Genomic DNA, 43,577 nt, shown 5'->3' with positions numbered 1-43,577 from the left:
TCGGCAAAGGTTCCACAAATAAACCCGCCATCACTGTTTCATTGAGCTGAGTCAAAAGACCGTATCAGACGGATTCGTACCATAGGACATCAAACATTTTTAACGTCCTTTGGGAGCTTCCATGAACAAGTCCTTGCTCAGCGCTTCGCTGTTTGCCCTCGCGCTCGCAGCCCCGCTCGCCCACGCCCACGAAGCCGGCGACATCATCGTTCGTGCCGGTGCGATCACCGTCAACCCGAAGGCCGACAGCTCCAGCGTCAAGGTCGATCAGGGTCCGCTGAGCGGCACCAACCTGGGCGGCAAGGCGACCATGAGCAGCGACACCCAACTGGGTCTGAACTTCGCCTACATGCTGACCAACAACATCGGTATCGAGCTGTTGGCCGCATCGCCGTTCGAGCATGATGTGAAGCTCAAGGGCACTGCCCTGCCGGCCGCCAACGGCAAGCTCGGCACCCTGAAACACCTGCCGCCGACCCTGAGCGTCGTCTACTACCCGCTGGATTCGAAGTCGGCGTTCCAGCCGTACATCGGCGGCGGCATCAACTACACCTGGATCTACGACGAGCACGTCGGCAGCGAAGCCCAGTCCAACGGCTTCAGCAACTTCAAGGCGAAAAACTCCTGGGGCCTGGCCTGGCAGGTCGGCGCCGACTACATGCTGACCGACAACATCATGCTCAACGCCCAGGTGCGCTACATCGATATCGATACCCGCGCCACCGTCGAGAACAATGCCGTGGCTCCGGGCACTCGCGCAAAAGTGAATGTCGACGTCGATCCATTTGTGTACATGGTCGGTCTGGGCTACAAGTTCTAAGCGAGCAATCAAAGAACGTTCACGTGGTGGTGAATGAGGCTTGGTGGCGGGCAGACTCAGAACTGACGGCGATGTTACGCAATCGACCGGGGAGCAAGCTCCCTCGCTACAGGAAACAGGTTTGAAACCCGAATTCCGGCCGTGAAAAAGGCGCCTGTCAAAAGGCGCCTTTTTCATGTCCGCGAGAAGCTCAGCGGCCGAGCAGACGCGCCAGGCCGACGCTCATCGGCGTTGGCGTCGGGCACTTGAATCGCTCAAGCAATCGGCCGTTGTTCGCCCGCGAATGACGGATGTCGCCGGAGCGTGCCGGGCCGTAGCTGACGGGCGGCAGCTCACCGACCACTGCTTCCAGGGCGGCCAGCATCTGCTTGAGGTTGGTCGCCTGATTCCAGCCGACGTTCACCGCACCGACCTGCACTTCAGGTTTTTCCAGGGCCTGCACCAGCACATCGACCAGATCTTCGACGTACATGAAATCCCGGGTCTGCTCGCCATCGCCGAACACGGTGATCGGCAGGCCTTTCTGCGCGCGTTCGCTGAAGATGCTGATCACGCCGGAGTACGGCGAGGACGGATCCTGGCGCGGGCCGAAAATGTTGAAGAAACGGAAGATCGCCGGTTCCAGACCGTGCTGGCGACGGTAGAAATCGAAGTAGTGTTCGCCCGCCAGTTTGTCCGAGGCGTACGGTGTCAGCGGCGCTTTCGGCGTGTCTTCGCTGATCGACTCGCCCTCGCCATTGTTGCCGTAGACCGCTGCGCTGGAAGCGAACAGCACGCGCTTCACGCCGGCCTCGCGCATGGCTTCGCAGACGTTGAGCGTACCGATGAAATTGCTCTGGTGAGTCTTCACCGGATCATCCACCGACGCTTGCACCGAAGCCACGGCGGCCAGGTGCGCAACGGCGCTGCAACCTTGCATCGCCCGGGCGACCAGCGCGGCATCGGCAACGTCGCCGACGATCAGCTCGACCTTGGGATTGTCCAGCGGCAGGTTGCTGCGTTTGCCGGTCGACAGGTCATCGAGGATCCGTACCGAATGGCCGTTGGCGAGCAACGCGTCAGTCAGGTGCGAACCGATGAAACCGGCGCCGCCAGTGATTAAAACAGGGCCTTCAGCCATGACGATAAAACCTATCCAGTAAGCCCGGGAGCGCGGCACGCCAGGCGCGCGGCTTGATCCCGAAAGTGTGCAGAATTTTCTTGCAGGCCAGTACGGCGTGTTGCGGCTCTTCAGCGGCATCCTCACGCGCGGCGTGGGCCTGGGCGGTCGGTTCTTCGATCGCCAGCGGATGCAGGCTGCGGGCCTCGGTGAGAATCGCCTGCCCCAGCGCCAGCGGTGTGGTCGCCTCGTGGCCGGCGTAGTGGTAAGTGCCCCACAGCGGCGCGGCGCAATCGAGTTGCTTGAGCACCGAGATGATCACCCGGGCCGCATCGTCGACCGGCGTCGGATTGCCGCGACGGTCGTCCGCCAGCAGCAATTCGTCCGGTTTTTCAGCGCGAGCGAGGAATCGTCCGAGGGTGCCTTCCGGGCTGTCGTCGAGCAGCCAGCCGAAACGCAGCAACACATGCTGCGGGCAGGTGGCGCGTACGCTTTGCTCGATCCGCCACAGCGCCTGACCGCGCAGGCCCAACGGCACCGGCTCGTCCTTTTCGCTGTAGGCGGTGGCGCGGGAGCCGTCGAATACCCGGTAGCTGGACGGCTGCACCAGCACAATGTTGTGGTGCTGGCACAGTTCGGCCAGACGCTCGATGGCGCGTTCCTGCCCCGACAGACGGCTTTCGCTGACGGTCTCGGCCTGGAACCAGTCGAAATAGTAGGCAAGGTTGATCAATGCATCGGGACGGGTGTCGTCGAGCAGTTGTGTCAGGCTCGCGGCATCCCAGCCGTCTTCGGGCGGGCGGGGGGCGAGGAAACCGATGTCTTCCTCCGCACCGAGGCGAATCAGCGCCTGCCCAAGGGCATTTCCGCCGCCCAGTAACATAAGGCGCATTCGCATAGAGTCAGCAGGCCCAGTCTGATTGGAACGATGGCTTTAGCGACGATGCTCGGGGCACCGTCGTCGATAATTGCCGGAATCGTTGCATTTTGCGGGTTTAGTGCGCAACCGTCACCCGTAAAGTGTAGATCCCCGGCGGTACTTGCAACTTCGCCCGCCCGCCCGCATAACTGCAGACATGAATCTGCCCATCCCCAAGGACGCGGCCCTGGCAGGCTTTCACCCCGCCGTCAGCGCCTGGTTCAGCCGCACATTCGCGACGGTCACCGCCGCCCAGGCCCGCGCATGGCCGCTGATCCGCCAGCGTCGCTCGACGCTGATCGCCGCGCCCACCGGCTCCGGCAAGACCCTCACTGCATTCCTCGCAGTGCTCGACGATCTGGTCCACCGTGGCCTGGAAACCCCGGACGGCCTGCCGGACGAAACGCTGGTGGTCTACGTCTCACCGCTCAAGGCGCTGTCCAACGACATTCGCATCAACCTGCAAAATCCGCTGGCGGGAATCACCGAGCAGTTGCGCCAAATGGATCTGCCGGCGCTGGAAATCACCACCGCCGTGCGCACGGGTGACACTCCGCAAAAAGACCGCGCGGCCATGCGCAAGAGCGCGCCGCACATTCTGGTGACCACCCCGGAATCGCTCTACGTGCTGCTCGGTTCGGAATCCGGGCGCAAAATGCTCGGCACCACGCGCACAGTGATCGTCGATGAAATCCACGCCATCGCTGCCGGCAAACGCGGCAGCCACCTGGCCTTGAGCCTCGAACGCCTGCAGGCGTTGTGCGCCGAGCCGCTGACCCGCATCGGTCTGTCGGCCACGCAAAAACCGATCGATGCCGTCGCACGCTTTCTGGTGGGCCATGAGCGCCCCTGCGAAATCATCGACATCGGCCACGCCCGCCCACGGGATCTGGGCATCGAAGTGCCGCCGGTGCCCTTGTCGGCGGTCATGGCCAATGACGTCTGGGAACTGGTTTACGACCGTCTCGCCACGCTGGCCCGTGAACACCGCACCACGCTGATTTTCGTCAACACCCGGCGCCTGGCCGAACGCCTGAGCCGGCACCTGAGCGAACGCCTCGGCAAACACGCCGTAGCCGCACACCACGGCAGCCTCGCCAAGGAGTTTCGCCTCGACGCCGAGCAGCGACTCAAGCGCGGCGAACTGCAAGTGCTGATCGCTACCGCGTCGCTGGAACTGGGGATCGACATCGGCGAAGTCGACCTCGTGTGCCAGATCGCTTCGCCGCGCTCGATTGCCGGGTTTCTGCAACGGGTCGGCCGTTCCGGACACCAGGTCGGCGGTACACCCAAGGGGCGCCTGTTCGCGACGACGCGCGACGATCTGATCGAATGCGCCGCCCTGCTCGACTGCGTGCGCCGGGGGGAACTCGATACGTTGCACATCCCCGAAGCGCCGCTGGATGTGCTGGCGCAACAGATCATCGCCGAGGTCAGTTGCCAGGAGTGGGCCGAAGACGATTTGCTCGCACTGTTCCACCGGGCCGAGCCCTACGCCCGCCTCGACGAAAAACATTATCAGGCGCTGCTGACGATGCTCGCCGAGGGCTACAACGGTCGTCAGGGCATCCGCAGCGCCTACCTGCATCGCGATGCCGTGAGCCGAACCCTGCGCGGACGACGCGGTGCGCGACTGACAGCCGTGACCAGCGGCGGCACCATCCCCGACAACGCCGATTACAGCGTGCTGCTGGAACCCCAGGGCCTGAACATCGGCAGCGTCAACGAAGACTTCGCCGTGGAAAGCATTGCCGGCGATGTGTTCCAGCTCGGCAACACCTCCTACCGAATCCTGCGGGTGGAAACCGGCAAGGTGCGGGTCGAGGACGCTCAGGGCCAGCCGCCGACCATTCCGTTCTGGCTCGGCGAAGCGCCCGGTCGCAGCGCCGAATTGTCGATGGCCGTGGCCCGCCTGCAGGCACAGCTCGATCAACTGTTGAGCGCCAGCCCCGGCAATCTGCAACCGGCCCTCGACTGGCTGACCGCAACCCTGGGACTGGATCTGGCCAGTGCCGAACAGCTTGTGGATTATCTGGCCCGCGCCCGCCTGGCTCTCGGTGCCCTGCCGTCCCAGGACACGCTGCTGATGGAGCGGTTTTTCGACGAGTCCGGCGGCACCCAACTGATCATCCATTCGCCGTTTGGCAGCCGCATCAACCGCGCCTGGGGCCTGGCCCTGCGCAAGCGTTTCTGTCGCACCTTCAACTTCGAATTGCAGGCCGCCGCCAGCGAAGATGCAATCGTACTGTCGCTGTCCACCAGCCACAGTTTCGAGCTCGCCGAAGTCTGGCGTTACCTGCACAGCAACAGTGCCGAGCACATACTGACTCAGGCGGTGCTGGATGCGCCGTTGTTCGGTGTGCGCTGGCGCTGGAATGCCGGGGTGGCGCTGGCCCTGCCGCGCTATACGGGCGGGCGCAAAGTCGCGCCGCAGTTGCAGCGGATGAAAAGCGAAGATCTGATCGCCAGCGTGTTTCCGGATCAGATTGCCTGCCTGGAAAACCTCGCCGGTGAACGGGAAATTCCCGAGCATCCGCTGGTGGAACAGACCCTGGACGATTGCCTGCACGAGGCGATGGACAGCGAAGGCTGGCTGCAACTGCTGCGGCGCATGGAGCGCGGCGAAGTGCGGCTGATCGCCCGCGACCTTCCGGCGCCCTCGCCGCTCGCGGCGGAAATTCTCAGCGCCCGGCCTTACACCTTTCTCGACGACGCGCCGCTGGAAGAGCGCCGCACCCAGGCCGTGCTCAACCGCCGCTGGAGCGATCCGCAATCCACCGATGACCTCGGTGCGCTGGACGCCGACGCGATCAACGCCGTGCGCGAAGAGGCCTGGCCGACACCGAACAGCGCCGATGAAATGCACGAAGCGCTGATGAGTCTGGCCTGCATCAACGACCGCGAAGTCGAGGCCAACCCGCATTGGCGCGATTGGTTGAATGCGTTGGCCGACACTGGTCGAGCCTGCCAACTGCAAATCGATCCCGAACATTCGCTGTGGCTGGCGCGGGAACGCGTGACGTGTCTGCAAGCGCTTTATCCACAGGCGCATTCGGCACTGCCAGCGCTACCCGGTTTCGATGAGGTCTGGACTGCCGACGATGCCTTGGTGGAAGTCATCCGCGCACGACTGAGCGCCTTCGGCCCGCTGCCGCTGGAGGCCATCGCCCAACCTTTGTCATTGCCACCCACACACGTCCATCAAGCCCTCGCCCAACTCGAACGCGAAGGCTACGTGCTGCGCGGTCGGTTCACCCCGGGGCTGACGATTGAAGAATGGTGCGAGCGGCATCTGCTGGCGCGAATTCACCGCTACACGGTCAAGCGTCTGCGCCGGGAAATTGAACCGGTGGCGTTGCAGGATTTCATGCGTTTTCTGTTCGACTGGCAGCATCTTTCCCCGTCCACCCGGGGTCAGGGCAGCGCCGTGTTGCCGGCGATTGTCGGTCAGTTCGAGGGCTATCCGGCAGCGGCATCGGCGTGGGACAGCGACATCTTCCCGGCGCGGCTCAAGGACTACTCACCGAGCTGGCTGGATGATCTGTGCCGCAGCGGAAAACTGGTGTGGACACGCCTCAGCGCCCGGCAGAAAACCAGCGGCACGGCGCTGCGCAGTACCCCCGTCGTGTTGTTGCCGCGCAGTCAGGTCGGGTTGTGGAGTTCGCTGGCCGAACAGACGCCGATCAGCGAACTGTCGCCCAAGACGCAGAAAGTCTTCGAGGCCCTCAGCCAGCACGGCGCGCTGTTTTTCGATGAGTTGATTCATGAAGCGCACCTGCTGCGCACCGAACTGGAAATCGCCTTGCAGGAACTGGTCGGCGCCGGTCTGGTGAATGCCGACAGTTTTGCCGGCCTGCGTGCGCTGATCACCCCGGCGAGCAAGCGCCAGCAACGCAGCAGTCGGCGCGGGCGCGGGGCGTTTGTCGGAGGTATGGACGATGCCGGGCGCTGGGCGCTTCTGCGTCGCGGGCCGGTTGTGGAAACCAGCCAGACAGCGTCGCCCGAAACTCTCGAACACATCGCCATGACCTTGTTGCGCCGCTACGGCGTGGTGTTCTGGCGCCTGTTGGAACGGGAGGCAGACTGGCTGCCGAGCTGGCGCGAACTCCTGCGCACCTTTCACCGGCTGGAGGCCCGCGGCGAGATTCGTGGCGGGCGGTTTGTCAGCGGTCTGGCGGGCGAGCAATTCGCCCTGCCCGAGGCGATTCCGCTGTTGCGCGAAGTCCGCCGTCGGCCTCATGACGGCAGCCTGATCGCGGTGTGCGGGGTCGATCCGCTGAACCTCGCCGGCACCCTGCTTCCGGGCGCGAAAGTACCGGCGCTGGCGAGCAATCGGCTGGTGTATCGCGACGGATTACCGGTCGCTGCGGAGGTCGCCGGCAAGCAGCAATTCTGGGTGGAACTGGACCCCACCGCCATGAGCGACATTCGCAACAAGCTGACCCGTCACTGAGTCCGCGCCTGCTCCGGCAACACCACCGACGAATGCGCCGACGCCACCTCCTCTTCCTGACGCTTGGGCAACAAAACCTGCTGTGGATAAGTCTGCGCGAAGTGCACCCACGGGCTGTTATCCACAAGCTTTTTCAAACGCTGATTGAACGCGCGGCTCACCGCGTATTGCCCGCCCGACACCGTGCGGAATTGCGCGGTCAGCACCACGCCGTTCAAGTCCATCTTGTCCACGCCGAACACATCCAGCGGCCCTTGCAGGTTGTACTTGAGGAACGGGTCTTCGCGGATTGAATCCCCGGTTTCGCGGATCAGCTCGATGGCTTTTTCGACATCGGTGTCGTAGGTGAACTGCACCGAGAAAAACGCGAACGCAAACTGCCGCGATTGATTGGTCACAGCCTTGATCTGGCCGAACGGCACCGAGTGCACGAAGCCCTTGCCGTCGCGCAGGCGCAGGGTGCGAATGGTCAGGCCTTCGACCGTACCGGCATGCCCGGAATCGAGCACCACCCAGTCACCGATCGACAGCGTGTCTTCGATGATGATGAACAGCCCGGTGATCACGTCCTGCACCAGTTGCTGCGAACCGAAACCGATGGCCAGGCCGACCACCCCGGCACCCGCCAGCAGCGGCGCGACGTTGATCCCCAGATTGGCCATGGTGGTGATTGCGCAAATCACCACGAGGATGATTTTGATCGCATTGCGCAGCAGCGGCAGGATGGTTTTCACCCGGGTGCTCGGCTGGCGCGCCGAGCGCTTGCTGACCGGCGGTTTCAGCGCTTCCTGAATCGCCGTATCGAGCACCACCCACAGCAGCCACGTCACCAGGAAGATCAGGCCGATGCTGCTCAAGGCATTGCTGATCGCCCGGCCGACCGTGCTGCTTTGCGCAAAATCGATCAGCGATACGCCCCAGATCCGCCCGAGAATATCGATGAACGCAATCGCGATGACGATCCGCAGCAACGCATGCAACAGGCTGAGAAAACGCTCCTTGTAGGCGCTGCTGCGCTGGATCGCCTCGGCCCGGCGTGATTTGAACAGGTGCTGCAGCACCGTGCTGAGAAACACCGTGCCGATCAGCAGCACCGTGGTGAACAGCGCGCAGCGCAGAGCTTTCTGATTGTCCTCGCCGATGCCGATCAGATTCACCGCCGACACCAGCACCATCAGCACGATCGGCCAATACCAGAGCCCGGAAAAGATCCGCAGCGATTCCTGCAGCGACGGTTGCTTCAGACGCTGGGCCAGCGAGCGATTGCGGATCAGGTGCGCCACCGGCCGGCGCAAGCGAATCACCAGCAAACCGAAAATGATCGACGCCAGCAGACCGGTAAACACCGCGATGCTGCTGGTGATATTGCCGCCCAGTTGCCGGGCGATCTGCGGGCTGGTCAGCGCGTCACTCAACGCGGCGAGAAAGCCGATCAGGAACAGCGGTTTCGGGCAGTAGTCGCGAATGATCTGCACCGCGCGTCGCTTGTGGCCGGTGTTGAACATCACCACCACACACAAAAGCATCGATGTGGAAAAGATGCCGCTGCTGGTGGCGTAGGCAAAACACAGCGCCAGCGCCCGGCCGACCGAGGCCGGCAGGAAGTGGCTGACGTACAGGGTCAACGGCAGACAGATCAACGCAGGCAATGTGTAGGGCAGCAAATAACCGATCAGGTCCTGACTGCGCTGGCGGGTACGCAGCCAGCGGCCCTCGCGCATCCGCTTGGCCAGCACGCTGCCAAGCACGGTCAACACGGCGAAGGTGCCGAGCCACACGCCGGACAGCATCATGAAGTCGCCGGCCACGCTCCAGCCCGAGCGATCCGAGGGCTGATTGACCAGCCTGTCGACCTCATCCGCCGCCCGGTCGGCCCGCAGGCGCCAGGCGTCGACCAGGTGCTCGTTGAGGTCGAGTTTGTCCTGCACGTCGTCGATGCTGGAACTGATGGCGCCGAGCAATCCGCCCTGCACCAGCGGTTCGGGTTCGGCGGCTTTTGCGGTGGCTGCCGGGACGCCCGGCAATGTGGCGGCCTGCAGCATTTGGCCGCTGGAAAACAGCAGCGCCCCCAATAGAATTGCGATCCTGAACCTGGTCAAAACGCAGAGCTCCCTTGGTTGAACCTGTAAGGAACTGAGCGTTTTTTGCTCGGCAAAGTTCAAGAGCGCGTTGACGGTGGCTTTTGATCTTTGCTCTCAGGTCAAATATCAAATGCCCATCCCTGTATTTTTCGTCCCCCACCAAACCCCGACACTGCGCTCCATTCAATCCCCTTACCGGAGTGCCGTCATGCCCATTGCCTTGCTCGCGCTGACCCTCAGCGCATTTGCCATCGGGACGACCGAGTTCGTCATCGTTGGCCTGCTTCCCACCATCGGCGCCGATCTCGGCGTCAGCCTGCCGTCCGCCGGGCTGCTGGTCAGTCTCTACGCCCTCGGCGTGGCCATCGGTGCGCCAGTGCTGACCGCCCTCACCGGCAAAGTCCCGCGCAAACTGTTGCTGCTGTCGCTGATGGTGCTGTTCACCCTCGGCAACCTGCTGGCCTGGCTGGCGCCGAGTTATGAATCGCTGGTGCTGGCGCGGATCGTCACCGGTCTGGCCCACGGCGTGTTCTTCTCCATCGGCTCGACCATCGCCACCAGCCTGGTGCCCAAGGAAAAAGCCGCCAGTGCGATTGCGATCATGTTCACCGGCCTGACCGTGGCGCTGGTCACCGGCGTACCGCTGGGCACCTTCATCGGTCAGCATTTCGGCTGGCGTGAAACCTTCCTCGCGGTGTCGGCGCTGGGTGTCATCGCGTTCATCGGCAGCTTGCTCTACGTGCCGAAAAACATTGCCCACAGCAAACCGGCCTCGCTGCTGCAACAGCTGCAAGTACTCAAGCAACCGCGCCTGCTGCTGGTCTACGCCATGACCGCCATCGGTTACGGCGGCTCGTTCATCGCCTTCACCTATTTGGCGCCGATTCTTCAGGACATCTCGGGCTTCAGTGCCGGCACGGTCAGCCTGGTGCTGCTGGTGTACGGCGTGTCAGTGGCCGTCGGCAACATCTGGGGCGGCAGACTGGCGGACAAGCGCGGACCGATCAGCGCCCTGAAAATCATCTTCGCCCTGCTCGCCGCCGTACTGTTCGTGCTCACCTTCACCGCCGCTAATCCGTGGCTGGCGCTGGCCACCGTGCTGGTCTGGGGTGCCGTCGCCTTCGGCAACGTGCCGGGCCTGCAGGTGTATGTGGTGCGTCAGGCTGAACATCACACGCCGCAAGCGGTGGATGTGGCGTCGGGGCTGAACATTGCAGCGTTCAACCTGGGGATTGCCGGCGGCGCCTGGGGTGGCGGGTTGATTGTCGAGCACATCGGCCTGATCCATACCGCATGGATTGGCGGGCTGGTAGTGCTGGTGGCGCTGGCACTGACAGCCTTGAGCGGTCGCCTCGACCGACTGGGCCCGGTGTATGCCGAACCTGCTGAAGGCTCCCGCATCGTCGCCGGCCACTGATCCGGCGAACATCGACCGTCCGTAGTCCCGCCGAAACTTTCTCGAACCGCCCGCAGTCACCAGCAGACAGAGGCGGTACGAGGACTTTCGACGGGAGAACGGCATGACAGCGATTCACATCGATGGCCCACCTGGGCGCAGCAAGCGCCATACCTCGGCAGGCATGCCGTCATGAGCATTCCGGAGCCGGTCGGCGTCACCGATGAACAGGCCACCGTCATCACGACGGTGCGCCGCTTCACGGTGCTGACGGTCAACACCCACAAGGGGTTCACCGCGCTGAACCGCCGCTTCATCCTCCCCGAACTGCGCGAAGCGGTGCGCAGTGTGTCCGCCGACGTGGTGTTTCTGCAGGAAGTGCACGGCACCCACGAACACCATCCCAAGCGCTACAACAACTGGCCGACCATGCCGCAGTACGAGTTCCTCGCCGACAGCCTGTGGCCGCAGTTCGCCTACGGGCGCAATGCGGTGTACCCGGAGGGCGATCACGGCAACGCGCTGCTGTCGAAATTCCAGATCGTGCGCCACGACAACCTCGATGTTTCCATCAGTGGCCACGAAAACCGTGGGCTGCTGCATTGTGTCCTGCGCCTGCCGGGAGACGATCGCGAACTGCACGCGATCTGCGTGCATCTGGGCCTGCGTGAAAGCCATCGCAACGCACAGCTGAAACTGCTGCGAAAACGCCTTGCAGAGCTGCCCGACGATGTGCCGGTGATCGTTGCCGGCGACTTCAACGACTGGCGCCAGCGTGCCGATGCGCTACTGGAACCCTGCGGTCTGCGCGAAGTGTTTGCCGAACATGCGGGCAAACCGGCGCGCAGTTTTCCGGCGCGCTGGCCGGCGTTGCGGCTGGACCGGATCTACGTGCGCAACCTCAAGGCCAGCCAGCCGAGGGTGCTCGCCAACCGGCCCTGGTCACACCTTTCCGATCACGTGCCGCTGTCCGTGGAGATCGAACTATGAGCAGCGCGCCGCTGGAAAAATCCGCTGTGGAACCGATCACCATTACCCCGCCAGTTCGCGAGCCCGGCCACGTCGATGTCGACTATGGCTGGCAGGGCAGCAACCGCGTCGAACTGCTGGAAAACGGCGAGGAGTATTTCCCGCGCGTCTTCGAGGCCATGCGTGCGGCGAAGAGTGAAATCCTGCTGGAGACCTTCATTGTTTTCGAAGACAAGGTCGGCAACGAGTTGCAGCAGATCCTGATCGATGCCGCCCGGCGTGGCGTACGCACTACCGTCAGCCTCGACGGCTTCGGCTGCGGTGAACTGAGCACCGGATATCTCACCGCGTTGAGCGAGGCCGGTGTGCACCTGCAAATTTTCGACCCGGCACCGAAACGCCTGGGGTTTCGCACCAACTGGTTCCGCCGCCTGCACCGCAAGATCGTGGTGGTCGACGGGCTGACTGCGTTCATCGGTGGGATCAATTTTTCCGGCGATCACCTGGCGGATTTCGGCCCGGAGGCGAAGCAGGATTACGCCGTGGAAGTTCAGGGCCCGGCGGTAGCCGACATCCATCATTTCGCCCTGCTGCAAAGCGGTCGCCCGGGGCGCGCGCGCTTCTGGTGGCAACGCCGGCGCCAGCGTCGGGCGGAGATGGCGTTCACCGAGCACGACGGTCAGGTGCGATTGGTATTCCGCGATAACGACCGGCACCACACCGATATCGAAGACGTTTACTTGCAGGTGCTGCGTCGCGCGAAACGCCGGGTGGTGATCGCCAACGCCTATTTCTTCCCCGGTTATCGCTTGTTGCGCGAGATGCGCAACGCGGCCCGGCGCGGCGTCGATGTGCGGCTGATCCTGCAGGGCCAGCCGGACATGCTGGTGGCCAAGCTCGCGGCGCGCATGACCTATGACTACCTGCTCAAGGCCGGGGTGCAGATCCACGAATATTGCCAGCGGCCGCTGCACGGCAAGGTCGCGCTGGTGGATGAGGAATGGAGCACCGTCGGGTCGAGCAATCTCGATCCTCTGAGCCTGTCGCTGAATCTGGAGGCCAACGTGCTGATCCGCGACCGGGCCTTCAATGCTCATCTGTTTGAACGTCTCGAAGATCTGAGCAACAACCACTGCAAAGCGATGGACGCCAGCAAGTCGCCGCGCGGGCGCCTCTGGCACATGACCGTGGGCTTTCTGGTGTTTCACTTTTTGCGCCACTTTCCAGCGATGGCCGGTTGGCTGCCCGCGCATAAACCCCGTTTGAAACCCTTCATCGGCAAGAGCGGGAGCGATCCGTCATGAGTCGTTCCGATGCTCAGTCCGCAACGCATTCGCCGCCAGTTGTGACGTCTCGCTGGAGCCGCTGGAAGCGCCCGCTGACGTTGCTGTTCTTCCTGGCGCTGATCGTCCTACTGACAATGTTCGCCCGCCGCATCGAATGGACCGAGGTGCTGCAAACCCTCGCCGACTTCAAGGTGCGCACGCTGATCATCGCCTCCAGCCTGACGCTGTTGAGCTTTCTGGTGTACGCCAGTTTCGACCTGATCGGCCGCACTTACATCCGTCAGGACCTGACGTGGAAACAGATCCTGCCGGTGGGCATCATCAGCTACGCGTTCAACCTCAATCTGAGCGCGTGGGTCGGCGGGATCGCCATGCGCTATCGGCTGTATTCGCGGCTCGGAGTGAGCAAAAGCAACATCGCCAAGATCCTCGGCCTGAGCCTGGCCACCAACTGGTTCGGCTACATGACCATCGCCGGCGTCGTGTTCAGCAGTGGGCTGGTCAGCATGCCGCCGGGCTGGAAAGTCAGCAGCGATGCGTTGCAGGGGATTGGCGTGTTGCTGCTGTTGATCAGCCTCGGTTATCTGGTCGCCTGCCAGTTTTCCCGGCGGCGCGAGTGGTCGATTCGCGGGGTGGAAATCAACCTGCCGTCGCTGCGCATGGCGGTCCTGCAACTGCTGCTCGGCGCGCTCAACTGGTCATTGATGGCGGCGGTGATTTTCACCTTGCTGCCGAGCAAGCTCGACTATCCGCTGGTGCTCGGCGTGCTGCTGATCAGCGCGATTGCCGGGGTCATCACCCACATTCCCGCCGGACTCGGCGTGCTTGAAGCGGTGTTCGTGGCGCTACTGCAACACGAGGCTTCCCGGGGCAGTCTGGTGGCGGGGCTGCTGGCCTATCGGGCGATCTATTTCCTGTTGCCGCTGCTGATCACCGTGGTGATGTACCTGGTGGTGGAAGCCAAGTCCAAGGCGCTGCGGATCGAGAAAAAGCCCAAGCCCTGATCAGCGCGACTGAATGATGCTCAAGCGTTCGCCCACCACCATCTCGGTGATCCAGTCGACCAGGATCGAAGTGTAGGCCTGCTGCGAGGTTGGATCGCTCAGGGCATGGTCGGCACCGTCGATGATCCGGTGGGTCAGCGAGTGAGTCTGTTGGCACGCGGCGCGGTAACTCATGATCGTCGCGTGGGGCACGTAGTCGTCGGTTTCCGATTGCACCAGCAGCACGTCGCCGGTGAATTGCGAGCAGGCGTGCAAGGCGCGGTTGCTGTCGGCGCGCACCAGTGTGCCGCGATAATCGCGCAGGTCGGCCTTGTCCAGATCGCGCTTGGGCGTGTGCCATTGTTCGTCGCGATACAGCGCCGGCACCCGCAGCGCCAGCCAGCGCACCGGGCGCAATGAGGTGAGGATCGAAGCCAGATAACCGCCGTAGCTGGTGCCGACCACCGCGATGGCCGAAGTGTCCAGCGCCGGGTGGGCGAGCAGCCGGTCATAGGCCGCCAGCAGGTCGCGCAGGTTGTCTTCACGGGTCACCCGGCTCAGCGGAATACCCGTGCCGCCGGTGTGCCCGCGCAGGTCAAACGTCAGGCATACACAGCCAAGACCGGCGATGCCTTTGGCCCGTTCCAGATCCCGCTCCTGGCTGCCGCCCCAGCCGTGCACAAACAACACGCCGGGGACTTTCGATTTGGGACTGAGGAAAGTCCCGCTCATCTGTTCGTCATCAATGTCGATCTGAATGCTTTCGCTTCTAGCCGTCATAGGATTGGACCGTTACGTATTTGAGGAGAAAGTCGCTGTTCTCGGCCGGGCCGCGATAGACCTCGATGGCATCCGCCGGCAGGGCCTGGTCGATGTAGGTTTCCACCGAAGACACGCGGATCGCGCACATCGACGGGTCGTTGACGAAACTCTGCAACGCCGCCACTTCCGCGCTGCTGGCGCCGCCCATGCGCCAGGATTGTTCGAGCACTCCGCTGCGCTGCTGGCCTTCGCTGTCCAGGCCCTGGGCGATGTCATAGTTGCGGCGCGAAGCGTAGAACCGTGGATAGGCTTCATCCGCCGCCCGGTCGAACACCTGCGCCTGTTCGATAGCCAATCGCACATCGTCCGGCAAATTCAGTTTCAGCAAGTCTGCATAACCGCCCTGCACCACCAGCAGATTCGAGCCGCCATAGACCTCTTCGCCGTGGGCATCCTCGGTCAAGTATTGATCACCGCAGTAACTGAGCACCCGGTCGCCGATGAACGACTGGCCGACGCTGTGGGTAACCACTTGGCTCAAGTCCTGCTCCAGCACCACGCCTTCGTTGAACTGTCTGGAAATATCGGAACGCGCGAGAATTTCGTCGAAAGCGTCGAGGCTCTTGATCACTTCCTGACCGCGACCGGCGCACGCATGAATCGGTTTGAGACGAATCGGCCCGCTGTACAACAGGTGCTCGGCGGCAGGTCGCGCATCTTCCAAAGCAAACACACTGAACCCGTCGAGCACGACATTGCGCGTGCGTTCGGAGAACAGCGGCGACCAGCCTTGCGGCGCGTGAGCCTGATGGCTGCGCAAACCATGGCTGATGGCTTTGGTGCAGATGAAATCGTGCTCGACGAAACCGCCCCACAGATCCTCTGGCCCCTTGATGCCCAGCTCATGGGCCTTTGCAGCGCCGACGATGGTTTGGGTCGGCAGCAGATACAGGTCGCGACCGCGATGCTTTTGCGCGTCGTAGCTGCCGCCGAATTTCAGTCCGAGAATCTGCGCCAGCCAGCGGGCCAGCGCCTTGTTGGTCTGCACTTCGTGTTGCGGCGCGTCGGGGCGTACGGAATGGGCGACCACCATTCTGTTGCGGGGTGTCGGGGTCATGCGTCCCCCTTCCAGCGGCTCGGTGAATGTAGGTCAGAGAGTGCAGAGATCAGGCCAAACGACGGCAACACGAAAACCTTTGCGGATCAGTCAATTAGCCTTTTCGTACTGGCGTTGCGCCCGTTTCAATCTGCACGATGGCCGCCACGGCCGGGGCATTTTGCACGACAGCGAGGGCTTATCTCGCCAGCGCGGTCGGTGGGGTCACGCCGAACCGATTGCGATAGTCACTCGGCGCCAGCCCGGTGATTTTCTTGAAGATGGCGCGAAAGGCTCCCGGATCCTGATACCCCACCGTCCACGCAATGTGATCGATGGTGCCGTTGGTGAACTCGAGCATTTCCCGAGCCTTGCCGACCCGCAGGTGCTGACAGTATTCGGTGGGTTTCAGACCGGTAGCCGCCCGGAATCGACGCAGGAACGTGCGCTCTTCCAGACCCGAACGCTCAGCCATCGCAGCCAGCGAAACGTCAGTCGCTCCGGTGCTTTGCAGCCAGTGCTGGACCTTGAGAATCGACGCATCGCCATGGCCGAGAATCGGCGCGAAATTGCTGCCGCAGGCACTGGCGCTGTCGCTGTGTTCCATGACCAAGAACCGTGCGGTGGCGCTGGCGATGCTCGGCCCGAGCAGGCGATCGACCAGCCGCAACCCCAGTTCCGACCAGGCCATCAGACCGGCCGTGGTGATCAGGTCGCCGTCATCGACAATCGGTGTGTCAGCCTTGAGCCTGATCTGCGGATAACGCTCGGCAAACGCCTTGGCCGAGGTCCAGTGAGTGGTGGCGCTGCGACCGTTGAGCAGGCCGCTTTCGGCCAGCAACCACGAGCCCACGCAGACGCCGCCCAGCGTTGCGCCACGGCCATGCTGGTCGCGCAGCCATTGCAGTAATCCCGGCGATGCCTGTTCTGCGCTGAACCCGGCGATCGACGGCGGAATCAGCACCGCCAGCAAGCCCGTTTCGGCAGCCGGATGACTGTCGTAAACCCTGACCGGTGCCTGCTCGTTCTCGACCTGCCAGTGACTCACCCGCAGTCGCGGCAATTGCGCGGCCTGATGCTCGACGGCGATCCGGTCGGCCACGCCGAACAGGTCGGTCAAACCATGCACCGCCGCCAGTTGCGCGCCGGGATAAATCAGCACGCCCAGCTCGGCAACGGCCCTTTCAACGCCCATTGTCAGTTTTCCCCTGTCTATTGTCGGTGCGGCCAATCCTCGTAGACGTAGCGGGCGCCGATACTGATTCCACTCCCAACAAACACTTCGAGGAAACACCCATGGCCAGGCAAGCGCTCATCGTAGTCGATATCCAGAACGACTACTTCCCCCAAGGCAAGTGGCCGCTGGCTGGCGTCGACGCCGCCGCCGACAACGCCGCCCGACTGATCGCCGCGTTCCGTGAAGCGGGTGATCCGGTGATCCATATCCGTCACGAATTCACCTCGGCGGATGCGCCGTTTTTCACCCCGGGCTCCGAGGGCGCAAAGCTGCACCCCAAGGTACTCAACCGCGCCGATGAACCGGTGGTGCTCAAGCATTTCGTCAACGCGTTCCGCGAAACCGAACTGCAATCGATCCTCGATGAACAAGACATCAACGCACTGGTGGTGGTCGGCAGCATGAGCCACATGTGCATCGACGGCGTTGTCCGGGCTGCGGCGGATCTGGGCTATACCGTCACGGTGATCCACGATGCCTGCGCCACCCGCGACCTGGAATTCAATGGCCTGACCGTGCCGGCCGCCCAGGTACATGCGGCGTTCATGTCTTCGCTGGGTTTTGCCTACGCCAGTGTGGTCTCGGCAGACGAGTTCCTCGCGGCCACCCGCTGATCCTCCTACACGAACGTCCGCAAGAAAGACCGGCCCGTCCTGTTGCGGGCCTTTTTTCGTGTGTTGAAAAAAATCTCACGCGTGAGCCATTGATGGCACTTTGAATTGGTTGTAGTGTGGCTCACGCGTGAGATGTTCATAACGGAGTCATCGCCATGAAAAGCAACTCCCCTGCAACAAAATCGGAGAGCCCGAAGGGAGTGCGCTCGACACCGTCCGCGAAAAAACCGTCGAGCTTCTATATGAAGCAGATGCGCGCGGGCCTGGCAGCCGCCGGTTATGTGAAACACGAAACTTGGGTGCTTCCCGAAAACCGAAGCTTGCTCAAGCAAATGGAGCAACAGCTACGCCAACCGATTCTGGCTGGCTCATTCATGTCGGAGAATTACATGAGCGCAGGCAACAACTGGAACATCGATAGCCTCTACAACGCCTTCAAGGCACTGGACGAGGTGGCTTCGCACGAAATCACGCTGTCCCTGATCCAGAGCGCCGAGCCCAGCCTCAAGCTGGAAATGAACGAATTCGGCGGCCTGCCGATTCACATCGCCATCGCGGGTCAGCAGATCATCGTCGATACCGTGCTGGTGGACATCGATTCGATTACCGACGTGCGCACCTTCAACGACGCGGTGCTGCGCAGCCGGGAAATGTTCCCGCTGTCGTCGATCGGCATCGAGACCATGCCGAACGGCCAGACCGTTTACAACATGTTCGGCGCGCTGAGTGCGGATTCGAGCCTGACCAACGTGGTCACCGAGGTTAAAACCCTGGTCGACAACGTGCAGCGCGCCAGCGAAGCCTTCGAACACTTCTTCAAGTAATCAACAGGGAAAATCCAATGACTCAGTCCATCTGGAGCAAGTTGTTCACCGCACTGCGCGGCGGCGCCAATGAAGTCGGCGAAGCGATCGTCGACCAACAGGCCCTGCGCATCCTCGATCAGGAAATCCGTGACGCCGACAGCGCCCTGTCCAATGCCCGTCGCGAACTGGTCACCATCATGGCCAAGCACAAGCTGTCCGCCGACCGCGTGAGCGAGTACGACGCCAAGATCAAGGACCTGGAAGCCAAGGCTGTCTCCGCCCTGAACGCCGGCCGTGAAGATCTGGCGATGGAAGTGGCCGAAGCGATTTCGACCCTGACCAACGACCTGACCACCGAGAAGGCCCAGAGCGACGAGTTCGGCACCTACGCCGAAAACATGCGCAAGGACATCAACAAGGCCGAAGCGCGGATCAAGAGCCTGCGTCAGCAAGTGGACATGGCCAAGGCCCGTGAAAGCGTGCAGAAAGCCCAGGTCAGCGCATCCATCGCCAGCGGCGGCGCCAACGGCAAGCTGGAAACCGCAGTCGGCACCCTGAACCGTCTGCAAGAGAAGCAAAAGCAGCGCGCCGCCGAGCTGAACGCTCAGGACGAACTGGCCGATGCCACCACCGGCAACGATCTGGAGCGCAAGCTGCGCGAGGCCGGCATCACGCCGAACGAGGGCAGCGCCAACGCAATCCTCGAGCGCCTGAAGCAGAAGTCGGCCCAGTAAGGGCAGCCAGAGAAAGGAAGGGCACCGGGTGCCCTTCTTTTTTGCCTGCTCGTTTGTCACGAGGCCGGTACACTAGCGGCGTTTTGCCAACGAACACCTCCACCCGCTTCAAGGAATGTACCCATGGGATGGTTAAAGAACCTGCTCGGCACCGGCTCGACACCTGCACGCGAGGCGGCCAGCGGCCCGTTGGGCCTGGCGCAGGGCAAGGCGATCCGTTTCGATACGACCCTCGCCCTGTTGCTCGACGGCAGCACCTCGGTGCGGGTCCCCGATGCCCAGGCCATCTGGAGTGCCGGCTGGATCGACCTCGGCCAGTCGAACAAGCTGTATCGCTACTACCTGGACAACGAAGATTTCTGGCTGCAGGTCCACGTCACCGGCGACGATCAGATCGAATCGGTGACGCTGTTCAATTACGTCAGCTATGTCACGGTCAACAGTGACGCTGAACTGCAGCGCCTGGCGGGCCCGAACAGCCTGATCGGCCTGCCGGCCTACACCCATGACGGCGTGTCCTTCACCCGGGAATGGGGTACCGAACGCGGCCAGACCGAACTGGTCCCGCTCACCGAGCAAGTGGTCAATCCCGACGAGTCCTACACCATCGAACACCATTCGATGCTGTACGCCCGGGAAACCGGCCTGACCGACCGTCGCGAACTGCTGCTGTTCTCCGTCGAACAGGACGAAGAAGGCACCGTCAGCCTGAGCACATCGCTGGGCATCTCGCTGTACACCACCGATCTGAGCACCATTTAAAAGGAAGTTCCCCATGCTGGAAGTGCTGTCCGTTTCCCTGAACAAGACCGCGCTGGTCGGTTTCGCCGCCTATCTGATCGGCGCCGTGCTGCTGTTCATGCTGTTTCAGTTCGTCTACACGCGTATTACGCCGCACAAGGAATTCGAGCTGATTCGCTCGGGCAACAACGCTGCCGCCATTGCCTTGTCGGGCGCGATCATCGGTTTCGCGATCCCGGCGAGCAACATCATCGCCCACTCGATCAACGTCCTCGATTTCGTCCTCTGGGCCGTGATCGCCGCTGCGGTGCAACTGCTGGCATTCCTGGCCACCGGACTGGTGCTCAAAGGCACGTCCCAGCGCATCGCCAACGGTGAAGTTGCCGCCGGCATCTACGTGGCAGCGGTGGCGATCAGCGTCGGCATGCTCAACGCCGCGTGCATGACCCCGTCCTACTGATCGGCAGGAAGCCCGAGATGAAACGAAGCAAGTACGTTCAACTGTCCCTCGCCGCTTCGGTGGCCCTGGCGATTTCCGGTGAAGCGAGCGCGCAGGAACAACAGCGCACCTTCCAGAGCGTGGAACAGTGTGTCGACGCCGAAGTGGCAGCCGATGCCTGCTCGAATGCCTACGTCGCGGCCCTGGCCGAACACCGGCGCATCGCCCCGGCCTATGACGACAAAACCAAGTGCGACGCGGACTTTGCCGCCGGCTGGTGTCAGAAGAATTCCGACGGCCGCTTTGTGCCGAAGCTCGGTGGTTTCAAGGTGCCGCAAAATACCGAGCCGGCACAGAACCTTGATGCGATTGCCAATGCGCAGATGCCGGAAGGCAATGCCGAGCCAGTGCAGACCACCCAGAACACGACCCACGTCTCCAGCGGTGGCGGATCGAGCAACGGCTGGCTGACCGGATGGCTGATCGGCAATGCCATGAGCAACAACTCGCGGACGGTGTATCGCGATCGCGATACGCGCCAGACGTACGACACTTCGACGCTGAACCGGCGTATCGAATCGGCTCCGACCACTCGCAGCAACTCGGACTACACCAGCTCCCGTAGTAAATCGGTCAACGTGGCGTCTTCCACTTCCCGTGGCGGTTTCGGCAGCCAGTCCAGCGCACGCAGCGGTTGGGGCGGCTGGGGCAGTTCGAGCAGCTGATGAAGAAGATCCATTGCGCCGAGCGCCACGACTGGAAACAGACGGCCGAAAGCCTCGGTTTTCTGTTTCACACCATCGACGACGAGCCCTACTGGGACGAACGCGCGTACTACCAGTTCACGCTCGCTCAGATAGAAAGCGATCTCGAGGATCCGACCACCGAACTGCATGAGATGTGCATGGATCTGGTGGACCGGGTCGTGCGCAGTGAGGAACTGCTCGATCGCCTGAGCATTCCTGCGCCGTACTACGACATGATCCGAACGTCCTGGCTGGAAGGTCATCCACATCTGTACGGACGCATGGACTTCTCCTACAGCGGTAACGGCCCGGCGAAACTGCTGGAGCTCAATTACGACACGCCCACCAGTCTTTATGAAGCCTCGGCCTTCCAGTGGGGCTGGCTGGAGCAATGCATCGAGCGCGGGATGCTGCCGCGCCATGCCGACCAGTTCAACAGCATCGACACCGGCCTGCATGAGGCCTTTGCTGCGCTGAAGCTCAAGCGCCCGTTCTACTTCGCCTCGATGAAAGGCTCGGTCGAGGACAAAGGCACCACGGACTACCTGCGACTGATCGCGGAAAAGGTCGGCATCGAATCCCGGCACATCGATATCGAAGACATCGGCCTGACAACCGAAGGACGTTTCGTCGACCTTGAAGATCGCTGGATCCCGCATCTGTTCAAGCTGCATGCCTGGGAGTTCATCTTCCACGAACCGTTCGGTGCGGCCATTGCCGATTGCGATACGCAGTTTTTCGAACCGGCGTGGAAAGCCATTCTCTCCAATAAAGGCGCCCTGCCCCTGCTCTGGGAATTGCACAAGGGCCATCCGAATCTGCTGGCCGCTCATCTCGATCCGAATCCGGCCAGCGCAGTGCCCAGAGGCTGGGTGCGCAAACCGTATTTTTCCCGGGAAGGCGCCAACATCGAGCTGCAAACTGCTGACGGTCTGATCGTCAAAGAGGATGGTCCCTACACGGATGCGCCCTTCATCCTGCAGGAATTCGCACCTCTGCCGAAATTCGATGACAGCTACACGCTGATCGGTTCATGGGTCATAGGCGATCAGGCCGCGGGGATTGGCGTGCGGGAGGACAACAGTCTGATCACCAAGGACTCGAGCCGGTTCTTGCCGCATCTGATTCTTGACTGAAAAACCTGCGCCCATGAAAAAGGCCCGTCGTGTTCAGCGACGGGCCTTTTTATTTAAAGCGGGTACAGCAGCGAATCAGAACGGGATGTCGTCATCGAAGCTGTCGAAATCCGGAGCCGGTTGCGGTGCGGCCTGCTGTGGAGCCGGAGCCGGACGCTGCTGAGGAGCCGACTGCTGAGGACGCGGAGCCTGCTGGCGTGGCGCCTGCTGCTGGTAGTTGTTGCCACCGCCTTGTTGGTCGCCCTGTTGTGGACGGCCGCCCAGCAGTTGCATGGTGCCTTGCATGTCGACCACGATTTCGGTGGTGTAACGCTTGATGCCGTCTTTTTCCCACTCGCGGGTCTGCAGCTTGCCTTCGATGTACACCTGCGAACCCTTGCGCAGGTATTCGCCGGCGATTTCGGCAACCTTGCCGAACATCGATACGCGGTGCCACTCGGTCTTCTCGACCTTCTGACCGGTCTGCTTGTCGGTCCACTGTTCGCTGGTTGCCAGACTCAGGTTGGTCACGGCGTTACCGTTAGGCAAGTAGCGAACTTCGGGATCCTGGCCGCAAGTGCCGACCAATATGACTTTGTTAACCCCACGGGCCATAACGTTCTCCTAGGCTTCGCAAGCAGCCCCGGCCGGGTTGTTCACCAGGCGTTCGAGGGTGTCGCGATCCACTAATTCTTTATCCAGTTTGATGTAAACAGCCGCTTCATCGGCGACTATCACTGCATCTGTTACCCCCACGAGGGCCCTGAGGCGCTCGACCAGACCCGCTTCGCGGATCGCCTCGGGCGACAACGGCAAGCGCAGGCTCGTCACGTAGGGAGGTTCGCGCATGGTAACAGCAAAGGCCAGCCAGATGGCAGCCAGCCCGGCACATCCAAGGAACACAACCGACAGACCGCCATGCTGGAACATCCAGCCGCCGAGAATCCCGCCGAGTGCCGAACCGAGGAACTGGCTGGTGGAGTACACGCCCATGGCCGTGCCCTTGCCACCTGCCGGTGAAACCTTGCTGATCAGCGACGGCAGCGAGGCTTCAAGCAGATTGAACGCAGTAAAGAACACCACCGTCCCGATCACCAGAGCCCGCAGGCTGTCACCGAACTGCCAGAAGAATAGCTCAGTGAGCATCAGCGTCATGACGGCGCCGAGCAAAACTCGTTTCATTTTGCGTTTCTTCTCGCCGTAGATGATGAACGGGATCATGGCGAAGAAAGAGATCAACAGGGCTGTAAGGTAGACCCACCAGTGCTGTTCCTTGGGTAGCCCGGCTTTCTCCACCAGGGCCAGGGGCAGCGCGACGAAGCTCGACATCAACATCGCATGTAACACAAAAATGCCCAGATCCAGGCGCAGCAAGTCCGGGTGCTTGAGCGTCGGCATCAACGCCTGACGCGCCACGCCGGACTCGCGATGACTCAGCGGCCCGGTGGATTTCGGCACCATGAACAGCACGATCACGATCCCCACCAGCGCCATGCCGCCGGTGGCCAGGAACAGGCCGGAAAGACCGAATGCGCGAGTCAGCAACGGACCGACCACCATGGCCACCGCGAACGACAGGCCGATGGTCATGCCGATCATCGCCATGGCCTTGGTGCGGTGCTGTTCGCGGGTCAGGTCGGAAAGCAGCGCCATGACCGCTGCGGAAATCGCCCCGGCGCCCTGCAGGATCCGGCCGGCAATCACGCCCCAGATCGAGTCGGCCTGGGCCGCCAGCACGCTGCCGAGAGCGAAGACGATCAGCCCCAGGTAAATCACCGGACGACGGCCGATACGGTCGGAAATGATCCCGAACGGAATCTGGAAAAGCGCCTGGGTCAGGCCGTAAGCGCCAATCGCCAGCCCGATGAGGGCCGGGGTCGCTCCCGCCAGATCCATGCCATAGGTGGCCAGTACCGGCAGCACCATGAACATGCCAAGCATACGGAAGGCGAACACCAGGGCCAGACCGCTCGCCGCGCGGGTCTCGCTGCCACTCATGCGTTCGCTGTGGGGATCGTGCATGGAAAAACCTCGTGTGAACCGGCGGCGATTCTACCAGTCCCATCGAAAGACGGGGTATATCGCGACGCTATGACGCGTATAGATGAAACTCTCTTCATGCAAGGTGGAAAACCCTTCATTCGATAGTGTGCATCCATCCAGTATTTGGCCGTATACTCCTGTGTTTTCGACGCCCGCCGAGCGAGGCCACTTTGGACAAGATCCTGATACGTGGGGCCCGTACCCACAACCTGAAGAACATCGACCTGACCCTGCCACGGGACAAACTGATCGTCATCACCGGCCTGTCCGGATCCGGCAAGTCGTCCCTGGCCTTCGACACGCTCTATGCCGAAGGTCAGCGCCGCTATGTCGAATCCCTGTCGGCCTATGCCCGGCAGTTCCTGTCGATGATGGAAAAACCCGACGTCGACACCATCGAAGGCCTGTCGCCGGCGATCTCCATCGAACAGAAGTCGACCTCGCACAACCCGCGCTCCACGGTCGGCACCATCACCGAGATCTACGACTACCTGCGTCTGCTCTATGCGCGCGTCGGTACGCCACGCTGCCCGGATCACGACATCCCGCTGGAAGCGCAGACCGTCAGTCAAATGGTTGACCTGGTGCTCGCCCAGCCGGAAGGCAGCAAGCTGATGCTGCTGGCGCCGGTGATCCGCGAGCGCAAGGGCGAGCATCTGTCGGTGTTCGAAGAACTGCGCGCCCAGGGCTTCGTCCGCGCCCGGGTCAACGGCCGGCTCTGCGAGCTGGACGAGCTGCCAAAGCTGGATAAACAGAAGAAGCACACGATTGAAGTTGTGGTCGACCGCTTCAAGGTTCGCGCCGATCTGCAGCAGCGTCTGGCCGAATCCTTCGAGACCGCACTGAAGCTGGCCGACGGTATCGCCCTCGTAGCACCGATGGACGACGAACCAGGCGAAGAGATGATCTTCTCCGCGCGCTTCGCCTGCCCGATCTGCGGCCATGCGATCAGCGAGCTGGAACCCAAGCTGTTTTCCTTCAACAACCCGGCCGGCGCCTGCCCGACCTGTGACGGTCTGGGCGTTAAGCAGTTTTTCGACATCAAGCGTCTGGTCAACGGTGAGCTGACCCTGGCCGAAGGCGCGATCCGCGGCTGGGACCGGCGCAACGTCTATTACTTCCAGATGCTCGGTTCACTGGCCGCGCATTACGGCTTCAGCCTGGAGCAGCCGTTCAACGAACTGCCGGCCGATCAGCAGAAATACATTCTGCATGGCAGCGGTTCGCAGAACGTCGACTTCAAATACCTCAACGACCGTGGCGACATCGTCAAGCGTTCACACCCGTTCGAAGGCATCGTGCCGAACCTCGAGCGTCGCTACCGCGAAACCGAGTCGGCCAGCGTGCGCGAAGAACTGGCGAAGTTCCTCAGCACCCAGTCCTGCCCGGATTGCCGCGGCACCCGCCTGCGTCGTGAAGCGCGACATGTGTGGGTTGGCGAGAAAACCCTGCCGGCGGTGACCAACCTGCCGATCGGTGATGCTTGCGACTACTTCGGCGAGCTGAAGATGACCGGCCGCCGTGGTGAAATTGCCGACAAGATTCTCAAGGAAATCCGCGAGCGTCTGCAGTTCCTGGTCAACGTGGGGCTGGATTACCTGTCGCTGGATCGCAGTGCGGACACGTTATCTGGTGGCGAAGCCCAGCGGATTCGTCTGGCCAGCCAGATCGGCGCTGGCCTGGTCGGGGTTCTGTACATCCTCGATGAGCCGTCCATCGGTCTGCACCAGCGTGACAACGACCGTCTGCTCGGAACCCTCAAGCACCTGCGTGACATCGGCAACACGGTAATCGTGGTCGAGCACGACGAAGACGCGATCCGTCTGGCTGACTACGTTGTGGATATCGGCCCGGGCGCCGGGGTTCATGGCGGGCAGATCGTCGCCGAAGGTACGCCGGATGAAGTCATGGCGCACCCGGACTCGCTCACCGGCAAATACCTGTCGGGTCGGGTCAAGATCGAAGTGCCGGCCAAGCGCACGCCGCGCAACAAGAAGCAGGTGCTGTCGCTCAAGGGCGCGCGGGGCAACAACCTGCGCAATGTCGACCTGGAGATCCCGATCGGCCTGCTGACCTGCGTGACCGGCGTTTCCGGCTCGGGCAAATCGACGCTGATCAACAACACGCTGTTTCCGTTGAGCGCCACGGCCCTCAACGGCGCGACCACACTGGAAGCGGCAGCGCACGACAGCATCAAGGGCCTGGAGCATCTGGACAAGGTCGTCGATATCGACCAGAGCCCGATCGGTCGTACGCCACGCTCCAACCCGGCGACCTACACCGGGCTGTTTACGCCGATCCGCGAGCTGTTTGCCGGCGTGCCTGAATCCCGCTCCCGTGGTTACGGTCCGGGGCGCTTCTCGTTCAACGTCAAGGGCGGTCGTTGCGAGGCTTGCCAGGGCGACGGTCTAATCAAGGTGGAAATGCACTTCCTGCCGGATATCTACGTGCCGTGCGATGTGTGCAAGAGCAAGCGCTACAACCGCGAAACCCTGGAAATCAAATACAAGGGCAAGAGCATCCACGAAACCCTCGAGATGACAATTGAGGAAGCGCGGGAGTTCTTCGACGCGGTGCCAGCGCTGGCGCGCAAGCTGCAGACATTGATGGATGTGGGCCTGTCGTACATCAAGCTCGGACAGTCGGCGACCACGCTGTCCGGTGGTGAGGCGCAGCGGGTCAAGTTGTCCCGCGAGCTGTCCAAGCGCGATACCGGCAAGACCCTGTACATCCTCGATGAGCCGACCACCGGCCTGCACTTCGCGGATATCCAGCAACTGCTCGATGTACTGCATCGCCTGCGCGACCACGGCAACACCGTGGTCGTGATCGAACACAACCTCGACGTGATCAAGACGGCCGACTGGCTGGTGGATCTCGGCCCCGAGGGTGGCTCGAAAGGTGGGCAGATCATCGCGACCGGTACACCTGAGGAAGTGGCCGAGATGAAGCAATCTCACACCGGGCATTACCTCAAGCCACTGCTGGTCCGCGATCGGGCCTGATCACCGGGCATGAAAAAGCCCCTGTCACTTCCTCAGTGACAGGGGCTTTTTTGTAGCGGTTGCAATCAGGACGTGTGGGATTGCAGGTAGTTCTGGATACCGATCAACTTGATCAGACCCAACTGCTTTTCGAGCCAGTAGGTGTGATCTTCTTCAGTGTCGTGCAACTGAAGCTTGAGGATATCGCGGCTTACGTAGTCGCCGTGCTTCTCGCACAGCTCGATGCCTTTGCACAGTGCGGCACGTACCTTGTACTCGAGGCGCAGATCCGCTTCGAGCATGGTCTCCACCGTAGTGCCGACGTCCAGGTCATCCGGACGCATGCGCGGCGTGCCTTCGAGCATCAGAATCCGGCGCATCAAAGCGTCAGCATGACCGGCTTCTTCTTCCATCTCGTGGTTGATTCGTTCGTAGAGCTTGGTGAATCCCCAGTCCTCATACATCCGCGAGTGAACGAAATATTGGTCACGCGCGGCCAGTTCGCCGGTCAGCAACGTGTTGAGGTAATCGATAACGTCTGGGTGGCCTTGCATCGCCCTACATCTCCCTTCTTGAAAGTCTGTAGTTTGAACCAACATGACCGCAAGGTCACTTACTTCGCGCAATAAAAGCGAAGATATTCTGAGAAAAGCAGGTCAAATAACGCAAAAACCGCCCTAATGAGGGCGGTTCTGCTTCTCGTTTAGACTTCGTTAAGCTGTACGTTGAGCAGCTTTGCGATTGCTTCTCCGTACGCCGGGTCAGCCTTGTAGAAATGCTGCAACTGGCGGTCCACCACGTCACTCGAGACACCGGCCATCGCTCCGGCAATATTGTTGACCAGCAAGGCTTTCTGCTCGTCGCTCATCAAACGGAACAGCGCACCCGCGTGGCTGTAGTAGTCGGTGTCTTCGCGGTGATCGTAGCGATCAGCCGCGCCGCTCAAGGCCAGTGCCGGCTCGGCGTAGTGCGGTGCTTGTTTCGGCGACTCCACGTAGCTGTTCGGCTCGTAGTTCGGGGCCGCGCCACCGTTGCTGCCAAAAGCCATCGAACCGTCACGCTGGTAGGTATTTACCGGACTGCGCGGAGCGTTTACTGGCAGTTGCTGGTGATTGGTGCCTACGCGATAGCGATGCGCATCGGCATAAGCGAACACGCGGCCTTGCAGCATGCGATCCGGCGAGAGGCCGACGCCTGGCACCATGTTGCTCGGGCCGAACGCGGCTTGCTCGACTTCAGCAAAGTAATTCAGCGGATTGCGATTCAACTCCAGTTCACCGACTTCGATCAGCGGAAACTCCTTCTGCGACCAGGTCTTGGTCACGTCAAACGGGTTCTCGTAATGCGCCGCGGCCTGGGCCTCGGTCATGATCTGGATGCACACGCTCCATTTCGGGAAGTCACCACGCTCGATGGCCTCGAACAGATCACGCTGCGCGTAATCCGGATCAGTGCCCGCCAGGCGCGCCGCATCTGCCGGCGCGAGGTTCTTGATCCCTTGCTTGGTCTTGTAGTGCCACTTCACCCAGTGACGCTCGCCTTGAGCACTGATCAAGCTGTAAGTGTGGCTACCGAAGCCGTGCATATGACGGTAACCATCCGGGATACCGCGATCAGAGAACAGAATGGTGACCTGATGCAGCGCCTCGGGCGAGTGCGACCAGAAGTCCCACATCATCTGCGCACTTTTCAGGTTGCTCTGCGGCAGGCGTTTCTGGGTGTGGATAAAGTCAGGAAACTTCAGCGGATCACGAATGAAGAACACGGGTGTGTTGTTGCCAACGATGTCCCAGTTGCCTTCTTCGGTGTAGAACTTCAGGGCAAAACCACGAGGATCACGCTCGGTGTCAGCCGAGCCACGCTCACCGCCCACCGTGGAGAATCGCAGGAAAGTCGGTGTCTGCTTACCCACAGCAGAGAACAGCTTGGCGCTGGTGTACTGCGTGATATCGCGAGTGACGGTGAAAGTACCGTAGGCACCCGAACCTTTGGCGTGAACGCGGCGCTCAGGAATGTTTTCGCGGTTGAAGTGAGCAAGCTTCTCGATCAAATGAAAATCATCGAGCAGCAACGGTCCGCGTGGCCCGGCGGAGCGAGAGTTCTGGTTATCGGCGACTGGCGCACCGCTGGCAGTCGTAAGCGTCTTGTTCTGGCTCATGCGATCTTCTTCCTCTGTCAGTCTTGAACTGCCGGCTAATCGGCTTGTTGGGGAGTATCGATCATCAATATGACAGCCACAAATTCATTAACTCATGGTCATCAATAGAAAATAACTAACGATAAAACCCAGCACATAGTGCAGACCCAAACAGGGTAGATGCTTGTACGAACGGCGCATTTCTTACGGGCACAAAAAACCGGGCACTAGGCCCGGTTCTTTGTTTCAGACTGACGTCTTACTCAGCGGATACAGCTTCACCGCCGACAGCACGATCAACCAGTTCGACGTACGCCATAGGCGCGTTGTCGCCAGCGCGGAAACCGCACTTGAGGATGCGCAGGTAGCCACCCTCACGGGTAGCGTAACGCTTGCCCAGGTCGTTGAAGAGCTTACCAACGATAGCTTTCGAACGAGTACGGTCGAAAGCCAGACGACGGTTAGCAACGCTGTCTGTCTTGGCCAGAGTGATCAGCGGCTCGGCAACGCGGCGCAGTTCTTTGGCTTTTGGCAGAGTAGTTTTGATCAGCTCGTGCTCGAACAGCGACACAGCCATGTTTTGGAACATGGCCTTGCGGTGCGAGCTGGTGCGGCTCAGGTGGCGACCACTTTTACGATGACGCATGGTTCATTCCTTACCAAACACTACGTTCGGTGATTACGACGATCAGGCAGTCGCCTTGTCGTCCTTCTTAAGACTTGCAGGCGGCCAGTTGTCGAGGCGCATGCCGAGGGACAGACCGCGGGAGGCCAGAACGTCCTTGATTTCAGTCAAGGATTTCTTGCCCAGGTTCGGAGTCTTCAACAGCTCTACTTCGGTACGCTGAATCAGGTCACCGATGTAGTAGATGTTTTCCGCCTTAAGGCAGTTAGCCGAACGTACAGTCAGTTCCAGATCGTCAACCGGGCGAAGCAGGATCGGATCGATCTCGTCTTCCTGCTCGACAACCACTGGCTCACTGTCACCTTTGAGGTCGACGAACGCAGCCAACTGCTGTTGCAGGATGGTTGCAGCACGACGGATAGCCTCTTCAGGATCCAGAGTACCGTTGGTTTCCAGATCAATAACCAGCTTGTCCAGGTTGGTACGCTGCTCGACACGGGCGTTTTCCACCACGTATGCGATACGGCGAACCGGGCTGAACGAAGAGTCAAGCTGCAAGCGACCGATGCTGCGGCTTTCGTCTTCATCGCTCTGACGCGAGTCTGCTGGTTCATAACCACGACCACGAGCTACGGTGAGCTTCATGTTCAGGGCGCCGTTAGACGCCAGGTTAGCGATTACGTGATCGGGATTAACGATCTCGACATCATGATCCAGCTGAATATCGGCAGCGGTAACCACCCCCGAACCCTTCTTCGACAAGGTCAGCGTAACTTCGTCACGGCCGTGCAGCTTGATAGCCAGACCTTTAAGGTTCAACAGGATTTCAATTACGTCTTCCTGTACACCTTCGATGGCGCTGTACTCGTGGAGCACACCGTCAATCTCGGCCTCGACTACTGCGCAGCCGGGCATTGAGGACAACAGGATGCGGCGCAGCGCGTTGCCCAGGGTGTGGCCGAAACCACGCTCGAGAGGCTCGAGAGTGATCTTGGCGCGGGTTGGACTGACAACCTGCACATCAATATGGCGGGGTGTCAGGAACTCATTTACCGAAATCTGCATGGATGCACCTATTTTCTAGCCCTTACTTGGAGTAGAGCTCGACAATCAGGCTTTCGTTGATGTCGGCGGACAGATCACTGCGAGCAGGAACGTTCTTGAAAACGCCCGACTTCTTCTCAGTGTCTACTTCTACCCACTCTACGCGGCCACGTTGAGCACACAGATCGAGAGCTTGGACAATGCGAAGTTGATTTTTTGCTTTCTCGCGAACAGCGACCACGTCACCAGCACGAACCTGGTAAGAAGGAACGTTTACGGTCTGACCGTTAACGCTGATCGACTTGTGCGATACCAGCTGACGGGATTCGGCACGAGTCGAACCAAAGCCCATACGGTATACGACGTTGTCCAGACGGCATTCGAGCAGTTGCAGCAGGTTTTCACCGGTTGCACCTTTCTTGCCAGCAGCTTCTTTGTAGTAGCCGCTGAACTGACGCTCGAGAACGCCGTAGATACGACGGACCTTCTGCTTTTCACGCAGTTGGGTGCCGTAGTCGGACTGGCGACCGCGGCGTTGGCCGTGGATACCAGGTGCTGCTTCAATGTTGCACTTCGATTCGATCGCGCGCACGCCGCTCTTCAGGAAGAGATCGGTGCCTTCGCGACGAGCGAGTTTGCATTTTGGACCAATGTAACGAGCCATTCTTTACAATCTCCTGGATTACACGCGGCGCTTCTTCGGCGGACGGCACCCGTTGTGCGGGATTGGCGTCACGTCGGTGATGCTGGCGATCTTGTAGCCACAGCCGTTCAAAGCGCGGACTGCGGATTCACGACCTGGACCTGGGCCCTTGACGTTTACGTCGAGGTTTTTCAGGCCGTATTCCAGCGCAGCTTGACCAGCACGCTCAGCAGCTACTTGAGCAGCGAACGGGGTGGACTTGCGGGAACCGCGGAAACCCGAACCACCGGAGGTAGCCCAGGAAAGAGCGTTACCTTGACGGTCGGTAATGGTCACGATGGTGTTGTTAAAAGAGGCATGGATGTGGGCGATGCCATCAACCACTGTCTTTTTAACTTTTTTACGAGGACGAGCAGCAGGTTTTGCCATGATTAAATTCCTGTCGATTCGCTGGGGCGATTACTTGCGGATCGGCTTACGCGGACCTTTACGGGTACGCGCGTTGGTCTTGGTACGCTGACCGCGTACTGGCAGACCACGACGATGACGCAGACCGCGATAGCAACCGAGGTCCATCAAGCGCTTGATTTTCATGTTGATTTCGCGACGCAGGTCACCTTCAGTGGTGAACTTCGCCACTTCGCCACGCAGCTGTTCAATTTGCTCGTCGCTCAGATCCTTGATCTTTGCTGCTGGGTTTACCCCAGTCACTGCACAGATTTTCTGCGCAGTAGTGCGACCAACACCATAGATGTAGGTCAGCGAGATAACAGTATGCTTGTTATCTGGAATGTTAACGCCTGCAATACGGGCCATTCAGTGGGACTCCAATTGACAGCTACCTACGCCCCGGAAGCCAAGAAATAGGGCGCGAGATAATATCGCTGTAATAACAAATAATCAACCCGGCAGCGCACTAGCTGCCGGGCTTGAAGCACAATCACACTCAGCCTTGGCGCTGTTTGTGACGCGGTTCCGCGCTGCAAATTACTCGAACAACACCTTCGCGGCGAATAATCTTGCAGTTACGGCACAGCTTTTTCACCGATGCACGAACTTTCATCACCAACTCCTCGAACCTTATGGGTACTCAGCGCAACATGCCGCTGCCGTAACCCTTCAGGTTGGCTTTCTTCATCAGGGATTCGTACTGGTGCGAAACGAGGTGCGATTGTACTTGGGACATGAAGTCCATCACAACCACGACCACGATCAGCAACGAGGTCCCGCCAAGGTAGAACGGAACGTTTGCTGCAACCACCAGGAACTGGGGCAACAGGCACACGGCCGTCATGTAAAGAGCACCGAACATGGTCAAGCGAGTCAGCACGCCATCAATGTAGCGCGCAGACTGCTCACCTGGACGGATGCCCGGAATAAAGGCACCGGACTTCTTCAGGTTTTCCGCTACGTCTTTCGGATTGAACATCAACGCCGTATAGAAGAAGCAGAAGAAAATAATCCCTGCACTAAACAGCAGAATATTCAACGGCTGACCAGGAGCGATCGACTGCGAGATGTCCTGCAACCAGCCCATACCTTCAGACTGACCGAACCAGGCACCCAACGAAGCCGGGAACAGCAAAATGCTGCTCGCGAAAATAGCCGGAATAACACCGGCCATGTTCACCTTCAGCGGCAAGTGGCTAGTCTGCGCAGCGAAAACCTTGCGGCCTTGCTGACGCTTGGCGTAGTGAACAGCGATACGACGCTGACCACGCTCAATGAACACCACGAAACCGATAATCGCTACTGCCAGCAAACCGATGGCAACCAGGGCGAAGATGTTGATATCCCCCTGACGCGCAGACTCGAAAGACTGCCCGATTGCTCTCGGAAGACCGGCGACGATTCCCGAAAAAATCAACATCGAGATACCGTTGCCTACACCACGCTCAGTAATCTGCTCACCCAGCCACATCATGAACATCGCACCAGCCACAAACGTGGATACCGCGACGAAATGGAAGCCAAAGTCACCAGTGAACGCAACGCCCTGCCCCGCCAGGCCAATGGACATGCCAATGGCCTGGACGAGAGCGAGGACGACGGTGCCGTAGCGGGTGTACTGGCTGATCTTGCGACGGCCAGCTTCACCTTCCTTCTTCAACTGCTCCAGCTGCGGGCTGACGGCGGTCATCAGTTGCATGATGATCGATGCCGAAATGTACGGCATGATCCCCAGTGCAAAGATGCTCATCCGCTCCAGCGCGCCGCCGGAAAACATGTTGAACAAGCTAAGAATGGTCCCCTCATTCTGTCGAAACAGGTCCGCGAGTCGGTCCGGGTTGATACCTGGAACCGGGATGTGTGCGCCTATTCGGTAGACGATAATCGCCAGGAACAGAAAACGCAGACGAGCCCAGAGTTCAGACATACCGCCTTTGCCGAGCGCAGAGAGAGCACCTTGCTTAGCCATTTATTCCTCGAACTTGCCGCCAGCTGCTTCGATAGCCGCACGCGCACCTTTGGTGGCGCCGATTCCCTTGCCGATAGTGACAGCGCGAGCCACTTCACCGGACAGCATGATTTTCACACGCTGTACGTTGACGTTGATCACGTTGGCATCTTTCAGGGACTGCACGGTGACGATGTCGCCTTCCACTTTAGCCAGTTCGGACAGACGCACTTCTGCGCGATCCATGGCTTTCAGGGAAACGAAACCGAACTTCGGCAGGCGACGATGCAGCGGCTGTTGACCGCCTTCAAAGCCTGGAGCAATGGTGCCACCGGAGCGGGAGGTCTGACCTTTGTGACCACGGCCACCAGTCTTACCCAAACCACTACCGATACCACGGCCCGGACGATGCTTTTCGCGACGGGAACCCGGCGCTGGACTCAGATCATTGAGTTTCATCGATTAACCCTCGACACGCAGCATGTAGTAAGCCTTGTTGATCATCCCGCGATTCTCGGGAGTATCCTGGACTTCTACAGTGTGACCGATGCGACGCAGACCCAGACCCTTAACGCACAGTTTGTGGTTAGGGATGCGGCCGGTCATGCTTTTGATCAGCGTAACTTTAACGGTAGCCATGATTACTTGATCTCCTCAACACGCAGGCCACGCTTGGCTGCGATGGACTCAGGAGACTGCATAGCCTTCAGACCCTTGAAAGTGGCGTGAACCACGTTTACAGGGTTGGTCGAGCCGTAGCACTTGGCCAGAACGTTCTGAACGCCAGCAACTTCGAGGACAGCACGCATAGCGCCGCCAGCGATGATACCGGTACCTTCAGAAGCAGGCTGCATGTACACCTTCGAAGCGCCGTGAGCGGACTTCATTGCGTACTGCAGGGTAGTGCCGTTCAGATCAACCTGGATCATGTTGCGGCGAGCAGCTTCCATTGCCTTCTGGATCGCAGCAGGCACTTCACGCGACTTGCCACGGCCGAAGCCAACACGGCCTTTACCATCACCAACCACGGTCAACGCGGTGAAAGTGAAGATACGGCCGCCTTTAACGGTTTTGGCTACGCGGTTAACTTGAACCAGCTTCTCGATGTAGCCTTCGTCGCGCTTTTGGTCGTTATTTGACATAACTTAGAACTCCAGCCCAGCTTCACGAGCAGCATCAGCCAGCGCTTTTACGCGGCCGTGGTACTTGAAGCCAGAGCGGTCGAAAGCCACCTGCGAGACGCCAGCGGCCTTAGCACGCGTAGCGACCAGCTGGCCAACCTTAGTGGCCGCGTCGATGTTGCCAGTGGCGCCATCACGCAGTTCTTTATCCAAAGTCGAGGCGCTTGCCAGGACTTTGTTGCCGTCGGCCGAAATGACCTGGGCGTAGATGTGCTGCGAAGAGCGGAACACGCAGAGACGCACGACTTCGAGTTCGTGCATTTTCAGGCGTGCTTTGCGAGCGCGACGCAGTCGAGTAACTTTTTTGTCGGTCATTTGCTATGCCCTACTTCTTCTTGGCTTCTTTACGACGGACGACTTCGTCCGCGTAGCGCACACCTTTGCCTTTGTACGGCTCTGGTGGACGGAAGTCGCGGATCTCGGCGGCCACTTGACCTACCAGCTGCTTGTCGATGCCCTTGATCAGGATATCGGTCTGGCTAGGAGTCTCAGCGGTGATGCCTTCCGGCAGTTCGTAATCCACTGGGTGCGAGAAGCCAAGAGCCAGGTTCAGCACCTGACCTTTTGCTTGCGCTTTGTAACCAACACCGACCAGCTGGAGCTTGCGCTCGAAGCCTTGGCTTACGCCCTGGACCATGTTGTTTACCAACGCACGAGTGGTACCGGCCATTGCGCGAGTCTGCTGATCGCCATTGCGAGCAGCAAAACGCAGCTCACCGGCTTCTTCAACGATCTCAACGGACGAATGGACGTTCAGTTCAAGAGTACCCTTGGCACCCTTCACCGAAAGCTGTTGGCCTGCGAATTTTACTTCGACACCGGCTGGCAGCTTAACGGGGTTCTTAGCGACGCGAGACATGCTTATCCCCCCTTAGAACACAGTGCAAAGAACTTCGCCGCCGACACCGGCAGCGCGCGCAGCACGATCAGTCATCACACCTTTGTTGGTGGAGACGATAGACACGCCGAGACCGCCACGTACTTTTGGCAGTTCTTCGACGGACTTGTACTGACGCAGGCCTGGACGGCTAACGCGCTTGACTTCTTCGATAACCGGACGGCCTTCGAAATATTTCAGCTCGATAGACAGCAGTGGTTTGGTTTCGCTGCTGATCTGATAACCCGCGATGTAACCTTCGTCCTTCAGGACTTTAGCTACAGCCACCTTCAACGTGGAAGAAGGCATGCTTACGACGGACTTTTCAGCCATCTGGGCATTACGGATTCGAGTTAGCATGTCCGCTAACGGGTCCTGCATACTCATGGGCTAGACGCTCCTAATACAGAAAAATTAGCCTTGCGGCTACTACTTGTCGCCGAGAAACTCCGGGCAGAAAAACACGGGCTCAGGCGAGCCGGTCATTCTAGACACACCCCAGAAATGAATCAAGCCCCAAAAGGGGCTTGATTCATGTTCAAGGCCACCGATGGTCAGGTTCTTGCGACCCCGACCATCGAGACTTTGACAGCAATTACCAGCTGGCTTTAACCAGACCTGGAACGTCACCACGCATTGCAGCTTCACGCAGCTTGTTACGGCCCAGGCCGAACTTGCGGTAAACGCCGTGCGGACGACCAGTCAGGCGGCAGCGGTTACGCATGCGCGAAGCGCTTGCGTCACGTGGCTGCTTCTGCAGAGCCACGGTAGCTTCCCAACGCGCTTCTGGACTTGCGTTCAGATCAACGATGATAGCTTTCAGCGCTGCACGCTTGGTGGCGTACTTGGCAACGGTGAGCTGACGCTTCAGCTCACGGTTTTTCATGCTCTTCTTGGCCATTTTCCTACTCCAATCAGTTGCGGAACGGGAATTTGAAAGCACGCAGCAGAGCGCGGCCTTCGTCATCGTTCTTGGCAGTGGTGGTCAGGGTAATGTCCAGACCGCGGAGAGCATCGATCTTGTCGTAGTCGATTTCCGGGAAAATGATCTGCTCTTTCACGCCCATGCTGTAGTTGCCACGACCATCGAAGGACTTGGCATTCAGGCCGCGGAAGTCGCGAACCCGAGGCAGGGAGATCGACAGCAGACGATCCAGGAACTCGTACATACGCTCACGGCGCAGGGTCACCTTGACGCCGATCGGCCAACCTTCACGGACTTTAAAGCCAGCGATGGATTTGCGAGCGTAGGTCACAACGACTTTCTGGCCGGTGATCTTTTCCAGGTCAGCAACAGCGTGCTCGATGACTTTTTTGTCGCCGATCGCTTCGCCCAGACCCATGTTCAGGGTGATTTTGGTAACGCGCGGAACTTCCATCACGTTCGAAAGCTTAAGTTCTTCCTTAAGTTTCGGTGCGATTTCCTTCCGGTAAATCTCTTTTAGTCGTGCCATGGTCTTCTACCTAGCAGTGTTCAAGCATCAACCGCTTTTTGGGTCGACTTGAAGACACGAATTTTCTTACCGTCTTCTACTTTGAAACCAACGCGGTCAGCCTTGTTGGTTTCGCCGTTGAAGATGGCGACGTTGGAAGCGTGCAGTGGCGCTTCTTTCTCGACGATACCGCCCTGTACGCCCGACATCGGGTTAGGCTTGGTATGACGCTTGACCAGGTTCAGACCACCAACAACCAGACGGTTGTCAGCAAGAACCTTCAGCACCTTACCGCGCTTACCTTTGTCTTTGCCGGCGATCACGATGATCTCGTCGTCACGACGAATCTTTTGCATGTCGGATCTCCTTACAGCACTTCTGGGGCGAGCGAGACGATCTTCATGAACTTCTCAGTACGAAGCTCACGGGTCACTGGCCCAAAGATACGGGTGCCGATCGGCTCTTGCTTGTTGTTCAGAAGAACAGCAGCGTTGCCATCAAAGCGGATAATGGAGCCATCAGCACGACGTACGCCGTGACGAGTGCGGACTACAACAGCAGTCATCACTTGGCCTTTTTTCACTTTACCGCGAGGAATTGCTTCCTTCACGGTAACTTTGATGATGTCACCGATACCAGCGTAACGACGATGGGAGCCACCCAGCACCTTGATGCACATAACACGGCGAGCGCCGCTGTTATCGGCCACATCGAGCATGGATTGAGTCTGAATCATATAATTTCTCCGACCCCTAGCCCTTAGACTTCCACAGCGCGTTCGAGAACATCAACCAGCGCCCAAGACTTGGTCTTGGCCATCGGACGAGTTTCACGAATAGTGACTTTGTCGCCGATGTGGCACTGATTGGTTTCGTCGTGCGCGTGCAGCTTAGTCGAACGCTTAACGTATTTACCGTAGATCGGGTGCTTAACGCGACGCTCGATCAGAACGGTGATGGTTTTGTCCATCTTGTCGCTGACAACACGGCCAGTCAGCGTACGGACAGTTTTTTCGGCTTCAGCCATGATCACTTACCTGCCTGCTGGTTGAGCACAGTCTTCACGCGAGCGATGTCACGCTTAACTTGCGAGAGCAGATGAGACTGCCCCAACTGGCCAGTTGCTTTCTGCATGCGCAGATTGAACTGGTCGCGCAGCAAGCCGAGCAGTTGCTCGTTCAGCTGCTGTGCGGATTTTTCACGAAGTTCATTCGCTTTCATCACATCACCGTCCGTTTAACAAAGGAGGTGGCGAGCGGCAGCTTTGCAGCAGCCAGGGCGAAAGCCTCACGCGCCAGCTCTTCAGAAACACCCTCGATTTCATACAGGACTTTGCCTGGCTGAATCTGGGCAACCCAGTATTCCACGTTACCCTTACCTTTACCCATACGAACCTCGAGAGGCTTCTTGGAGATCGGCTTGTCCGGGAATACACGGATCCAGATCTTGCCACCACGTTTTACGTGACGGGTCAGAGCACGACGCGCTGACTCGATCTGACGAGCGGTGAGACGACCACGAGCAACAGACTTCAGCGCGAACTCGCCGAAGCTGACTTTGCTACCGCGCAGTGCCAGACCACGGTTGTGGCCGGTCATCTGCTTGCGGAACTTCGTACGCTTTGGTTGCAACATTTGGCGTACCCCTTACTTAGCAGCTTTTTTACGAGGCGCTGGTGCTTGTGGTTTCAGTTCTTCTTGGCGACCACCAATTACTTCGCCTTTGAAGATCCAAACCTTTACACCGATCACACCGTAAGTGGTGTGAGCTTCGTAGGTGGCATAGTCGATATCGGCACGCAGGGTGTGCAGTGGCACACGACCTTCGCGATACCATTCAGTACGTGCGATTTCAGCACCGCCGAGACGACCGCTCACTTGGATTTTGATGCCTTTGGCACCAATGCGCATGGCGTTCTGTACGGCGCGCTTCATGGCGCGACGGAACATCACACGACGCTCCAGCTGCTGAGCTACGCTCTGGGCAACCAGCATACCGTCGAGTTCCGGCTTGCGGATCTCTTCGATATTGATGTGCACAGGCACACCCATTTGCTTGGTCAGGTCCTGACGCAGTTTTTCAACATCCTCACCTTTCTTCCCGATAACGATACCTGGACGAGCGGTGTGGATGGTGATGCGTGCAGTTTGAGCCGGACGATGGATATCGATACGGCTTACGGACGCGCTTTTTAGTTTGTCTTGGAGATACTCACGCACCTTCAGATCTGCGAGCAAATAGTCCGCATAAGTCCGACCGTCTGCGTACCAGACGGAGGTGTGCTCCTTGACGATTCCCAGGCGAATGCCAATGGGATGTACTTTCTGACCCATCTCTTCGACTCCGTTACTTGTCAGCAACCTTGACAGTGATATGGCAAGACCGCTTGACGATGCGATCAGCACGGCCTTTGGCACGTGGCATGATGCGCTTCAGCGAACGCCCTTCGTTGACGAAAACGGTGCTGACCTTCAGGTCATCAACGTCTGCGCCTTCGTTATGCTCGGCGTTGGCTACGGCCGACTCCAGCACTTTTTTCATGATCTCGGCGGCTTTCTTACTGCTGAAAGCCAACAGGTTGAGCGCTTCGCCCACCTTCTTCCCGCGGATCTGGTCGGCGACCAAGCGGGCTTTCTGGGCGGAGATTCGAGCGCCCGACAACTTAGCGGCTACTTCCATTTCCTTACCCCTTAACGCTTGGCTTTCTTGTCTGCCACGTGCCCGCGATAGTTGCGGGTACCGGCGAACTCGCCCAGTTTGTGGCCGACCATGTCTTCGTTAACGAGAACTGGGACGTGCTGACGACCGTTGTGTACTGCGATGGTCAGACCGACCATTTGTGGCAGGATCATCGAACGGCGCGACCAAGTCTTAATTGGTTTGCGATCGTTCTTTTCCGCCGCCACTTCGATCTTCTTCAGTAGGTGAAGATCAATAAAAGGACCTTTTTTCAGAGAACGTGGCACTGTCGTATCCCTCTATTTACTTGCGACGACGGACGATCATTTTGTCGGTACGCTTATTACCACGAGTCTTCGCGCCCTTAGTCGGGAAGCCCCATGGCGATACCGGATGACGACCACCAGAGGTACGACCTTCACCACCACCATGTGGGTGGTCAACCGGGTTCATGGCAACACCACGAACGGTTGGGCGAACGCCACGCCAGCGCTTGGCACCAGCTTTACCCAGCGAACGCAGGCTGTGCTCGGAGTTCGAGACTTCGCCCAGGGTCGCACGGCACTCAGCCAGCACTTTACGCATTTCACCGGAACGCAGACGCAGGGTAACGTAGACACCTTCACGAGCGATCAGCTGAGCCGAAGCACCAGCGGAACGAGCGATCTGTGCACCTTTACCTGGCTTCAGTTCGATGCCGTGTACGGTAGAACCGACTGGAATGTTGCGCAGTTGCAGAGCGTTGCCTGGCTTGATTGGAGCCAGAGCGCCTGCGATCAGCTGGTCGCCAGCACTCACGCCTTTAGGGGCGATGATGTAGCGGCGCTCGCCGTCTGCGTAGCACAGCAGTGCGATGTGAGCAGTACGGTTTGGATCGTATTCGATACGCTCGACAGTAGCGACGATGCCATCTTTGTCGTTGCGACGAAAATCGACCATACGGTAATGCTGCTTATGACCACCACCGATGTGACGAGTGGTAATGCGGCCATTGTTGTTACGACCACCAGACTTCGATTTTTTCTCGAGCAGCGGTGCGTGAGGAGCGCCTTTATGCAGCTCCTGGTTGACCACCTTGACCACAAAACGGCGGCCAGGGGAAGTCGGTTTGCATTTAACGATTGCCATGATGCACCCCTTCCTTACTCAGCACTGCTGCTGAAATCGAGATCTTGGCCTGGCTGAAGGGAGATAACTGCCTTCTTCCAGTCATTACGCTTGCCCAGACCGCGAGCGGTGCGCTTGCTCTTACCCAGAACGTTCAGGGTAGTAACACGCTCAACTTTCACGCTGAACAGGCTTTCGACGGCCTTCTTGATTTCCAGCTTGGTTGCATCGGTAGCAACCTTGAAAACGAACTGGCCTTTCTTGTCTGCCAGAACCGTAGCCTTCTCGGAAACGTGCGGGCCAAGCAGAACTTTAAATACGCGTTCCTGGTTCATCCCAGCAGCTCCTCGAATTTCTTCACGGCCGACACGGTGATCAACACCTTGTCGTATGCGATCAGACTAACTGGATCGGAACCTTGCACGTCACGTACATCTACGTGTGGCAGGTTGCGAGCAGCCAGGTACAGGTTCTGATCAACAGCGTCAGACACGATCAGAACGTCGGTCAGGCTCATGTTGTTCAGTTTGCCCAGCAGGTCTTTGGTTTTCGGAGTTTCAACTGCGAAATCCTGAACCACGACCAGACGATCAGTACGCACCAGCTCAGCAAGGATGGAACGCATTGCTGCGCGGTACATCTTCTTGTTCAGCTTCTGGGAGTGATCCTGTGGACGAGCTGCGAAAGTGGTGCCGCCGCCGCGCCAGATTGGGCTACGGATAGTACCGGCACGAGCACGGCCAGTACCTTTCTGACGCCATGGGCGCTTACCGCCACCACGAACGTCGGAACGGGTCTTTTGCTGCTTGCTACCTTGACGGCCGCCAGCCATGTAGGCCACGACTGCTTGGTGAACCAGCGTCTCGTTGAACTCGCCGCCAAATGTCAGTTCGGAAACTTCGATCGCTTGAGCGTCATTTACATTTAATTGCATGTCAGCTTCCCCTTAACCGCGAGCCTTGGCTGCTGGACGTACAACCAGGTTGCCGCCAGTAGCGCCAGGAACAGCACCCTTGACCAACAACAGATTGCGTTCAGCGTCCACGCGCACTACTTCCAGGGACTGCACGGTCACGCGCTCAGCGCCCATATGACCGGACATTTTTTTGCCCTTGAATACACGACCAGGAGTCTGGCACTGGCCGATAGAGCCTGGGACGCGGTGGGATACGGAGTTACCGTGGGTGTTATCTTGCCCGCGGAAGTTCCAACGCTTGATCGTACCCTGGAAGCCTTTACCTTTGGACTGACCGGTTACATCAACCAGTTGACCAGCAGCGAAGATTTCAGCGTTGATCAGATCGCCGGCCTGGTACTCGCCTTCTTCAAGGCGGAATTCCATTACGGTACGACCAGCGGCAACGTTCGCCTTGGCGAAGTGGCCAGCCTGAGCAGCTGTAACACGGGAAGCACGACGCTCGCCGACAGTGACTTGCACTGCACGATAGCCATCGGTTTCTTCAGTTTTGAACTGGGTGACGCGATTCGGCTCGATCTCAATGACCGTGACCGGAATGGAGACACCTTCTTCGGTGAAAATACGGGTCATACCCGCTTTACGACCGACTACACCAATAGTCATGTTGTAAACCTCATGAGTGTACGGGGCTTTCACCCGCTATGGCCGCCCATTTCAGAGCGTTACACGACCAAGACCGAGTCTTAGCCGAGGCTGATCTGCACTTCCACACCGGCCGCAAGATCGAGCTTCATAAGAGCATCAACGGTTTTATCCGTTGGCTGGACGATGTCCAGAACGCGCTTATGAGTGCGGATTTCGTACTGGTCACGCGCGTCTTTGTTGACGTGCGGGGAAACCAGAACGGTGAACCGCTCTTTACGGGTAGGCAGTGGAATTGGACCACGCACTTGAGCACCAGTACGTTTCGCGGTTTCCACGATTTCCTGGGTTGATTGGTCGATCAGGCGATGGTCAAAAGCCTTCAACCTGATACGGATTTGCTGATTTTGCATTGGATTTCAGACTCCGGCTGCTATTCCCACCGGGCGCAATACGCCCGTTAAAAGGAGGCGCAATTCTATAGACGCCCCAGATAGGTGTCAACCCAATAAAAAAGCCCCCGCTAAGCGGGGGCTTTTTCAACTCATCGAAGCTATCTCAAAAAAGAGA

At 59.6% G+C, this 43,577-nt stretch carries 52 protein-coding genes; 14 read left to right on the top strand and 38 right to left on the bottom strand.

Translation table 11 applies throughout. From position 1 onward, the window contains the following. Positions 1–121 precede the first annotated feature (121 nt). The gene (locus ACKLNA_RS28920; protein WP_408987835.1) at positions 122–820 is read left to right on the top strand and encodes an OmpW/AlkL family protein; all 699 of its coding nucleotides are present in this window, start codon (positions 122–124) and stop codon (positions 818–820) included. Positions 821–1,010: 190 nt separating this feature from the next. Here the strand turns inward: ACKLNA_RS28920 and ACKLNA_RS28915 are convergent, their stop codons facing one another. Both ACKLNA_RS28915 and ACKLNA_RS28910 read right to left on the bottom strand, forming a co-directional pair. Next, entirely contained in the window at positions 1,011–1,940 is a 930-nt protein-coding gene (locus tag ACKLNA_RS28915) for an NAD-dependent epimerase/dehydratase family protein (RefSeq protein ID WP_408987834.1), read from the bottom strand. Beyond that, positions 1,933–2,817, bottom strand: a complete 885-nt coding sequence (locus ACKLNA_RS28910) for a sugar nucleotide-binding protein (RefSeq protein WP_085712332.1) — start codon at positions 2,815–2,817, stop codon at positions 1,933–1,935. The genes ACKLNA_RS28915 and ACKLNA_RS28910 overlap by 8 nt, the downstream gene beginning before the upstream one ends. A gap of 178 nt (positions 2,818–2,995) precedes the next feature. Here ACKLNA_RS28910 and ACKLNA_RS28905 point away from each other — a divergent pair, with 178 nt between their 5' ends. Further along, on the top strand, positions 2,996–7,291 hold the full coding sequence (locus ACKLNA_RS28905; RefSeq protein ID WP_408987833.1) for a DEAD/DEAH box helicase: 4,296 nt from the start codon (positions 2,996–2,998) through the stop codon (positions 7,289–7,291). On the opposite strand, the gene ACKLNA_RS28900 is transcribed toward ACKLNA_RS28905, so the two are convergent. Continuing rightward, the gene (locus ACKLNA_RS28900; protein ID WP_408987832.1) at positions 7,285–9,390 is read right to left on the bottom strand and encodes a mechanosensitive ion channel family protein; all 2,106 of its coding nucleotides are present in this window, start codon (positions 9,388–9,390) and stop codon (positions 7,285–7,287) included. The genes ACKLNA_RS28905 and ACKLNA_RS28900 overlap by 7 nt on opposite strands. A 190-nt stretch (positions 9,391–9,580) precedes the next feature. Between ACKLNA_RS28900 and ACKLNA_RS28895 the strand changes: the two genes are divergently transcribed. From ACKLNA_RS28895 to ACKLNA_RS28880, 4 genes are all read left to right on the top strand, one after another. Further along, on the top strand, positions 9,581–10,789 hold the full coding sequence (locus ACKLNA_RS28895) for an MFS transporter (protein WP_408987831.1): 1,209 nt from the start codon (positions 9,581–9,583) through the stop codon (positions 10,787–10,789). Between the two features lie 171 nt (positions 10,790–10,960). Further along, the gene (locus tag ACKLNA_RS28890) at positions 10,961–11,758 is read left to right on the top strand and encodes an endonuclease/exonuclease/phosphatase family protein (RefSeq protein WP_408987830.1); all 798 of its coding nucleotides are present in this window, start codon (positions 10,961–10,963) and stop codon (positions 11,756–11,758) included. Further along, positions 11,755–13,041, top strand: a complete 1,287-nt coding sequence (gene clsB, locus ACKLNA_RS28885) for a cardiolipin synthase ClsB (protein ID WP_408987829.1) — start codon at positions 11,755–11,757, stop codon at positions 13,039–13,041. Before ACKLNA_RS28890 ends, clsB begins: the two co-directional genes overlap by 4 nt. Then, positions 13,038–14,027, top strand: a complete 990-nt coding sequence (locus tag ACKLNA_RS28880; protein ID WP_408987828.1) for a lysylphosphatidylglycerol synthase domain-containing protein — start codon at positions 13,038–13,040, stop codon at positions 14,025–14,027. Before clsB ends, ACKLNA_RS28880 begins: the two co-directional genes overlap by 4 nt. Here ACKLNA_RS28880 and ACKLNA_RS28875 read toward each other — a convergent pair whose 3' ends face one another. From ACKLNA_RS28875 to ACKLNA_RS28865, 3 genes are all read right to left on the bottom strand, one after another. Then, positions 14,028–14,786: a S9 family peptidase gene (locus tag ACKLNA_RS28875; protein WP_007955615.1), complete on the bottom strand. Its 759-nt coding sequence runs from the start codon at positions 14,784–14,786 to the stop codon at positions 14,028–14,030. Continuing rightward, a complete protein-coding gene (locus ACKLNA_RS28870; RefSeq protein ID WP_408987827.1) occupies positions 14,776–15,885 on the bottom strand; it encodes a DUF3182 family protein in 1,110 nt (369 codons plus the stop codon). The genes ACKLNA_RS28875 and ACKLNA_RS28870 overlap by 11 nt, the downstream gene beginning before the upstream one ends. 178 nt (positions 15,886–16,063) lie before the next feature. Beyond that, the gene (locus ACKLNA_RS28865; RefSeq protein WP_408987826.1) at positions 16,064–17,059 is read right to left on the bottom strand and encodes a GlxA family transcriptional regulator; all 996 of its coding nucleotides are present in this window, start codon (positions 17,057–17,059) and stop codon (positions 16,064–16,066) included. 101 nt (positions 17,060–17,160) lie between these two features. Here ACKLNA_RS28865 and ACKLNA_RS28860 point away from each other — a divergent pair, with 101 nt between their 5' ends. The 7 genes from ACKLNA_RS28860 to ACKLNA_RS28830 all read left to right on the top strand — a co-directional run bounded on the left by ACKLNA_RS28860 (position 17,161) and on the right by ACKLNA_RS28830 (position 22,317). Further along, the gene (locus tag ACKLNA_RS28860; RefSeq protein ID WP_408987825.1) at positions 17,161–17,715 is read left to right on the top strand and encodes a cysteine hydrolase family protein; all 555 of its coding nucleotides are present in this window, start codon (positions 17,161–17,163) and stop codon (positions 17,713–17,715) included. Positions 17,716–17,870: 155 nt separating this feature from the next. Continuing rightward, positions 17,871–18,539: a YjfI family protein gene (locus ACKLNA_RS28855; protein ID WP_408987824.1), complete on the top strand. Its 669-nt coding sequence runs from the start codon at positions 17,871–17,873 to the stop codon at positions 18,537–18,539. A 17-nt stretch (positions 18,540–18,556) separates the two neighbouring features. Beyond that, a complete protein-coding gene (locus tag ACKLNA_RS28850) occupies positions 18,557–19,255 on the top strand; it encodes a PspA/IM30 family protein (RefSeq protein ID WP_085733009.1) in 699 nt (232 codons plus the stop codon). A gap of 123 nt (positions 19,256–19,378) precedes the next feature. Further along, positions 19,379–20,017, top strand: a complete 639-nt coding sequence (locus ACKLNA_RS28845) for a DUF2491 family protein (protein WP_408987823.1) — start codon at positions 19,379–19,381, stop codon at positions 20,015–20,017. A gap of 13 nt (positions 20,018–20,030) precedes the next feature. Next, entirely contained in the window at positions 20,031–20,456 is a 426-nt protein-coding gene (locus ACKLNA_RS28840) for a DUF350 domain-containing protein (protein WP_408987822.1), read from the top strand. A gap of 17 nt (positions 20,457–20,473) precedes the next feature. Next, positions 20,474–21,160 (top strand): DUF1190 domain-containing protein, encoded by a 687-nt coding sequence (locus ACKLNA_RS28835; protein WP_408987821.1) that lies wholly within the window; start codon positions 20,474–20,476, stop codon positions 21,158–21,160. Then, positions 21,160–22,317, top strand: coding sequence for a glutathionylspermidine synthase family protein (locus ACKLNA_RS28830; protein WP_408987820.1), 1,158 nt, complete (start codon positions 21,160–21,162; stop codon positions 22,315–22,317). The genes ACKLNA_RS28835 and ACKLNA_RS28830 overlap by 1 nt, the downstream gene beginning before the upstream one ends. A gap of 75 nt (positions 22,318–22,392) precedes the next feature. On the opposite strand, the gene ACKLNA_RS28825 is transcribed toward ACKLNA_RS28830, so the two are convergent. Continuing rightward, positions 22,393–22,911: a single-stranded DNA-binding protein gene (locus ACKLNA_RS28825; RefSeq protein WP_007966163.1), complete on the bottom strand. Its 519-nt coding sequence runs from the start codon at positions 22,909–22,911 to the stop codon at positions 22,393–22,395. Between the two features lie 9 nt (positions 22,912–22,920). After that, on the bottom strand, positions 22,921–24,318 hold the full coding sequence (locus ACKLNA_RS28820; protein ID WP_408987819.1) for an MFS transporter: 1,398 nt from the start codon (positions 24,316–24,318) through the stop codon (positions 22,921–22,923). A 191-nt stretch (positions 24,319–24,509) separates the two neighbouring features. Here ACKLNA_RS28820 and uvrA point away from each other — a divergent pair, with 191 nt between their 5' ends. After that, positions 24,510–27,344, top strand: coding sequence for an excinuclease ABC subunit UvrA (gene uvrA / locus ACKLNA_RS28815; RefSeq protein ID WP_085712349.1), 2,835 nt, complete (start codon positions 24,510–24,512; stop codon positions 27,342–27,344). A 65-nt stretch (positions 27,345–27,409) separates the two neighbouring features. Here the strand turns inward: uvrA and bfr are convergent, their stop codons facing one another. The 30 genes from bfr to rpsJ form a co-directional block, all read right to left on the bottom strand. Beyond that, positions 27,410–27,877, bottom strand: a complete 468-nt coding sequence (gene bfr, locus ACKLNA_RS28810; protein ID WP_065259514.1) for a bacterioferritin — start codon at positions 27,875–27,877, stop codon at positions 27,410–27,412. Positions 27,878–28,026: 149 nt separating this feature from the next. Beyond that, complete coding sequence (locus ACKLNA_RS28805; RefSeq protein ID WP_085712350.1) at positions 28,027–29,481, bottom strand: catalase; 1,455 nt, start codon at positions 29,479–29,481, stop codon at positions 28,027–28,029. A 238-nt stretch (positions 29,482–29,719) separates the two neighbouring features. Beyond that, positions 29,720–30,106 carry a 50S ribosomal protein L17 gene (gene rplQ, locus ACKLNA_RS28800; protein WP_007955635.1) on the bottom strand — a complete coding sequence of 129 codons (387 nt, stop codon included), beginning with the start codon at positions 30,104–30,106 and terminating at the stop codon, positions 29,720–29,722. 42 nt (positions 30,107–30,148) lie between these two features. Next, the gene (locus ACKLNA_RS28795; RefSeq protein ID WP_003186012.1) at positions 30,149–31,150 is read right to left on the bottom strand and encodes a DNA-directed RNA polymerase subunit alpha; all 1,002 of its coding nucleotides are present in this window, start codon (positions 31,148–31,150) and stop codon (positions 30,149–30,151) included. Between the two features lie 22 nt (positions 31,151–31,172). Next, a complete protein-coding gene (rpsD, locus tag ACKLNA_RS28790; RefSeq protein WP_003176404.1) occupies positions 31,173–31,793 on the bottom strand; it encodes a 30S ribosomal protein S4 in 621 nt (206 codons plus the stop codon). 18 nt (positions 31,794–31,811) lie between these two features. Continuing rightward, complete coding sequence (gene rpsK / locus ACKLNA_RS28785) at positions 31,812–32,201, bottom strand: 30S ribosomal protein S11 (RefSeq protein WP_002555466.1); 390 nt, start codon at positions 32,199–32,201, stop codon at positions 31,812–31,814. Positions 32,202–32,231: 30 nt separating this feature from the next. After that, positions 32,232–32,588 (bottom strand): 30S ribosomal protein S13, encoded by a 357-nt coding sequence (rpsM, locus tag ACKLNA_RS28780; RefSeq protein WP_003186020.1) that lies wholly within the window; start codon positions 32,586–32,588, stop codon positions 32,232–32,234. A 130-nt stretch (positions 32,589–32,718) separates the two neighbouring features. Further along, positions 32,719–32,835, bottom strand: a complete 117-nt coding sequence (gene rpmJ / locus ACKLNA_RS28775; RefSeq protein ID WP_002555468.1) for a 50S ribosomal protein L36 — start codon at positions 32,833–32,835, stop codon at positions 32,719–32,721. A gap of 27 nt (positions 32,836–32,862) precedes the next feature. Next, complete coding sequence (secY, locus tag ACKLNA_RS28770; RefSeq protein ID WP_003228718.1) at positions 32,863–34,191, bottom strand: preprotein translocase subunit SecY; 1,329 nt, start codon at positions 34,189–34,191, stop codon at positions 32,863–32,865. Then, the gene (gene rplO / locus ACKLNA_RS28765; RefSeq protein WP_011336169.1) at positions 34,192–34,629 is read right to left on the bottom strand and encodes a 50S ribosomal protein L15; all 438 of its coding nucleotides are present in this window, start codon (positions 34,627–34,629) and stop codon (positions 34,192–34,194) included. A 3-nt stretch (positions 34,630–34,632) separates the two neighbouring features. Continuing rightward, entirely contained in the window at positions 34,633–34,809 is a 177-nt protein-coding gene (gene rpmD, locus ACKLNA_RS28760; protein ID WP_003176408.1) for a 50S ribosomal protein L30, read from the bottom strand. A gap of 2 nt (positions 34,810–34,811) precedes the next feature. Further along, entirely contained in the window at positions 34,812–35,312 is a 501-nt protein-coding gene (gene rpsE, locus ACKLNA_RS28755) for a 30S ribosomal protein S5 (RefSeq protein WP_007955637.1), read from the bottom strand. Between the two features lie 3 nt (positions 35,313–35,315). Continuing rightward, positions 35,316–35,666 carry a 50S ribosomal protein L18 gene (gene rplR, locus ACKLNA_RS28750; RefSeq protein WP_003186037.1) on the bottom strand — a complete coding sequence of 117 codons (351 nt, stop codon included), beginning with the start codon at positions 35,664–35,666 and terminating at the stop codon, positions 35,316–35,318. Positions 35,667–35,676: 10 nt separating this feature from the next. Beyond that, positions 35,677–36,210: a 50S ribosomal protein L6 gene (rplF, locus tag ACKLNA_RS28745; protein WP_065259511.1), complete on the bottom strand. Its 534-nt coding sequence runs from the start codon at positions 36,208–36,210 to the stop codon at positions 35,677–35,679. Positions 36,211–36,222: 12 nt separating this feature from the next. Then, positions 36,223–36,615 carry a 30S ribosomal protein S8 gene (gene rpsH / locus ACKLNA_RS28740; RefSeq protein ID WP_011336171.1) on the bottom strand — a complete coding sequence of 131 codons (393 nt, stop codon included), beginning with the start codon at positions 36,613–36,615 and terminating at the stop codon, positions 36,223–36,225. Positions 36,616–36,823: 208 nt separating this feature from the next. Then, the gene (gene rpsN, locus ACKLNA_RS28735) at positions 36,824–37,129 is read right to left on the bottom strand and encodes a 30S ribosomal protein S14 (RefSeq protein ID WP_003228726.1); all 306 of its coding nucleotides are present in this window, start codon (positions 37,127–37,129) and stop codon (positions 36,824–36,826) included. A 13-nt stretch (positions 37,130–37,142) separates the two neighbouring features. Next, positions 37,143–37,682: a 50S ribosomal protein L5 gene (gene rplE, locus ACKLNA_RS28730; protein ID WP_003210069.1), complete on the bottom strand. Its 540-nt coding sequence runs from the start codon at positions 37,680–37,682 to the stop codon at positions 37,143–37,145. A gap of 20 nt (positions 37,683–37,702) precedes the next feature. Further along, complete coding sequence (gene rplX / locus ACKLNA_RS28725; protein WP_003186046.1) at positions 37,703–38,017, bottom strand: 50S ribosomal protein L24; 315 nt, start codon at positions 38,015–38,017, stop codon at positions 37,703–37,705. 11 nt (positions 38,018–38,028) lie between these two features. Beyond that, the gene (rplN, locus tag ACKLNA_RS28720) at positions 38,029–38,397 is read right to left on the bottom strand and encodes a 50S ribosomal protein L14 (RefSeq protein WP_002555479.1); all 369 of its coding nucleotides are present in this window, start codon (positions 38,395–38,397) and stop codon (positions 38,029–38,031) included. 23 nt (positions 38,398–38,420) lie between these two features. Beyond that, on the bottom strand, positions 38,421–38,687 hold the full coding sequence (rpsQ, locus tag ACKLNA_RS28715) for a 30S ribosomal protein S17 (protein ID WP_003194644.1): 267 nt from the start codon (positions 38,685–38,687) through the stop codon (positions 38,421–38,423). 2 nt (positions 38,688–38,689) lie between these two features. Then, entirely contained in the window at positions 38,690–38,881 is a 192-nt protein-coding gene (gene rpmC, locus ACKLNA_RS28710; protein ID WP_002555481.1) for a 50S ribosomal protein L29, read from the bottom strand. Further along, positions 38,881–39,294 carry a 50S ribosomal protein L16 gene (rplP, locus tag ACKLNA_RS28705; RefSeq protein WP_003228729.1) on the bottom strand — a complete coding sequence of 138 codons (414 nt, stop codon included), beginning with the start codon at positions 39,292–39,294 and terminating at the stop codon, positions 38,881–38,883. The genes rpmC and rplP overlap by 1 nt, the downstream gene beginning before the upstream one ends. A gap of 12 nt (positions 39,295–39,306) precedes the next feature. Continuing rightward, positions 39,307–39,993, bottom strand: coding sequence for a 30S ribosomal protein S3 (gene rpsC / locus ACKLNA_RS28700; protein WP_085688068.1), 687 nt, complete (start codon positions 39,991–39,993; stop codon positions 39,307–39,309). A 13-nt stretch (positions 39,994–40,006) separates the two neighbouring features. Beyond that, positions 40,007–40,339, bottom strand: a complete 333-nt coding sequence (gene rplV / locus ACKLNA_RS28695) for a 50S ribosomal protein L22 (protein WP_003103908.1) — start codon at positions 40,337–40,339, stop codon at positions 40,007–40,009. A gap of 11 nt (positions 40,340–40,350) precedes the next feature. Beyond that, positions 40,351–40,626 carry a 30S ribosomal protein S19 gene (rpsS, locus tag ACKLNA_RS28690; RefSeq protein ID WP_011336172.1) on the bottom strand — a complete coding sequence of 92 codons (276 nt, stop codon included), beginning with the start codon at positions 40,624–40,626 and terminating at the stop codon, positions 40,351–40,353. A 16-nt stretch (positions 40,627–40,642) separates the two neighbouring features. Continuing rightward, on the bottom strand, positions 40,643–41,467 hold the full coding sequence (gene rplB, locus ACKLNA_RS28685; RefSeq protein ID WP_016772943.1) for a 50S ribosomal protein L2: 825 nt from the start codon (positions 41,465–41,467) through the stop codon (positions 40,643–40,645). Positions 41,468–41,481: 14 nt separating this feature from the next. Then, complete coding sequence (rplW, locus tag ACKLNA_RS28680; protein WP_002555488.1) at positions 41,482–41,781, bottom strand: 50S ribosomal protein L23; 300 nt, start codon at positions 41,779–41,781, stop codon at positions 41,482–41,484. Continuing rightward, a complete protein-coding gene (rplD, locus tag ACKLNA_RS28675; protein WP_003228735.1) occupies positions 41,778–42,380 on the bottom strand; it encodes a 50S ribosomal protein L4 in 603 nt (200 codons plus the stop codon). The genes rplW and rplD overlap by 4 nt, the downstream gene beginning before the upstream one ends. Positions 42,381–42,392: 12 nt before the next feature. After that, entirely contained in the window at positions 42,393–43,028 is a 636-nt protein-coding gene (gene rplC, locus ACKLNA_RS28670; RefSeq protein ID WP_007955641.1) for a 50S ribosomal protein L3, read from the bottom strand. Between the two features lie 80 nt (positions 43,029–43,108). Beyond that, positions 43,109–43,420 (bottom strand): 30S ribosomal protein S10, encoded by a 312-nt coding sequence (gene rpsJ, locus ACKLNA_RS28665; RefSeq protein WP_003186070.1) that lies wholly within the window; start codon positions 43,418–43,420, stop codon positions 43,109–43,111. Between the last annotated feature and the right edge of the window lie 157 nt (positions 43,421–43,577).

Origin of the sequence: Pseudomonas sp. UV AK001 (assembly GCF_046097675.1) — a bacterium.
Lineage (GTDB): Bacteria > Pseudomonadota > Gammaproteobacteria > Pseudomonadales > Pseudomonadaceae > Aquipseudomonas > Aquipseudomonas kribbensis.
Note: the sequence above shows the minus strand (reverse complement) of the source record. Positions and strands in the feature narration are given on the sequence as shown.

Coding starts and splice junctions, on each gene's coding strand:
- ACKLNA_RS28920 (WP_408987835.1), top strand. CDS start 122: ATGAACAAGTCCTTGCTCAGCGCTTCGCTGTTTGCCCTCGCGCTCGCA.
- ACKLNA_RS28915 (WP_408987834.1), bottom strand. CDS start 1,940: ATGGCTGAAGGCCCTGTTTTAATCACTGGCGGCGCCGGTTTCATCGGT.
- ACKLNA_RS28910 (WP_085712332.1), bottom strand. CDS start 2,817: ATGCGAATGCGCCTTATGTTACTGGGCGGCGGAAATGCCCTTGGGCAG.
- ACKLNA_RS28905 (WP_408987833.1), top strand. CDS start 2,996: ATGAATCTGCCCATCCCCAAGGACGCGGCCCTGGCAGGCTTTCACCCC.
- ACKLNA_RS28895 (WP_408987831.1), top strand. CDS start 9,581: ATGCCCATTGCCTTGCTCGCGCTGACCCTCAGCGCATTTGCCATCGGG.
- ACKLNA_RS28890 (WP_408987830.1), top strand. CDS start 10,961: ATGAGCATTCCGGAGCCGGTCGGCGTCACCGATGAACAGGCCACCGTC.
- clsB (WP_408987829.1), top strand. CDS start 11,755: ATGAGCAGCGCGCCGCTGGAAAAATCCGCTGTGGAACCGATCACCATT.
- ACKLNA_RS28880 (WP_408987828.1), top strand. CDS start 13,038: ATGAGTCGTTCCGATGCTCAGTCCGCAACGCATTCGCCGCCAGTTGTG.
- ACKLNA_RS28875 (WP_007955615.1), bottom strand. CDS start 14,786: ATGACGGCTAGAAGCGAAAGCATTCAGATCGACATTGATGACGAACAG.
- ACKLNA_RS28870 (WP_408987827.1), bottom strand. CDS start 15,885: ATGACCCCGACACCCCGCAACAGAATGGTGGTCGCCCATTCCGTACGC.
- ACKLNA_RS28865 (WP_408987826.1), bottom strand. CDS start 17,059: ATGGGCGTTGAAAGGGCCGTTGCCGAGCTGGGCGTGCTGATTTATCCC.
- ACKLNA_RS28860 (WP_408987825.1), top strand. CDS start 17,161: ATGGCCAGGCAAGCGCTCATCGTAGTCGATATCCAGAACGACTACTTC.
- ACKLNA_RS28855 (WP_408987824.1), top strand. CDS start 17,871: ATGAAAAGCAACTCCCCTGCAACAAAATCGGAGAGCCCGAAGGGAGTG.
- ACKLNA_RS28850 (WP_085733009.1), top strand. CDS start 18,557: ATGACTCAGTCCATCTGGAGCAAGTTGTTCACCGCACTGCGCGGCGGC.
- ACKLNA_RS28845 (WP_408987823.1), top strand. CDS start 19,379: ATGGGATGGTTAAAGAACCTGCTCGGCACCGGCTCGACACCTGCACGC.
- ACKLNA_RS28840 (WP_408987822.1), top strand. CDS start 20,031: ATGCTGGAAGTGCTGTCCGTTTCCCTGAACAAGACCGCGCTGGTCGGT.
- ACKLNA_RS28835 (WP_408987821.1), top strand. CDS start 20,474: ATGAAACGAAGCAAGTACGTTCAACTGTCCCTCGCCGCTTCGGTGGCC.
- ACKLNA_RS28830 (WP_408987820.1), top strand. CDS start 21,160: ATGAAGAAGATCCATTGCGCCGAGCGCCACGACTGGAAACAGACGGCC.
- ACKLNA_RS28825 (WP_007966163.1), bottom strand. CDS start 22,911: ATGGCCCGTGGGGTTAACAAAGTCATATTGGTCGGCACTTGCGGCCAG.
- ACKLNA_RS28820 (WP_408987819.1), bottom strand. CDS start 24,318: ATGCACGATCCCCACAGCGAACGCATGAGTGGCAGCGAGACCCGCGCG.
- bfr (WP_065259514.1), bottom strand. CDS start 27,877: ATGCAAGGCCACCCAGACGTTATCGATTACCTCAACACGTTGCTGACC.
- ACKLNA_RS28805 (WP_085712350.1), bottom strand. CDS start 29,481: ATGAGCCAGAACAAGACGCTTACGACTGCCAGCGGTGCGCCAGTCGCC.
- rplQ (WP_007955635.1), bottom strand. CDS start 30,106: ATGCGTCATCGTAAAAGTGGTCGCCACCTGAGCCGCACCAGCTCGCAC.
- ACKLNA_RS28795 (WP_003186012.1), bottom strand. CDS start 31,150: ATGCAGATTTCGGTAAATGAGTTCCTGACACCCCGCCATATTGATGTG.
- rpsD (WP_003176404.1), bottom strand. CDS start 31,793: ATGGCTCGTTACATTGGTCCAAAATGCAAACTCGCTCGTCGCGAAGGC.
- rpsK (WP_002555466.1), bottom strand. CDS start 32,201: ATGGCAAAACCTGCTGCTCGTCCTCGTAAAAAAGTTAAAAAGACAGTG.
- rpsM (WP_003186020.1), bottom strand. CDS start 32,588: ATGGCCCGTATTGCAGGCGTTAACATTCCAGATAACAAGCATACTGTT.
- rpmJ (WP_002555468.1), bottom strand. CDS start 32,835: ATGAAAGTTCGTGCATCGGTGAAAAAGCTGTGCCGTAACTGCAAGATT.
- secY (WP_003228718.1), bottom strand. CDS start 34,191: ATGGCTAAGCAAGGTGCTCTCTCTGCGCTCGGCAAAGGCGGTATGTCT.
- rplO (WP_011336169.1), bottom strand. CDS start 34,629: ATGAAACTCAATGATCTGAGTCCAGCGCCGGGTTCCCGTCGCGAAAAG.
- rpmD (WP_003176408.1), bottom strand. CDS start 34,809: ATGGCTACCGTTAAAGTTACGCTGATCAAAAGCATGACCGGCCGCATC.
- rpsE (WP_007955637.1), bottom strand. CDS start 35,312: ATGTCAAATAACGACCAAAAGCGCGACGAAGGCTACATCGAGAAGCTG.
- rplR (WP_003186037.1), bottom strand. CDS start 35,666: ATGACCGACAAAAAAGTTACTCGACTGCGTCGCGCTCGCAAAGCACGC.
- rplF (WP_065259511.1), bottom strand. CDS start 36,210: ATGTCTCGCGTCGCTAAGAACCCCGTTAAGCTGCCAGCCGGTGTCGAA.
- rpsH (WP_011336171.1), bottom strand. CDS start 36,615: ATGAGTATGCAGGACCCGTTAGCGGACATGCTAACTCGAATCCGTAAT.
- rpsN (WP_003228726.1), bottom strand. CDS start 37,129: ATGGCCAAGAAGAGCATGAAAAACCGTGAGCTGAAGCGTCAGCTCACC.
- rplE (WP_003210069.1), bottom strand. CDS start 37,682: ATGGCACGACTAAAAGAGATTTACCGGAAGGAAATCGCACCGAAACTT.
- rplX (WP_003186046.1), bottom strand. CDS start 38,017: ATGCAAAAGATTCGTCGTGACGACGAGATCATCGTGATCGCCGGCAAA.
- rplN (WP_002555479.1), bottom strand. CDS start 38,397: ATGATTCAGACTCAATCCATGCTCGATGTGGCCGATAACAGCGGCGCT.
- rpsQ (WP_003194644.1), bottom strand. CDS start 38,687: ATGGCTGAAGCCGAAAAAACTGTCCGTACGCTGACTGGCCGTGTTGTC.
- rpmC (WP_002555481.1), bottom strand. CDS start 38,881: ATGAAAGCGAATGAACTTCGTGAAAAATCCGCACAGCAGCTGAACGAG.
- rplP (WP_003228729.1), bottom strand. CDS start 39,294: ATGTTGCAACCAAAGCGTACGAAGTTCCGCAAGCAGATGACCGGCCAC.
- rpsC (WP_085688068.1), bottom strand. CDS start 39,993: ATGGGTCAGAAAGTACATCCCATTGGCATTCGCCTGGGAATCGTCAAG.
- rplV (WP_003103908.1), bottom strand. CDS start 40,339: ATGGAAGTAGCCGCTAAGTTGTCGGGCGCTCGAATCTCCGCCCAGAAA.
- rplB (WP_016772943.1), bottom strand. CDS start 41,467: ATGGCAATCGTTAAATGCAAACCGACTTCCCCTGGCCGCCGTTTTGTG.
- rplW (WP_002555488.1), bottom strand. CDS start 41,781: ATGAACCAGGAACGCGTATTTAAAGTTCTGCTTGGCCCGCACGTTTCC.
- rplD (WP_003228735.1), bottom strand. CDS start 42,380: ATGCAATTAAATGTAAATGACGCTCAAGCGATCGAAGTTTCCGAACTG.
- rplC (WP_007955641.1), bottom strand. CDS start 43,028: ATGACTATTGGTGTAGTCGGTCGTAAAGCGGGTATGACCCGTATTTTC.
- rpsJ (WP_003186070.1), bottom strand. CDS start 43,420: ATGCAAAATCAGCAAATCCGTATCAGGTTGAAGGCTTTTGACCATCGC.